Raw genomic sequence first — 56,880 nt, forward strand, 5'->3', positions numbered from 1 at the left:
CCTTATTTACCAGGGTCTTAGTAACACGCTGCGCGAACGCTGGCGTGAACTCCTCACCCCGAATCCCACCCCCATCGGTCATACCATGAGCAACCACACCCCAAACTCCGGCAACTACGACCGGTCCGCAGCCACTGCCATGCAACTGCGCGACGTCGAGGCCCGCATCGCGCGTGCCCTGAGCCCTCTCGCCAACGTTCCTGCCACCGCCAGCTGCGACCAGCCTCCCCCTGCCTACATCCGACGTCACCTCGCCGAACACGCAGCCGCCGGAGGAGTCCTCAACTCCTGCACGATCCCCGACGCCTTCGTGCCCTACCTTGACCCAGCCAGACTCCGTGCCGCGGCCGCCGCACACACCGCACAGCACTACGCCAACCACCCGCTTCTGGGCCTACCCCGTTTTGACGGACATCCGAGATCAGGAGACCTGGGGTCTCCGGGAGGATGTCCACCATCATGGAGAGCATGGGTAAGAAACGACCTCGGCCGCGGCGGATGATCACGCCGGAGTTCAAGGCCGAGATCGTCGAGCTGTGTCAGCGCGGGGACCGCGCCGTCGGTCAGGTCGCGAAGGACTTCGACCTGACCGAGACCGCGGTGCGGCAGTGGGTCAGGCAGGCCGAACTCGATGCCGGGACCCGCTCGGACGGGCTGACCAGCGATGAGCGGACCGAGCTGGCCCGGCTGCGTTCGGAGAACCGGCGGTTGCAGCAGGACGTCGACATCTTGAAGCGGGCGACGGCTTTCTTCGCACGGGAGACCCGGTGAACGCGTATCCGTTCATCGCTGCGGAGCAGGCCGGCAAGTACAGCGTCAAGCGTGCCTGCGAACTGCTCAAGGTCTCCCGATCCGGCTACTACCAGCACACTCGCGGCGGGCAGAGCAACCGGGCACGCGTTGATGAGGAGCTGACCGAGCGGATTGTCGCCGTGCACGCGGCGTCGAACGGCACCTACGGCGCGCCGCGCATCCACGCCGAGCTGGCCGAGGCGGGCCTGCGGCACGGACGTAAACGCATCGCCCGCCGGATGCGGGTCGCCGGGATCCGCGGCAAGAGCCCGCGCCGCTGGCGAGTCACCACTATGGTTGACCCGGCCGCGGCGACCCGCCCGGATCTGGTTGGCCGGGACTTCGCCGTGAACGCAGCCGCGATCGACACCCGCTGGTGCGGCGACATCACCTACATCAACACCTGGGAAGGCTGGTTGTATCTGGCCACCGTCATCGACCTCGCTTCGCGGCGGGTCGTCGGCTGGGCCGTCGCCGACCATCTCAAAACCGGCCTGGTCGACGCCGCCCTGACCGACGCGCTGCGCCGACGCCAGCCAGCCGATGGGCTCGTGTTCCACTCCGATCGCGGCTGTCAATACACCAGCGCCCAGCACAGCCGCCTCGCCCGCCAGCACGGTATCCGGCTATCGGTCGGCCGGCGCGGCCAGTGCTGGGACAACGCCGTCGCCGAGTCGTTCTTCGCCACCATCAAAACCGAACTCATCCACCGGCAGGCCTGGCCTACCCGCGGCGCCGCCCGGCAGGCGATATTCGAGTACGTCGAAGGCTGGTACAACACCAGACGCCGCCACTCCAGCCTCGGATACCGCAGCCCCGCCGCCTACGAAACCGGCACCACCATCAGCCTGCTACCCGACCTCAAAGTAGCCTGAAGATCGACTCATCGACCCTGTCCGCCAAAACGGGTCAAGCCCATTCTCCCTGCCATCCGGCAAACCACTCACACATGGCAATGGCGCAACCCCGCCGCCAACGCCGCCGCAGTCAGCCTGCACGCCGCACTGAACAACGAGCCATGCACGCCATCCATCGGCGGAAATTGGCACGTCCGCTGGGCCGTCCGCTGGGCCAGCCCGCATGAAATCCTCACTCAAGAGGCATCAGCAACCACCATCGCCACCACGATGCTTCAGGACGGGCGCCCAGTCGCGGTCACCGGCGACTTCGACGGCACGGTGCGGGTGTGGGACCTGACCACTGGCACCCCGATCGGCGAGCCGATGACCGGCCACACCAGCGGCGTGACGGCGATGGCGACGGCGGCCCTGCCCGATGGGCGGCCGGTCGCGGTCACCGCCAGCGGTGGCTTCGGTAGCACGGTGCAGGTGTGGGACCTCACCACCGGCACCCCGATCGGCGAGCCGATGACCGGCCCCATTGGCGGCGTGCAGGCCGTAGCAGCGGCGACCTTGCCCGGCAGGCGAACGATCGCGGTCACCGCTGGCGGCGGCACGGTGCAAGTGTGGGACCTCGCCACCAGCACCTCGATCGGCAAACTGATGACCAGCCACACCAGCATCGTGGAGGCGGTGGCGACGGCGACCCTGCCCGACGGACGCCCGGTCGCGGTCACCGCTGGTGGCGGCACGGTGCAAGTGTGGGACCTCACCACCAGCACCTCGATCGGCAAACTGATGACCAGCCACACCAGCATCGTGGAGGCGGTGGCGACGGCGACCCTGCCCGACGGACGCCCAGTCGTGGTCACCGCCAGCAGCCGCGGCGGCGGCACGCTGCGGGTGTGGGATCTGACCACCAGCACCCCGATCGGTGAACCGATGACAAGCCACACCAGCGGCGTGGCGGCGGTGGCGGCGGCGACCCTGCCCGACGGGCGAACGGTCGCGGTAGTCGGCGGCTTCGACGGCACGGTGCGGGTGTGGGATCTGACCACCAGCACCCCGATCGGTGAACCGATAACCGGCCACACCAGCAGCGTCTTGGCGGTGGCAACGGTAACCCTGCCCGGCGGGCGGACGGTGGCGGTCACCGCCAGCGTCGGCGACCGCACGGTGCGGATATGGGACCTGGACACCGGCACCCCGATCGGCGAGCCGATGACCGGCCACACCCGCTACGTGCGGGCGGTGGCGGCCGCGACTCTGCCCGATGGGCGGCCGGTGGCAGTCACCGCCGGCGGCGGCGACCGCACGGTGCGGATATGGGACCTGGACACCGGCACCCCGATCGGCGAGCCGATGACCGGCCACACCCGCGGCGTGGAGGCGGTGGCGACGGTGACTCTGCCCGACGGACGCCCAGTCGCGGTCACCGGTGGCGGCGACTACGACGGCACGGTGCGGGTGTGGGACCTGACCACCAGCACCCCGATCGGCGAGCCGATGACCGGCCACAGCGGCGGCGTGTTGGCGGTGGCGACGGTGACCTTGCCCGACCGGCGAACGGTCGCTGTCACCGCCGGCCACGACGGCACGATCCGGGTGTGGAACCTGAGCGCCGGCACCCCGATCGGCCCGCCGATGACCGGCCACACCAGAGGCGTGACGGCGGTGGCGACGGCGACCCTCCCCGACGGACGCACAGTCGCGGTCACCAGCAGCTCCGACCGCACGGTGCGGATACGGGACCTGACCACCAGCACCCCGATCAGCGAGCCGATGACCGGGCACACCGGAACCGTGGAGGCGGTGGCGACGGCGACCCTCCCCGACGGACGCACAGTCGCGCTCACCGGCAGCTCCGACCGCACGGTGCGGATATGGGACCTGACCACCAGCAGCCCGATAGGCGAGCCGATGGTCGGGCTGTCAATCAGGGCGCTAGACGTACCCCAGCAGCGCGGCTCGCTCGTTGTCTTCGCTGGTGACGGCATCGCTGTCGCAAAGCTATACATCAACTGAGCAGGTAGTGAACGCGCTGAACCGCGCACAAAAGCTTCCTCATGGTGGTCCTCCCCCGCCAATGGTCCTCAACTATCGACCAGCTTGGCGCAGCAGTGCCGCAGCAGGTCGCCGTCACGGTTGAACGGGGTCTGTTGCGTTGCCGGATCAGCAGACACTCTGAGCCGGTCGGACACGCTCGTCAGATCGCGTCGGCGAGTTCGGTGAATGCTGCGGCGACCCGCAGTGCGGGGCGGGCGTCGACTCCGAGTTCGTAGTGGCCGCGGCGCACATTCTGCATGAAGGCATTTCCGGCGATCACGATCTATGCGGTCCGATCCTTTCGGAGGCCGCGCATTGGTCTCAGCCGGCGCTTGAGCTGCGCATGATAGGCCTCGACCGGATTATTGGCGTACTGCTCGACGTGATGCCAGGCCAAGGGCAGCACGTTGTCGAGAACAGCCGGGTAGACGGGTGCGGCGTCCGTCACCACCTCGCTCGGGCTCACCTTCAGCGTGCGCAGCGCCCGGCCCATTGACCTTCACGTACGTCACATCGACGAACCACCGATCGCCGGGTGAGTGCCGGACGAACCGCGCGGCATCGACCAGCAGTGGCGTGAAGCGCTGCACCCACCGGTAGACCGTCACGTGATCGAGCAGATCGAGCGCGCGGCTGATGTCGGGGATGTAGCGGGCCGGCACCCTTTCATGATGACGTGTGTAACGTCCGAGCGAGTCACTCCCCTCATCCTCCGGAGTCCCGGTTGACCGCGAGCCTGCTGACCACCATGGCCGACCGCCTCGACGCCGCTCCCGGGGCGCCCCTCTACACGTTTCTCGATCGCCACGGCAAGGAGATCGACGCGGCCGACCACCAGGAGATCGTCCGCCGGGCGGCCGGCACCGCCGACTTCCTGCAGGCGGCCGGGGTCGCGCCCGGCGACCGCGTGCTGCTCATCTTCCCGCCCGATGGTCTAGAGTTCGTTGCGAGCTTCTTCGGGTGCCTGCTCCTCGGCGCGAATCGCGTCCGCGCTCACCGCCAAGGACAACGACCCGGGCGACTCGTAGACGTTCAGGTAGCGGACCGCCTGCAGGCCCTCGTCGCGGAGCTCGGTCTTGGACAAACGGGCCGCATGCTGCTCGTTTTCGTCCCGGTAGCCGGCCGCGATCCGGGTCGGGTCGAGGTTCACCCACTATCGCGTCCAGCTCTGGGTACCCGAGGTCGGCGGGCCGATCGATCCCGACAACGAGGCCCACGACCAGGTCATGTCCGTCTTCGGCGGCATGAGCAAAGGCGAACGCAACCGCATCAAGATCCGCGTCCGCACCGCCATGGCTACCCAAACCCAGGTCGAAGGACGCTACCTCGGCGGCCTGGCCACCCCCGGTGATGGCTCGCCGTTGATCGACGCGTACAGACGCCACTGACCCTTGATCGCGCCGCAATTCGTACGGGCCCGGGCCATGCATGCTCGCCACACGCGTGGCCATGGTGGAGGGATCGGTGCGGCGAGGATCCGAAGGTTGTAGGTACGGTGTGGCGGTGACGGGCAGTCGGCGCGGCGGCGTTACTGAGCGCCTTGCGTCAGGTGCGCTGCTGATCGCGGCAGCTGCAGTTCTATTTGGCCTGGCATGGCGCTTTCACGACAGTAGTGTGCTGGGAGGGCTCGATCAGCTGTTCAGCGTCATCGGTGGCGGTGCCGGAGTCGTGGCTCTCTATGTAGCGATACGGCCCCGTCAAGCTGCTGGTGTTGTTCCCGACGATGGCAGCTCGGCCACTCTGGATGCCCTTGCGGCAGCCGTGGCGGCGGTATGGCGGCCCGAGCAGCGACACCGTCGGCTGATTAATCCGCACCCTCTGCCGACCGCCTGGGTCACTGTCGGCCCGCCGATTGGCGACCATTGGAGCAACGTCCGCAGTGACGGCGACCCGACGCCGCTGAATCTCGACGGCTGCCTCGACCTCAAGCGAACCGACGCGCTGCATAAGGTCCTGACCGACGAGCGGCTGCGTGGTCGGGTGGTCATTCTGGGCGCGCCGGGCGCTGGCAAGACGGCGTTGTTACTGCGTGAGACGCTGCGCCTGTTGCAGGCACGCGAGCCGGGCGATCGAGTACCGGTGCTGTTGCGCCTGTCAACGTGGAACCCAGATGAACAGAACCTCGCAGAGTGGATCACCAATCAGATCGCCGACGAGTACGCCTACAGCACTCCCATCTCGACCGACCGGCTGCTACCCCTACTCGACGGCCTCGACGAGATACCCGCGCCCAGCCGGGAGCGGGCCCTACAGGCGATTAGCAACACGTTCGACCCTGATCACCCACTCGTGCTGACCAGCCGCAGCGACGAGTACCTTGACTCCCTGGCCGCGCTGCCGGGTACGGCACTTGCCGGAGCCGCGGTCTTGCAACTTACCGACGTACCCGCTGACATCGTTATTGGGTTTCTACAGCGGGCCACCGGCCGCGTCGACTGGGCACAAGTCTTCGACCGCGACATCACCCATCACGGAGGACGTCTGGCCGTCGCGCTTACCGAGCCGTTGTGGATTGACCTCGCCCGTATTGCCTTCACTGACCCGAACCAACCCGACAATCAGCCGGCCGATCTGCTCGACCTTCCCGATACCGACACTATCCACACCTACCTGCTCGACCGGCTCATTGTCAGCGCCTACCCAGACCCCCCAGAGCCGAGCCCGACGGGACACACCTGGCGCCGCGCCGATGCCGAGCGTTACCTGCGCAACCTCGCCAGACACATGCAACGCCTCAACACCGAAGACTTCGCCTGGTGGGAACTGGCTCTCACCGTCTCCTTCAACGCCAGGCTCGCCCACGCGCTCCTAGCCGGGCTCATGGGCGGGTCCATGGTCGGGCTCACGGTCGGGCTCACCGTCGGTCTCTTAGCCGGGGAGTTCATGTTCGGGGTCGTGGCCGGGCTCGTGGCTGGGTTCATGGGTTGGCTCGCGCTCGCGATCGTGTTCTCGCGCATCGCTTGGCGTCTGGCACCAACTCGAGGACAGATACGGTGGCGCAGGTCAGTCCAGCCGCTAATCCGGCGGCTCAATTCGAGGCTCGCGGTTGGGCTCATGTCTTGGCTGGCGGTGGGGCTCATATTCTTGCTCGGGGTTGGGCTGGCGGCCGAGCGCCGCGATCCTTTCTTCGTGCTTCTGTACGCGTTATGGCTCGCATTGTGGTTCGCGTTTTGGCTCGCAGTTCAACTCACTGCTGAATTCACCACCTTCTTCGACAACAGCGATGCGGACATCCTCGCAGCAAACCCGCTCGGGCTTCTGCGCAACGACCGGCGCAGAACGATGGTGACCGCATCTGCGTTCGGGCTCGCAGTCGGGCTCGCGGTCGGGCTCACGGTTGGGCTCGCGTTCGGCATAGGGGACGGGCTCAGGATCGGGCTCGCGTACGGACTCACTTTCGGGATCGCGAACGGGATCACAGGCGGCATTGCCTTCGCGCTAACAGCGAGCTCATGGGGATGGCTCCAATACGCGCGACTATGGTGGTGCAGTCGAGACGACCTCCCCTGGCCACTCATGACTTTTCTCGCCGACGCTCACCGAAGAGGGCTACTCCGGCAGACCGGCGGCACTTTCCAATTCCGACACGCCTTGCTCCGCGACCGGCTCGCCCGATGAGGACGCAACGCCCCATGCACGCTTATGCCGTCGATCGGCCGTCATCCCGCACTACTGCGGAGGGCAGTGCAGGAGGCACGCGAGGCTCGGATGCGACGAAACACCCGATTCTTAACGAGGGATGGCACAGCCTTGACCCGCCAACGAGATGGCCGTTCGATCCCGGAGGTGCCGACCGTGCCGATCCTCCGTATCTCCTGCTGGGCTGGATCCTCGAGCTGCACTTCGGCCCCGGCCGGCCCGTGAGATCGAGCTTGGCGTCGGCGAGCACGTCGAACAACACCAGATTCGCCGGCCGCGCCGCCGCTTCTCGCGCCAGACGACGCCCGGCCGTAATGCGACCCAATAGAGCCGGGAACACGGTGGAGCCGAACGCGGTGTCCCACACGACCAGCTCACCGTCGACCACGGTGCCCGGCGGCAGCGTCTCGCGCACCGCGGCGACCACATCTGCTGGCAATGTCGGATATCGGAAGTACAGGAGTTGAAAGCGTGACGGCCGTGCCGGCTCGGGTGGTGCTCAGCTACGGGCTACCGGATGTAGTTCGCATCCGGCCACCGGAAAGCTAGCGGTGGCCGGATGCGGTTGGGTGGTCAGGGTTTGAGGACGATCTTCTCGCAGTTGTCCTGCTTGTTTTTGAAGATGTCAAAGCCGTGTTCGGCTTGGTCGAGCGGCAGGGTGTGGGTGATGATCCGGGTCGGGTCGATCTCGCCGCGTTCGATGCGCTGCAGCAGGGGCTTCATGTAGCGCTGCACGTGGCACTGACCGGTGCGCAGGGTCAGGGAGCGGTTCATCCAGGCGCCGGTGGGGAACTTGTCCATCAGTCCGCCGTAGACGCCGATCACGGAGACCACGCCGCCGCTGCGGCACGACATGATCGCCTGGCGCAGCGCGTGCGGGCGTTCGGTCTCCGAGCGGACGGCCTGCTTGACCCGGTCGTACGCGGCGATGTGCGCGCTGCCGTGAGTGGCTTCCATACCGACCGCGTCGATGCACTTGTCCGGTCCCCGCCCGCCGGTCAGTTCCAGCAGCGTGGAGCGCACGTCGACCTCGTCGAAGTTCACCGGGATGTGACCGGCCCGTTCGGCCATCTGCAGCCGGTAGGGCTCCTTGTCGATGGCCATGACCTTCGCAGCGCCGAGCACTCGGGCGCTGTCCATGGCGAACTGACCGACCGGGCCGGCACCCCAGACCGCCACCACGTCGGAGGGCTGGATGTCGCACATCTCGGCGCCCATGTAGCCGGTGGGCAGGATGTCGGACAGGAACAGCACCTGCTCGTCGGTCAGGTCCGACTCGATCTTCAGCGGTCCGACGTCAGCGAACGGCACTCGCGCGTACTGCGCCTGCCCCCCGGCGAAGCCGCCGGTCAGATGCGAGTAGCCGAAGATTCCCGCAGTGGGGTGGCCGAACATCTTCTCCGAGATGCCGGCGTTCGGGTTGGTGTTCTCGCAACAGGAGTACAGCTCGGCGGCGCAGGCGGCGCAGGCGCCGCAGGCGATCGGGAACGGTACGACGACCCGGTCGCCGACCCTCAGCTTGTCCGCGGACACCCCGGAGCCGACCTCGATCACCTCGCCCATGAACTCGTGGCCCAGGATGTCGCCGTCTTGCATGGTGGGGACGTAGCCGTCGACCAGGTGCAGGTCGGAGCCGCAGATCGCGGTGGAGGTGATTCGTACGATGGCATCGCGGTTGTTCAGGATCTTCGGGTCCGGCACGTCGCGGACCTCGACCTTGTTGCGGCCGGCCCAGGTGTTGGCCCTCATGCGTCTGCTCCCTTCTCGAGCTCGGCGTCCGACAGCGGTTGCGCCGGGCGTTGCGGGAATTCCTTGCGGGCGCGTTTGCCCCACGGGGCGCCGTCGGAGCGGACCACCTCGCCGGTCTCCAGGACCTGCTTGAGCCGGCGCAGGTCGTCGTCGAGCTGCTGGTGCGGTTCCTCACCGAAGTACTTCGCAACCGCCTTGCCGACCGCGCCGCCGGGAATGTCGTAGACCAGCACGACGTGCACCTCGGTGCTGACGCCGTCCGGGGCGGGCAGAAACCGAACCGTGCCGGCATTGGGCACCTTGGCGTCGCCGGTCGAGCGCCAGGCGATCTTCTCGCCCGGCGTCTCGTCGGTGATCTCCGCGTCCCACTCGACGCTGCTGCCGAACGGTGCGGCGGCGGACCAGTGGCTGGTCCGGTCACCGGTGGTACGCACCTGCTCGAGGTGCGCCATGAACGTCGGAAGGTTCTCCAGGTCGCGCCAGAATGCGTACACCTCCGACGCGGGTCTGCGGATGGTTGTCGTGGCTGTCAGATCCATGGATCCTCCTTCGCGTTCCCTGCGCGCGCTCCGCGCCGTCGGCGCGGAGCCGGTCTTGCTCGTCTGGGTTGCCCGCACCGCGGTCAGCAGGTCCAGCGCCGTGATCCCGGCGATGGCGCCGGTGACGGCGAGGAGCCGCCGTCGGCGGTGCCCGTCGCGGTGGGCGATGGCCATGGCGAGCGCGGTGAGGTCCATCGCGTCGCCGGCGACCCGGGTCCACGCCCAGACGTTCTTGCGCCGGCTCGTCAGGAGCCCGGCCGCATGGACCAGTTCCCGGGCTCCGACCAGTGGTACGACAGTCCTCGACGTGGCGGAGTCGTCCACCCCGCTGATCCGGCGCACCGTGTCCGGCGCGGCCAGCTGGGCCACGCCCAGACCGAGACTCATCCAGCCCAGTCCGCGGCCACGCCGCTGTACCTCGTCCTGCTGTGCCTCTGATTCTCGAGTTGCCAGTTGCGTCATGGCAGCCTCCGTATCCGATCGCACCCTGCCGAACGTCCCGGTGCACCGTGACCCGGGGCGCGTCTGATTTGACTCGCGTACCCCTCCGAATGCCACCGAAACGGATGCATCCTCTCGTGACACATCCGTGGTGCTGAGCCGAAATGGACAGACTTTTCGGAAGTTGACCGCAAGGTCCTTCCCGAGTAGACCGGGGCATGTGCCCGGACCTGACTGTCGCCGGGCGAGGGCGAGCTGACGGCGAGGAGCGACGATGACCCATGGTGGACCGCACCGTCCGGAGATCGTCGTCGGACTGGTGGCAACCCCGCCGGATCACCCAGCCCGGGTCACCGCGCAGCTGCGCGCCGAGCTGGCCGACCGACTCGCCGAGCGGGTAGACGCCGACGTGCGTTGGATTGTCCGGGAAGGCTGGGGTGACGTGGCGCCGCGCCGTGACGGTGGCGCTGACGCACTGCTCGACGACTTGGCTCAGCGGCATACCGACGATGGTTGGGACGTCGCGGTCTGTCTCACCGATCTGCCGTTGCACGCCGACCGGGTGCCGCTGGTCGCGCAGACTTCTGCCCGGCGCCGAGCCGTTCTCGTATCGTTGCCCGCGCTCGGGCTGCGCCAATTGCCTGCCGTCCGCGCGGTCGTCCCGGACCTCGTGGGCCGGATACTCACCGACGCCTCCGATGAGCGGGTGCCGCCGTCCGCTCGGGAACCGGCCGAGCTGGCAAGCCAGGTCACCGCCGTGCACCGGGCGCACGGCGAGGCCGACTCCGGAGAGTGGCGCTACGTCGCCTCCCGGCTGACCGGCCGGATGCGGCTACTGGCCGGAATGGTCCGCGCGAACCGCCCCGGGCGCGCTCTGTTGGGCCTGTCCAAACTGCTGGTCGGCGCGTTCGGCACAGCCGCGTTCGCACTCACCACCAGCACCATCTGGCAGATGGGCGACGCCCTCGGCCCCCTACGCCTCACCGTGATCATGCTGCTTGGGCTGACCGCGCTGGTGGCCTGGCTGATCATCGCGCACGACCTGTGGGAGAAGCCGGACCGGGACACGTCGCCCGAGCTGGCCCGGATGTTCAACTGGGGCACCGTCCTCACCCTCGCTCTGGCCACGGCGGTGTCCTACGTTGTGCTTTTCGTCGGAACGGCACTCGCCGCGGCACTACTGATCGACAACTCCGTGCTGGAACAGACCCTGCAACGACCGGCCCATACCACCGACTACCTGACCCTCGCCTGGATCATCAGCTCCCTGGCCACCGTCGGCGGTGCGATCGGCTCCGGACTCGAAGACGAGGAAACGGTCCGGGCCGCCGCCTACGGATACCACCCCGAACCCGACGGCTGGCAGGACCAGAAGGCTCGCTGACCCCGTCAGGGCGACGCGATGCCGGCGGTCCTGGCGGCGTAGGCGTGCCAGTCTCCAGCGGCCGTGCGTTGCCAGTCCACGGCGCTGCTGATGTCAATGCCCAGGCAGCGTGCGAGCAGACCCGCGGGTAGGTTGCCGGCGAGCTGGAACAGGGCGGCGGTGCGGGCGGCGTGGGTGGACATGCCCAGCACTGCGAGGCGTTTGCGCAGCATGTCCGCGCTGATCGGCTGGGTCCAGGGCCGGCCGGGGAAGATCCAGGGTGTCGCGGCTCGGTCCGTGCCTGCTCGCTCGGCTGCGAGCCGGGTGAAGAGCTCGGTCATGGCTGGTGGCAGGTCGATTGGAGTGGTGCCGAAGGTGATCCGGACACCGCCGGAGCTGCTGTCGAGGTGGTCGAAACGCAGCAGGCGGACACGTGCCGCGGTCTGCGCGTAGAGCACGACGATCAGGCCGGCCAGGCGGTCTTCGGTCGGAACAGCATCGTCGTGCAGCAGGCGGCGAGCCAAAGTCCATCGCTGGTCGTGGTCGATGCAGCCGTCGGGTCCTGCCCACTGCTGCACGGGGACGGCCACAGCGGTGAGTCGCTCGCGGCGCGCCCACCGCAGGAACAGGCCCAGCTCGGCGCGCCGGGCAACGCGGCGGCTGGCGAGCCACCCGTCGATGTCGGTCTGCCTCAGATCAGCGAGGGTGCGCCCGGATTCGGCGAGGGCCACCAAGACTGCAGCCGCCGCTCGGACGCGGTTACGGATCGCTTCGGCCTGCCCTTCGGTCACCGGCTTCTGCGGGCCGGTCCTGGCGCGTAGCTTGCGCAGGTGGTACCAGACGGCGTAGCGGTGCACGATCGTGCGGTGCTCCGGGTCTGCGATGGCGCCGACAGACTTGCTCATCCACTGCTCGAGGCGCCGAAGGTGCTCGTCGTGCTCCGGCAGCACACTGGCGGCGACCAGGATCCGCCGCACGTATCGGACGGTCTTGGTGTCTGGGATCTGATCCAGTCCCTCGTGGGATAGCTCCACGGTGCCGGTGGCCAGGTCTCGCAGCAGGGCACGTGCAGCGGGACGCCGGGCCAGCCAGGATCGGACGCTGCCAGGCCGATCGACTCTCCGCCACCAAGTCAAAAGCGGTTGCAGCTCGGGCTGTACCTGGTCGCCGACGGTGAGCAACGGCTGCACAATAGCGATGAGCCGACACGTCGGGCAGGCGCCTTCAGTGGGTTGAACCAAGCCGCAAGACGGGCACTCATACCGGCGGCGTAGCGGCGTGCCGGGCTGCGCAGGGGTGCACAGGGCGCACCGCGGATCGTCCAGGGTTCCGCTGTGCGGGGCGCGGATCTTGCCGCAGCCTCCACAGCGAAGCCTTCGAGCATCGCAGCTCCGACAGCGGGGTTGTCCGGTCAACGTCGACCGGTTTCCGGGGGCCAGCTGCCCGCACAACGCGCAGGTGAGCACCGGAGATGGGCGGCACGACGCGCAGAGCGGGCCCTGCGGGGTCCGGTTATTGACCGGGCGCAGGTGCCCGCAGGCGATGCACCGTTCCGCGTTTGCCGGGTTCCGGCGGTGGCAAGGTCCGCACAGCGGCCGGCCTTGGCGGTCGCGGGTGCCCACCTCACGGACCCTGCCGCACTGGGCACATGGTGCGGCCCGCACCTGCCGATCGCATCGGGCGCAGAGCCACGACTGCTCGTGCCACTTCACCAACGCCACGACACGGCCACATCGTGGGCATCCGGGACGGACCATTCCCACCACACCGGCCTCGGTAAGCGAGTCGACCAGCCGCAACACCGTCCGCACCGGCGCATGCGCAGCCCGACCGCGCAGCAGATCCGGATCTGCTGTCACCGCAGCGACAAGTGCCCACTGCCGGAACAGACCCGGAGCCACCCGTCGCGCCGCCGTCCGTACGACGGTCGGTTCAGCGCCCGGGTCGATGCCCCGAACCGCGGACGTCAATGCTGCCCAGTCGGGTTGCTCCGGCAACGGCCGGCACCGCGGACACCGCCACGAGCCGTTCTGGTCCCGTATGGTCGAGCGGCGCAGCTGCCCGCAGCCGGCGCATTCGCGGGTCGGCGTTCGGCAGCCGTCGCAACACCAGGCCGAGCCCCGCACCGATGACAACGGCCGGGCGCAACCGCGGCAGGCCGGCGCCGCCACCACCGCCGCACCGGAGCGGCGCAGCAGAAGCATGAGTTCACCCAGCACCTGCGGCGCCGGGGACCGCCCGTCACACAGCACCTCCGGTCGGTCCACCAGCACCCGCACCACCTGCCGCTGCCGCACGACCGTGTTCACGACAGTGGTCACGGCATTCTCGACGGTGGCCCGGTCCGCCGTCGGGTCGACCGCGAGGATCTGCTGCACGATGACATCCCGTGGTGCAGCGCCTGCCGTGCCAGCCGCCTCGGCGTTCACGAATCGGGCCCCATGATCCGAGCTCGCTTCGGGCGAAGGTCACCGAGACGATCGCCGGCGGCGCCGGCCGCCTTGCGCACACGGGTCCGCTGGGCTGCGGCGACCGGCTCGATCAGGTCCTCCATGCGGCAGTCGAGGATGTCCAGCAGCGCCATCAGGATCTTCAGGCTCAGCCGCTCCGGGCGCTCGGCTACCAGGCGGTATACCTGGCTGGACGACAAGGCGATGTCCCGCGCCGCGAGCGGCGCGATCAGGTCGGTGGTTGAGTACATTCCCTGCGCCGCCATCAGCTGCCGCAGGTGCCAGCGGTAGTCCAACTTGCCGTCCACGTGACTCCTCCTGCCTATCCGGTGGCACGGTCGGGGTCGAACGCTGGTGCCAGCGCCTGCCGCAGCGCTGAGTTCATGAAGGCATCGCTGACGTGCGTGTAGATCGCCGTCGAGCTGTCGCACTCGTGACCGACCTGGACCTGGATGAACCGACGGTCGACCCCGTCCTCCGTCAAGTGCGTCACGTAGGCATGCCGCAGCGAGTGCGGTCGCAACTCAGCCGGCAGCCGCAGCGCGTCCCGGTACGCCACGAATCGTGCGTTGATCTCCGCCGGTTGCAGCCGGCCACCCCGCTCGGTCAGCCACAGCGCTGGATGATCGGCGCAGCCGAACCGCGGGCGCACATTGTCGACGTAGTCCGCCAGCGCCTCCACCGCCCAGCCCATCATCGACAACACGGTGCGCCGGCGCGGCGCCCGCCCGCGCTTGGCCTTGCCGTAACGAACGCTCAGCGACCCGAACCGGCCGAACTGCGCCGCCTGCGGGTTGCGCGCCCAGTCGACCACATCCAGTTTCGAGGTCTCCGTACGCCGCAGACCCCACCCGTAGATCACCTTGAACATCGTGGCGTCGCGATACGCCACCAAAGCCCCCTTACGCCGATTGCGGATCGCTCGGTCGACCTGGTCATCGGCGTAGTCCAGAAACCGCTGCAACTCAGCCCGGGTGAACGCCCGCGCCTCTGGCCGGCCCTCGTACTGGTTGACGTGCGCGATGGTGTTCCACTCGTGGCAGATCAGGCTCGGGAACGTCCCGAAACGCTGCTCACATGCCGCGACCCAGCCGTACCGGCCATCGGTCAAGAACTCCGTGAACAGCCTCAGCATGCCCTGGTAGTGCCGCACCGTCGACGGTGCCAGATGCCGTTCGGCCAGCAGCCATGCCGACCACTCGTCCACATGCGCCGCGGTCCACTGCCAAGGATGCTCGTTGGTGAACTTCAGAAACCGGCGCACCAGCAGCTCGCGGTCCAGAATCGAATCTTCGTGCAGTCCCCGGGCGGCCTGCTGCGCTCGCCAGCCGCGCAGCATCGCCTCGAGCATCGCTTCTTCCGGCCGCAAGTGCACCACGCCGGCCGTCAGTTCCAACCGCACCGAACCCGGCACTTCCAGCTGCCGATGCTGACCCATTCACCCATCCCTCCCGATGGGTGTTAAGTGCATCAGATGCAGGAATCGTCGTCAGTCACCAGATCAGGTGACCCATCCCGAAGCCCCGCAATACGAAGCGGAAGGCCCTTCTGAGCGCCAGACCTCGCCCATCGGACGGAATTCCTGAGGGTTGGGGAAGTATGGCGTGAGGTCCTTGCCGTGGCGGCTCTGCAGATACACCCTGTCCGACCGGACGAACGCCAGGGCCCGGAACCCGTCGAACTTCGGCTCATACGCGCATCCCCCACGGCACATCCGCGGCTCGGGCAACTCGGCGACGCCGACCGCTCGCATCGGCTGGACAGGCGGCCTGAGCACCCCTCCGACGTTAACGATCTAGTCGCGAACACCGTGCCGGAATGACGAGTTTGCCCCAGCTGGGCGCCGAGTCGGCCGGAGAACTACAACGCTGTTCTTTGATCACCAATCTTGTCGTTGAGCTGCGGAGACGCGATGGTGGAGTGATCGGCGGACGCTCGATCACACGGAAGCCATGAGCCTCTGCATCGGCATTGCTCACCCCGTGGTCGAGGTCCGCCGTTACCGCGGCCGCCCTGACCCGAGAGGCGCGATTGGCCCGGATCACCCATCCCGGCACGCTGAGGCGACTCGCCGACGTCGCGGCGGGGACGCCAGCCCCTACTAGCCCGTGAGTGGAACGTCTGCCTCCGCGCAGCGCACGCGATAAGCTGCAATTAGAACAAGTGTTCGGTCGTGTCTCCCCCACGGCGTCGCGTCAGCGTGCCCGCAGGAGGAGAGCGATGCCCGGCAAGCCCCTGCGCCCGTTCCGACCTGCCTGGTCCGGCGATGGTCGGATCGCCGGGCCCGACGACGTGCACCGACTGCTGCGCGACGTCAACGCTGCCGGGCGCAGCCGCGACACCACCGCGCTGGCCATCCACCTGGCGCAGTCCGCCGACGATGTCGGCTTGGGCGAGGCTGACCTCGCGCGGGTGCTGCCCGCTCCGCCAGCGCTCGCCGGGCTGCTTCCCTGGCCGGGTGGTATCCGGCGCGGTGCGACTGTCGCCGCCGTCGGGTCGACGTCGCTGGTCATCGCGCTGCTCACCGAGGCGATGAGCGCCGGATCGTGGGCCGCGATCGTGGGGATGCCGACCTTCGGCGCGCTCGCCGCCGCCGAGGCCGGCGTACCCCTTGAGCACCTGGCACTGATTCCCGAACCCGGCCCTGACTGGCCGACCGTGGTGTCCGCCGCCATCGACGGCGTCGACATCGTCGTCGTGGCCACCCCGGACAACGTGGCCGACAGCATGATCCGCGCTCTCATGAATCGGGCCCGGCAGAAAGGCACCGTCCTCATCCCGACATCGGCATGGACGGGCTGCGACCTGGTCATCACCCTCACCGGCCGGACATGGTCGGGATTGAGTCATGGCCACGGTCGACTGCGCAGCCAGCAGATGACCCTGCAAGCGGTCGGGCGCGGCCGGGCAGCGAGGCCGTGCGCCGTCACCGTCGCGATTCCTCGTGCGCCCGAACCGGCCCGGCCAGCGCAGCCGCCCGTCGAACCGACCGTCCACCTGGCCGCTGTAGAAGCATGGGGGGAGGTGGAGCCGACATGAGGCGCACGTTGGTCAGTGGTCGGGCGCGGTAGGCATGGTCTCAAGTGTTCGCGGCGCCCGGGTCAGGTGGAGATTGAGCGGCACAGGCCCTTCCAAGCCCTGTCCATTATTGGCCCGGCAGACCTGGACGTCTTGCTCGTGCCGGTAGGGGTGTCCGGGCAGCGTGACGGGTGGGTGACGTCGCGGCACATATCAGGTGTGGCGATGCTGCGCGATCCACGCTTCGACGTCACCGGTCAGCCAGATCTTGCCTTGGGCGAGGTCTGCAGTGGGTTCAGGGAAGTTTGAGCGGTTGGTGATCTGGTAGACGCGCTGGCGGCTGATTCCGCCGAGCCGCATCCGGATCTCGTGGGCTCCCATCAGACGGATCTTCTCTCTTGCCATGCCCAACACTATAGGCGTATGACTACTAGTCGCGCGAACGAGAAGTCGGGTGGCCCGACCGCTCGACATTGACGTTGGAGCTGGCGCCGTGGTCTCTTCGCATCCAGCAGGGTCGCCGCCGGCCGGCGTCGGCGGATCACTGGATCCACGCCGCATCACCCTGATCCGGTCAACGCGTGGCCTTGCCTGCTCGACGCCGGCCCGATGCACGGAGAAGCGGGGACTGCTGCCAACCGGCTCACGTCAGGCATGACGGCAAGCCGAACCGCTCAGACAGCGCCGAGGGCGAGGCTGAGACCAGCAGCCTTACCGCGGCAAGTCGGCCGAGGTTGACGTTGTTCGCCCGTCATCGCCACACCCCTTCAAGAAACGGATCGACGGCGAATGGGCCCTCGTTAGCGCGGCCATGTGCGGCAATGAGCGGCCGCTACCCACCGCACCGATATCGGCTCCTAACTACTCCTGAGCGGTCCACATGGGGTGGGCGACGATCTCAGATCATGGGCGCTATTGTTAGCGCGATGCACGCATTTAGCCCCGCCCACCTCAATTTCAACTCCTAGGAGCACTCTCACATGGCAAAGCAGATTGTCACACTGCTGACCGATGACATCGACGGCTCCGAAGCGAACTCGACCGTGGAGTTCGGCCTGGATGGCGTCAACTACACGATTGACTTGTCCGAGAAGAACGCCAGCAAACTACGCAAGGTCTTCGAGCCCTATCTCAACGTTGCCTCTCGCGTCGGACGTAACACAGCCGGTCGTATCCCTGCTCGTGGTCAGGCAACGCCGAGCCGGTCGAACCGTGAGCAGAATCAGGCCATCCGCGAGTGGGCCACCAAGAACGGCTACGAAGTGTCCGAACGCGGCCGGATCCCTAGCTCGGTCCTCGAGGCGTTTCACAGCAAGCGCTGAAGCATGGGGTGACAGCGCGGCGGATCGGCACGCCATTGCGCAGCTATGGTGCTATCCGGAGCGCGTGACGCGGCGTGATATGTCGTTTTGGCCGGCTGTCACCCTGCCTGCTCAGTCCGCAATGCGTGTCGATGGACGTCGCATTGCATGGCCGGACGCCGACTTCTGCACACAGGCGAACGCGCGGTGATATCGGCTGCGCTCGAATGACATCGCTGTAGTTCGGTGATCTTTCCGGCTGCGGGTTGCGCACCTGACTCCCGTGAGGGTGACTGGAGGGGTGCTGCCGGTCCTCGAGTACCAGGGATGGCAGGTCGAGACCGTCGAGATCGACCTGGGTGCCGGCTTGCGCGCCTGGATTGAGATCCGCTACGGCGACCAGCGTCGGCACGTGGCCACGCTGGCGGAGCGCGACGCCGTGCTGCGCGAGCACGGCGTCGACCCGGGTGTTCTGACCGTGCTCGACACGATTGAGGACGGGTGCGAGTGATGCGCCCCGCTACGGCGCAGCCGATCCTGATTGCTCCGATGCTCGCCACGGCCGGCGAGCTGCCGTCCGGGCCGGGTTGGGCTTACGAGTTCAAGTACGACGGGGTCCGCGCGGTCGTCTACACCGGCCACGACGGGGTGCAGCCGTTCTCCCGTAATAACCGCGAGATCACCGCCACCTACTCGGAGCTGGCGGAGTGCGCCCGGTTGCTGGGCGGGCGGCAGGCGGTCCTGGACGGCGAGATCGTCGCCTTCGACGGCGACCGGCCCAGCTTCGCCCGGCTGCAACAGCGCATGCACGTCGTGCTGCCCTCGGCACCCCTGCTCGCCGCGGTCCCGGTGCAGTACTACGTGTTCGACGTGCTTGCCCTCGACGGCCAAGACCTCACCGACCAGCCGTACGCGGCCCGCCGGAACATCCTCGCCGGCCTCACGCTGAGCGGCGAGCACGTGCGGGTGCCAGCGAACTTCGTCGACGTCGACGCGAAGACGGTGCTGCAGGCCGCGGAGATCGCCGGCCTGGAAGGCGTCGTCGCCAAGCGGCTCACCTCGCCGTACCGACCCGGCCGGCGCTCACCGGACTGGACCAAAGTCCCGCTGATCAAGACCCAGGAAGTCCTGATCATCGGGGGGAAACCCGGCGAGGACCGCCGCGCCGGCACCATCGGCTCAATATTGCTCGCCGTCTACGACCAGCACGACAAGCTCGCATACGCCGGGCACGTCGGCACCGGCTTCACCGGCGCCGCCCTGCGCCACCTGCAGCAGGAACTAACCCCGCTCACCCGATCCACTCCCCCGCTGGCGGACGTGCCACGCGAGCATGCTCGACACGCCCGCTGGGTCGAACCGGTGCTCATCGGCGAGGTGGCATTCCGCAATTGGACGTCCGACAACCGCCTGCGACACCCCTCCTGGCGCGGGCTGCGCACCGACCGGTCGCCAGCGTCGGTACGGCGCTAACCCGAACCGGTTCCGGCACCGCCGCAAGGCACGGTGATCGGAGCCATGCAAACCAGAGACCGGCAGTGGCGCGTCGAAGCCGTCCGCCCCGGCGAACGTGACTACTTCCGGCTCATCCACGGCGACAACATCGTCGACGGGCTGGTCATCGCGAGTCTGCAACGGCTGCTCGCCGAGGCTGGCGTCGACATGGCCGACCTCGTGGAAGCTGATACGACACCCATGTCAGGAGCAGCCGGGGCGGCTTGATGCCTGTTGACCGTTCACACGTCAAGTCAGTGGTCGAGCGGGCGTGCGGCAAGACGAGTCGCGGCCTGAGGAACATCTGTTGCCCGCACCGCGTACAGGCTCGTTGGCTCCACCCAGCCGCCGCTACGTTCAGCCGATCGAGGTCGCCACCAGGGAAATAGGCGGCTTCCGTCCACTCGCTGACTTGATCTAGTCGAACGCATGTTCTAACGTCCGAGCATGGCCGAGCGCGTCGAGCACCACTTCAACCGCAGGTACGGTCTTAACCGGCGCGACGTGTTTCTCATCCGCACTGAGACCGGCTGGCAGGTCCTCGGCCGCGAAGGCGGCGCCGAAGGTCGCGAGGTGACTCACTACTTCGACGACGAAGCCGACGCGCGCAGGATGCTTGAACGGATGCTGGCCGCGGTGCCGCTGGAGCTCTCGGGTTAGGCGAAGATGTCGCCGTCTCTTCCGCACGAACGCCCAGGCTGAGCAGGTTCCTCAACTGCCTCTGCTCTCTACTCGGCACCGTCCGACGGTGACGCCGTGGACGGCCGGTTCGAGGATGCCTGGAACTCCTTGGGCGAAGTAACGGCGGTTCCGGCATTTCACCAGTGGATCGATCAACGCTGCACTTGGTCTCTCGCGGCGATTCGTTGGTGGAGTCGCTTGATCAGCTCGGCGGCGCCGGCGTGGTCGCCCCCTGCGTGCATCAGGTTGCCGGCTTGGTGGTGCAGGGCCTCGTTGTAGGGGTCGATGCTGATGGCTCGATGGAGCAGGGCCAGGGCTTCGTCGGGGTCGGTGTGTTCGGCCAGGGTGGCGTAGGCGTCGATGACGGTGCGGCGGGTCTGTTCGCGGACGGGAGTGAGCCAGTCCCAGGTGTGTCCTGCGGCGATTTCACCGCGGTACGTGTCGATGACAGCTCGGCACGCCTGTTCTAGCTGGTTCAGGCCGACGGCATGGGTCATGACGCTGACGGCGGTACGCCAGGTCTGCAGGTCGGTGCCGATGGCGCGCGTGTTGAGCCGGTAGCGGTCGTCGTTGCGGGTGATCGGGTCTTCGCCAAGTAGAGGTCGTAGTTGTTGTCGAAGGTCGGTCAGGGTGGTGTGCAGGCGTTGGGTGATGGTCGAGGGAGATAGGTGGGGCCAGATGGCGCGAATGAGTTCGCTGCGGGTGGCGCCGTCGGAATGGATGGCGAGGTAGGCCAGGATTTGCAGGCCGGCCATGCGTCGTGGGTGGACCATTTCGCCGGCAACGGTCAGGTCGCAACCGCCGAGCAGGGTTAGGCGCGCCCCCGTGGCCACGGCTGGCTCCGCTTCAAGGGCAGGGGGCCTCTTCGGCACAGTTTCGGCACGTGGTGTCGCGCTGGGTGGAGGTTGTTGCGAGCGGCGGATGAGGGTCAGCAGGTCGGCGGTTGTCTGCTGGTCGAGGCTGCACAGCCGGCGCGGCTCGGTGAGGTCGGGGCCGGTGGCGGTGCCGTCGGTGCTGACGTGCCATCGATGGGTAGCAACACGGGAGTCGTCGCTGAGCACGATGATGGTGCGGGCGGCAGTGTGCGCGCCGGTTCCCGTCGTGAGCTGGGCGAGGGTGGGGGTGGCCGGGGCGCCGGGCGGCAGCAGGGTGCCAAGGTCGTCGGGGCGCATGGCCACGGTGAAGGTGCTGCTCAGTGCTGCCTCGACGATGAGTCCTCGGGCGGATGCGGATGCGCCGGGTCCGGTCAACAGCAGGATTCCTTCGGGGAGCCGCTGCGCCCGCAGAGGTAGCGGTGCGTGGTCGGGTCCGATGGTGTCGTCGGTGAGTGCAGCGGCCACGGTGGCGACGGTGCCGGGTAGTGGTTGCAGGTCGGGGTCGTTGTGGTGGTCGCGGGGCTGGCGTGGGTCGGGGCGGTAGTGGCGGCGCCGTTGGAGCCAGAAGGCGGCGGCGAGGGCGGTGATCGCGGCGGCGGTGTGGTACGGGATCCAGCCGCCACCGGGCAACGCGACGCCCACCGGCTGCGCCTGCGCCGACCGGTCGGCGTGGTTGTCGAATCGTGTCGGATCCGAGGGCTGCGAGGTGTCGGTGGCTGCGGGTAGCGGTTGTGGGTGGCCGGTGGTGGCGGCGGGCAGGGTGAATGCGGCGACGCCGGCCATGGAGCTGGCGGTCATCTGGGCGGGTGTGGGTACGGGCAGGTGACGGAGGCGTCGTAGCCGGCGACGCAGCCCTCTCAGAGCGCGTCGGGTCAGGTGGGTCAGGAGCAGGAGCCAGGCGAGTCCGGCGACGGCGACGCATCCGGCGATGATGGTGCCAGCGGTCAACGGCTGCTCCACCCAAGCCTCGACCTGCGCGCGGGTCGGTGCCTGCCACCAGTGCTGCAGCCAGATACCGGCGAGCAGCGGCGGGCCGGCGACGACAACGAGCACGATCAAAGCGGTGGCGAGGCGGTTCACCCAGCGCATAACCACAGGTATCCCTGGTCAGCGCTTGATCGGCGGCAGGCGCAGCAGAGCCCAGGCGTGTACGCCCCACCAGCAGGCGACGGCGAGCGCCCAGATGACGGCTAGGGGTGCGGGCCCGGTGCGGGAGATGATCACGGTGAAAAAGCCGATCGGGACGGTCAGCGCGAGCCGGGCGCCGGGATGCCGTACCAGGGTGCAGGCGGCGGCGACCCCGATGAGGAGGCCTCCGGCCAGGCCGATGCCGTTGGCCCAGCCGGCGAAATACCAGGGCCAGGCGACGGTGTACCAGAGGTTCACGGCGACGATCCCGGCCACGGCGACGATCATCGAGCTGGCGGGGAAGGTCAGGAAGCCGTCCCACCCGCCGATGGGGGTGACGCCGCGCCGCCAGGCGAGCACGGCGACGGCCGCGGCGAGCACGGCGATCGGCAGGACCGTCAGAACGATGCCTTGCGCCAGGCGCGGAATGGCCTGGTTGAAGTACAGGCCGGCAGTGATCGCGTACATGGTGGCGGTAGCCAGCCCACCCAGCAGCGCGATGGTGATACCACCGCTGATCCTCCCGGTCGGCTCCTCCGTGGGGGTGGGGGTGTTGTGGTCGAGCAGGGCGGCGAACAGCGCGGCGGCTTGCAGCAGGCAGATCATGGCGAGGGTAGCCGCGACCGCGGGTACGCCCCAGTTCGCCAGGGGCACGGTCGTGTTGTGAAAGCCGAGGCGGTAGTCGTCGGAGAAGAAGATGTAGGACGCGAACAGCGCCAGTGACGCCACCCCGGGCAGGGCGAGGGTGATCAGCCGGCGCACCGGTGGCAGCGGCAGCGACTCCTCCACCGGCGTCGTCGCGGTGGTGTCGGCGTCGGCGGCGCCCAGCACCGCCGTCGCGTCAGCGGGCTCCACCGGCACGGGGACGGTGCCGAGTTTCGCCGCGATCATGTCGCGGGCGCCTGGGGTGACGGTTGCGGCGCCGATCAGGTGCACCCCGCTGACCTGGTCGAGAGTGAGGTCAGCGGCGTCGAGGGCCTGCGCGGCCAGCTCACCGGCGCGTTCGAACACCGGCCGGGCGACCTCGGCCACCTGCTGCGTGTTGACGACCATGGGTGGCTGACCGTCGGGCATCGGCATGGTTATCGCGACCTGCTCCGACAACGCATGTCGGGCGGCGCGGATATTGGTCAACATCGCCCACCGCTGCCCGGCGGGTATGTCGTGCAGGTCGGTCGCGGTGAGCGTCTTAACCAGGGCGGCGTCGAGGCGGTCGCCGCCGGCATCAGGATCAGCAAGGGTGGACACCACCTCGGCCCCGGCCGGATCACGCTGCACCACGGTGACCTCGCACCCCGCACCGACGTCGATCACCAACGCCGGACCCTCCGCAGGTGAGAGGCGCTCTGCTGTGGTGCGGGTGTCGAGCCTTGCGATCGCGGCGACCGGAGCCTCAACTAGGCGGGACACGGCCAGACCGGCGCCGCGGGCGGCGTGACGCATCCAGGTGCGGCGCCGTGGTCCCCACCCGGCCGGCACGACCAGGCGCACATCATCGACCGGCTCACCGGCCATGCGCTGCGCTTCGGCCGCCACCTGCCGCAGCGTCGCGGCGACCAGGTCAACGACCTCGACCTGCTGTCCGCCCGCGCTGACCTGACCGGTGCCCGCGCGCAGCGGCGACACCACGAGGCCGTCCGGGTCAGCGGCGGCCTGCCGCCACGCCGCCGCACCAGTCACGATCCCGCTGTCGCTGATGTGGGCGGCGGTGGACATCTCACCGGTTCCGTCGAGGGTCAGCGTTGTCGTACCGCTCGGCGCGACCAGGACCGCTCGCACCGTGGCAGCGCCGTAATCGATCGCCAGCCGTGAATGCACGACAGCTAGTGAAGCAGAAGATCGACGATCAGTCACTCCACATTGGCTCACCGTGCTCGCCATGCGGTTGTGGCGCTCTAGGGCTCTGACCTGCGGTTGTAAGTCTGTGTGAGTCGTTGTGAGTGGCTGTGAGCGCGCGAAAGCCGCTACCGGGCTCGCCGTCTGCTTAGCCTCGCAGCACCGCTTCGCTCTCCGAACGCGGTCGGCGATCGCATCGTCCGCGGGGTGCCGACGAACGGCCTTCAGAGCCGGAAAACCGCGGGGCGACGGCCCGAAAGAGGGGTAGAGATGATCCGACTGATGGCCGCGATCCGCACGACGGTCGCCGTCATGGCGCTGCTCGCTGCCGTGCCGTTGCTGCTAGCCGCAATCGGCGGGAGCCCGCTACCCGATCGGACGCCGTCCTCGGTGGAGATCCAGAACTGGTTGGACGACCCGATGCAACCGCAGTACGTCGCGGCGACCGTCAAGGCGGCCGCCTGGGTGATATGGGCACTGCTGGCCGCCGCAGTCCTCGGCGTGATGTGGGTACGGGTGCGGCGCTGGCGGTGGGCTCGCCTGGCGATCTACCTACCCGGCCCGGTGCAGGGATTGGCCGCGACGCTGCTCGGCGCCGCCACCGTCACCACCGCCGTCGGCGTGCCGCAACCGCACACCGCCGCCCCTGCCGCCGCGCAGGACACCGTCCCACCTTCTCCAACGACCACGGTGGATGTCGCCACCGTGAGCTCCACCGCTCAGCACCACAGTCAGCTCAGTCCCGAGCGCGCGTCATCAACCGTCACGGTCCGGCACGGCGACACATTGTGGGACATCGCCGCCGAACGGCTCGGCAGTGCCCACCGTTGGAAGCAGCTCTACCGGCTCAACACTGACCGCTATCCCGGGATGCGCGGCGGCGACCACATCGAACCCGGTTGGACGCTCACTCTCCCTGCCCGCGCCGCCAAATCCGCACCGACGCCAGCACGACCTGGCACCGTCACCCCGAATCCTGCCCCGCCAGACGCCGCCTCGACGATTCCTCCCCCGTCGAGACCCGCGGCACCACAGGCACCCCATCCTGGAACAACCACTTCACCGGCGGGTCACTCCGCTACGGCCCCCACCAACCCCCATGCCGAACTCGACAACTCCGCGAACGCACCATCCAGCGCTGCCAACGCGAACGAGACCGGAAGTGACCGTCATCGCACCAGCAACGATCTCGTCCTGCCGGGCAGCGTCATTCCTCAGGCGCTAGCCGCGGCGATAACTGCCACCGCGGCGTTGGTGTGGATCCAACGCAGGCGCCGCTACCGGTACCACCCCGGCATCCGCGACGACCAGCAAAACCTGCACGACGTACAGCCGCTGCCCGCCCCCGTCCGCGCCGCCCAGCGCCACACCCGACACGCCACCGCACCGACCCCGCCGCAACCACCACTTCACCAGGTCCTGCCTTCCGGTGGGGTCGGACTCATCGGCCCTGGCGCTAACGACGCCGCTCGCGGCTTGATCATCACTGCCCTCACCGCCGGAGCACCCACAGACCCCGACCAGCGCGCCGAAGTCGTCACCGACCGCCAGACCCTCGCGGCCCTGATGGGTGATCCGCCGGTGACCGGCTGGCCGCGACTGCACATCGCCGAAAGTCTCGACCAGGCCCTCACGCTGATCGAGACCCATCTGCTGCACCGCGCACGGGTCCTGGACGAGCACGGCCTCGCCGACCTCGACACCGTGCGAATGGCTGATCCCAGCGAAGAAGCCTTACCGCCATTGCTCCTGATCACTGACGCCGGGCAGGCGATCCACAGCACCCGGGCCCGGATTACCTTCGGCCTGACCCGACGTTTGGATGTCACGGTCGTCGTTGTCGGCCACTGGCCGCACGGTCCAGCCATCGGCGTTTCTCCCGATGGCGAGGCTCGTCTCGGATCTGAGGATGCCGACGCCGACACCACACAGCTCGCCGTCCTCGATGTCGCGACTACCCGCGACCTGCTCACCACGGTGCGGGAGGCTCACACGGGCGAGCCCTCATCGGTGAGCTCCTCGACGTCAGGACCTGCCACGTCAGCCGACTCCGCTTCAGCCACCGAGGGCGTCCCGGAGGTGCTCGCGAACGCCAGCAGCAGTGCGAGCACCACCATTGACACCGCCGCGCCCACCGTGACCGAACGCGCACGGCTACGAGTCCTCGGGAGCCCGCACATTGAAGACATCACCGCGGACGGCCGGCCCCTGCGTGCCAAAGCCCTGGAAATGGCGGTCTTTCTCGCTGTACATCCCGACGGCGCCAGCACCCGCGACATCGGCGAATACCTCGAACCCGACGCCCGCATCAGCCAGGCCGACCAGCGCGTGCATACCAACGCCTCCAATCTTCGGCACGTCCTTGGCCGAGCCGGCACCGCAGAGACCAAGAACGCCTACGTCATCAAATCCGCCGGGCGCTATCGGCTCGACCCGGCAACCGTCGATGTCGACGTGTGGACTCTGCGCGAGCTGATGCGCAGCGCGAGCATCGCCACGCAGGCACGCCGCCGTGAACTACTGACCGCCGCCTGCGACCTCTACACCGCGCCTCTTGCTGAAGGTCAGGACTACGAGTGGGTGCAACCGCATCGCGAGACGGTTCGCCGCTGGGGCACCGAAGCCCACCTGATGCTGGCCGACGACCTACTCGACGATGACCCGCAGGCCGCGTCCGGCCTGCTGGACAAGGCCATCAACCTGGACCGCTACAACGAGGCGCTCTACACGAAGGCAATGCTCGCCCGCCATGCGCTCGGCGACGCCGACGGCATCCGGACCCTGCTGCGCGCCCTCACCAAGGCACTGGCTGACCTGGACGCCGAACCCCAGGAAGACACGATCGAACTGGCCCAGAAGCTCCGCAACAGCCTGGACGACAAATGACCACGACCGCCGCTTCCCAACTGGCTGAGCCTGCGGCTGAGCGCTGTGGACCAGCGCGTTCGCTCTCGTTAGCCGTGCACGGGATACACGGCAGAGCGTCGGTGCTCCGCCGTACGCGGTGAAGCCGTCACCCGGGTTGCCGCCCCAGCGCTCACGCTGACCGATCGGACGATCCCGCCACCGCCATCTTCTGCGCCGCCGCAGCCAGCTGGTGTCCGGTGCATCACTGCCTCTCGGCCCTCCCTGATCGCCGCCGCTATGGCCGTCCTCGTACCGCTGCGGCCGGCGCGAGACTACGGAAACGGACCTGATCGTGAACCTCGATGACGTCGCAGCCCTCTACCAAGACAACCGGACGCTCCTGATCAGCGCCGCGATCCTGACCGGACTGGGCCTCCTACTCCTCATCATCAATCGACTGCGCCGGCTGGCCGAGCATCGTCTGGCGCTACTTCTCGCGAACCTCCTGACCGTCATCGCGGCGGCTCTGGCGACCATGGTGTCCGCGTCGGGCATGTGGAAGTTCTTCACCGACATCCTGGGCTCGTCGCCGCTGCGGATCGCGTTTTTCGCCTACATCGAGGTCGCACTGTTCGCCAGCGCCCTTCTGGCTCGTGCGCGGCTACTGCGCGAACCCGAGAAAGGCACCACCGGCGTCGACGGCGCCGCGGTCTGGGTCCTCGCCACAGTGACCGCGAGCCTGTCCGCCCTCGACGCCAACACCTTCCGCGAGGTCTGCCTGCGCCTGGTCGCACCGCTGGTCGCCGCATGGATGTGGGAACGCGCGCTGGCCGCCGAGCGCAGCGTCCGGCTCGGCAGCACGATGGGCCGCATCCACTGGGCCATCACGATCGAACGGATCGTCGTCTGGCTGCGGCTGGCCGAGGCACAAGACCGCGATGTCTCGGAGGTCGACCGTGCACGCCGCCGCGCCTGCCTCGCCCGCGCCCGCCTTCGCCTGCACCTGCTGCAGAGCAAGAAGGCAGCCACCTGGCGGATACGCCGCGCCAACAACCGCGTCATCCGCCAGGCCATGCACTCCGCCGAACTCGCCGGCCTGGCCGACTTCCCCGACGCCGCCGACGAACGCGAAGCCACACAGATGTACATGGCCACCCTCTACGGCATCGTCGACGCCACCACACCCGAGGCCGTAGCCCGATTCAACGCCTGGCAGCTCGACACGACCAAACCCATCACCGTCAGCGCACCGAACCCCTTCGCCGCTGCTGGCACAGACAAGCACCCCGGGACGGACCCGACGACCAGCTCACCCGCCGATGCCGCCTCGCTGACGGCAGGCAGCCCGCGCACCACCCACGCGTTCCCTGATCACGTGACGGACGAGCCAGCCGGCCCGTACCCGGCCGCCCGTCATCTCACTACCGGGACCAAGGTGCGACAGGAAGTGGAAGTAGATGGCCGCGACAGCGAGTGGGCCACCGAAGAGCTCCGGCGGGCCGATCAACACAAGGTGGGTTGGCCCTCCATGGGCTACGACGCGCGTGACGGCAGCGGTGAGCTGATCGACGAACCCAGCGGGGACGAGGAAGCTGCCCGGTCCGCCGTCGCGGCCATGCGCCGATTCTGGAACAGCGAGATTGCCCAAGGCCGGGTACCCACGGGAGCCGAACTGTCCCGGGCCGCCGGAGTGCCACCCACCACCGGCCTCGGACGGCGCAAACGCCGTGAGTGGGAAGCAGACCTGCCGGGCCACCTCAAAGTCACTGCCCCCGCAGCTCGCTGAACAGATGCCAGCGGGCCGCAGCATGAACACGCCACTAAAACCCGGTGGCCTGACCCTCCGAAGCAATGCGTGGCGTTTCGTCGTCAGGTGCGCGGCCCTGTCATCGCCAGCGGGTGGCCGCGTACACGATGGTGGCGATCAGGCCGGTCACGGTGAGCAGGCCGCCCAGCAGCGCGGTGCCGAACGGAAGGATGTTGCCGGGCAGAACTAGAGCGGGAATTGCCGCGGACACCACCGGTGCGGGGATCAGCAAGACCGGCCACCACGGCACCCGCGCCCACCGGGCGAGGCCGCCGGCACCGAGCAGAAGTACCGCGGCGGTAAGGAGCAGCAGTCCGCCTCGGGTCTGCTCGGCGAGCGCCTCGCTGGTGTTGGAGATGTGGAACCGGAGGCTCATGCCGGCGCCGAGAGCCACGAGACCGACCGACGCGGCGATCACCGCGACCGCGGCGCCGGCTGGGCGCACCGGTGCGGATGGGGCCGGCGGACCGTAGGGCGTCATAGTCTCTCCTCGCGGCAGCCGACGGTGCCGGGGCGTCAGCGCGTCACGCGTCGGCCCCGGCACCGCGGGCGGCTACTTCGTCTTGAGGACGAAGCCGAATCCGGTCCGTCTCGAACCGAACTGTCCGATGGTGATTTTGCCGTTGTCGTGGATGGTGCCCTTGCCGCGATGGGTGATGACCTTCCGGCCGTCCTTGGCCCTGATCGTCGCGGTGTAGGAGCGGCCGTCCTTGACGATGTCGAACGTCAGCTCGACGGTCTTGCCTGACCGGGCTCGCACGGTGGCAGTGCCGGCGACCTTCGTGACGGTGTTCTTCGTGCGGGTGACGGCGACTCGGCCGGCGGTGACGTCGCCGGAGACCAGCAGGCAGTCACGACCGCCGCCGACGAACACCAGGCGTTGCTTGGTCGCCTGCGGTGCGACGGTCACCGTCACGGTCGCCGGGGGCGACGTCGCGCCGGCCTGGTCGGCGGTCGTGTAGGTGAACGTGTCCGTGCCTGTGAACCTGGCCGTCGGCGTGTACGTGAACGACCCGTCGGCGGCCAGGGCGAGAGTGCCGTTCCGCGGTGCGGTGGCGACCTTCGCGGTGAAGACGTCACCGGCGTTGGCGTCCGTGTCGTTCGCGAGGACTCCGGGCGCAGGAACGCTCAGGGCGGTGCCGGTCTCGGTGGTGAACGCGTCGGGCACGGCCACCGGCGCCGCGTTCTCCGGCTCCGACGTGCCGACCTCGACGCCTTCCTTGTCGACGGCCGGGATGCCCGACGTGGGGTCGCACACGTTCCCGGTCTTGTCGCCGTCGCGGTCCTCCTGGGCGGGGTTCGCGATGTCCGGGCAGTTGTCGACCGGGTCTTGGACCCCGTCGCCGTCCCGGTCCACGATGATCGGTGCGGTCGCCACCGCGCTCTTCCCGCTGGTCGACTTCACCGTCATCGTGACCAGACCCTCGTACGGGGCCGCGTACGTGTGCGTGTAGGACGGCGTGCTGGTCGTGGCGTCCGGCGTGCCGTCGCTGTCGGCGTCCCAGACATACGTGAGGGTGCCGCCGGCCGGGTCGAACGATCCGGCACCGTCGAACCTGACCGGTTTGCCGACCGCGGCGTTGTAGCTGTCGCCGATGGACGCGTACGGCGTTGCCAGCGACGTCTCGACGATCTCGTCGATGGCGGTGGACACGTCCTCGCCGTCAACCGCGGCCAGGACCTTGCCGCCGGTCCCCGCGGCGACCTCCGCGAGCGCGGCATCGGTGTTCCCGACGACGTTGACGACAGCCGGGTCGACGGCGAGGGCCTTGGCGACGATGTCGGCCGCGGTCAGTCCGGACACCGGCTCCGGGTTGTGCGCCGGTGCGTCGGTGAATACGATGACCTGCTTCTTGACGCCGGACCGCCACGGCTGCTTGATCGCGGTGTCGAGACCCGAGAACGCCGACTCCGGGTAGTCCCCGCCGCCGTCGGCGGACAGATTTCCGACCGCGGCCTTCACTGCGGCGGCGTCGGCGGTGAACTCCTGGTCGAGCCGGGACGGGTAGTCCGACGGGTCGCCGGTGTGCCCGGGCTGGTCCCGGTAGGACACGACCGCGATCCGGTACGACGAGGTGCCGGCGGCGAGGCGATCAGCGACCGCGTTGACCCGGTTCTTGACCGCGTCGATCGTGCCGCCCATCGATCCCGTCGTGTCGACGACGAAGATCAGGTCAAGGGCCTGCGCCGTTTCGACCGGTGTGCCGGTCGCTCCGGCTCCGAAGTTGGCGGTGAGGATGTTCTTGTACTGCTCGTGCCCCTCCGGGTTCGGGTGGTACCAGGTCAGGGGATGCGCCGCCTGGAACGGCTCGACGAACCACGAGTTCGGATTCTTCAGCCCGGCCCGCGGGTCGGGCTCGTGCCCGGCGAACCGGTCCAGGGCCTGGGGCAGGTGGGTGACGAAGTCCGAGCCGACCTCCGTCTCCGCCGCCGCGATTGCTTTCTCCTGCACCGTCCGCCCCTTGACGCCCAGCTCGCGGACCTTCTTCGCCGCGTCGTAGGTGTCGGTGATCTTGCCGGTCAGTTTGTTCCGGAACTTCAGCACGAAGTCGACGTCACCGACGAGTTGCGGGTAGCCGAGCACGACGACCTTCGCGTCCGGCCGCAACCGCCTGCGCATGTCGACGAGGATGTCCTTGAGCTGCGCGGCCATGCCGTCGCTGCCGGTGTCGTCGAGACGCTCGTTCGCGTACTTCACCCGGGCGCGGCAGTCGCCGGGGTCGCGATCACCGACGATGAAGCACTCCTCGACGATGTTCTTGAACCGGACGTCGTTGCCGCCGAACGTGAACAGCACAAGGTCGGTGGTCTTGGTGATCGATTCCTTCTGCGGCCGCAGCTTTGTGTTGCAGAGCGACGTCGGACCGCCCACGACGGTCGTGATGATCTCATCGCCGGTTCCGGAGTGGCAGCGGCCGACCTCGGGGAGGTTCCCGACGTCGCGCTGGGTCCAGTAGTCCTTCATGACGCCGCCGGAACACGCCCGGTTGAAGACCTCCGCCGCGTAACCCCGGCCGTGCAGCCAGTCGCGGTACCGCATGCTCCAGTTGGTCCGGCTCCGGTAGCAGAGCGTGGGATTCTCGTAGTTCCCGGCGCCGTTGCCGGCCGAGAAGCTGTCGCCGACCAGAGCAATGCTGAGGCGCTTTTCCGGCGATGCGGCAGCGGCCTGCAACGCCGGCACTGCGGCCGGTGCACGCCGCTGGGTCTCGGCGACCGCGGCGCCGGTTTCGGTGAGGCTAAGGGCGGCGGCGAGGAAGGCCACGGCGACCGCCGGTGCACTCCGGCGGCTGCCTCTGAACGGACGATATGACACGGGCGCACTTCTTTCGGCGAATGATGTCGGATGGCGCGTGTCTGGGAACTCTCCGCCTGGAAATGCGTGCCTGGGAAGATTCTGAGAATCGTTGTGTCGATGCGGCGGGCGGTTCCGGCCGTTCGGGTTAACCGGTACGAAGACATAACCGTCGGCTGTTCGGATCGTTCGCGAGGCGCCGACCGGCGAGCATTACCTCGTTACCCTGGGGTACGACAGCGGTCGCACTCGACCACACCACGGCGCACCGAGTGCTCCCTGAGAAATTGGCGATCAACGTCAGCGAAAGGATATTCCTACGGACGGTCATCAAACCTCGTCGCAACGCTCGCCCGCGCCAGCAAGACCGACAAAGCCTTTTCAGCTTGGGAGCAAGCGCACTCAGCAGTCGCCCTTCCGCCTGCCCGCTTCGGGGCGCGGAACCACGCCTACCGGCCTATGAGTGTGCTTCAGCCGCGGGGTGTCATGTCGCCCCGGCGACAGCACGGAGCGAGAGCTGACACTATCGTCGGCCTTACCCCTGCCAAGCGGCACAATGATCGGATGTCCGCGCCCCGGCATGGTCGAGCGCACTCAACTCGCCCAATGGATGAAGATTCGCTGTATCAGTAAATGCTGATGTGGACGTGGTTGGTGTGCCAGCCGGACGGGTCATCGCCTCCGTACGGATTGTTGTAGGCGTGCCATCCCTGTTGCGGTGTCCAGATTTTGCGGAACCAGATGACGTACATGATGCCGAGGCGGTCGGCGTTGGCGACCGCCCAAGCCGCCATCGTGTCGCCTCGTGCCTTCTGAGCGCCGGCGGCTTCCCCGCCGGACGTCATCATGAAGTCGCAGGCGCGGCCTTCTGGGTGCTCGCCGTGGTCATCGACTCGGTAGCAGCCCGGCTTCGACCAGCCGGCGGAGGTGGCCTGCTGAACGAAATGTAGGGTCCGCGGGGTTATGCAACCGATGCCGGTCGTCGGGTCGGGGATGATGGAGCAACTCTGGTCGGGCCAGGAGCCGTCCGGTTTGCGTGGCGCCGGTTCGACGCTGACGAACGACATCGTCGAGCAGTCGAGCGCAATCTCACCGATCCCGTATTGATCGACGAGGGCGATGGCGTTATTGGTCCACTTCGCGTAAGCGTCGGGGTACGCGGACACCTGGACCGCTTGGCCGGCGTCGGTGAGCGGCATGGTCTGCCAGCCGGGGACGGTCTTGAGCTTGTCGTAGAACTTGCCCGCTTGGTAGGCAGGTTCCCTCAGTTGTTCTGGTGTCCCCCACCCTTGGCTCGGGCGCTGCTGGAAGACCCCGATGGAGTCGTGGTCGTTGTCGTCGCCGAGGTGGGGCAGGTTCCGTAGCCCGGACTCTTGCATGGCGACTGCGACAGCGACGGTCTGTCCCCAACGGCCGACGCCTTTGGCGGCACCGACCTGAATGATGGTCACGGCGATGTCGAGTTGGTCGGCGGCCCATTGCGCAGTGTCGGCTGGTTGCGCGGAGGCACCGGCGCTGGGCGCGCCGGCCGGGCTGCACGTTCCGGAGCCGTCGCCCATCACGGCGGACATCAGCAGTACGGGCAGCCCGAGGCACGCGATGATGACGATGGTGACGGTGCCGAAGACGGCCTTGAACATGGGCGTTTGGCCTTTCGCCGGAAACGAAAAGGGCCGGTCTTCGCACGAGCGCGCGGCCGGCCGGGGTCGAGGACGCGGTTGCTCAGAGGTCGTGAGCGAAGGAGCGCAACCTGGCGTGCGTCTCGCGGAGCAGGCCGGTGATCAGGTCGCTGGTGTCGCGTAACGGGTGCCCGGCGTTGACGGGGACGGCGTTGCGCCAGTCCCAGTGGCCGGGTTCGAGGCCGGGTACGTACCAGAGCACGTCGTCGCGGTCGAGGAACAAGGCGCCGCTGATCTGCGGGTCGAGCAGGGTCATGGGTTGGGTGGCGCAGGTGGTCAGGCAGTGGCAGCCGGGATGGTTGTAGGTCGAGCGGGGTTGACCGTGGTGGGTAGGGCAGCCGCAGTCGCAGGTTCGGTCGTAGGCAGGGCTCGGTGTGCGATACATATCTGTCTCCCTCGGTCGTGAAGCACAAAAGGGCTGTGGGCCGCCCAGGGGGCGGCCCACGTCGAAGTGGTAGGGGTCAGGAGTCGGGGTTCGCGAGCAGGTACGCGGATGCCCGGAGCAGGTGCTCGATGACTGTGCTGGCGTGGTAGTAGTCGTGCCGGGTGTCGATCTCTCCGGCGTTCTCCCAGTCCCAGGCACCGCTGGTCAGGGTGGGAACCTGCCAGAGGTCACCGCGGGGGTCGAGGAATAGTGCGCAGCCCCAGCGTTCGGCCAGCAGCGTGATGGGCTGGGTGGTGCAGGTGATGGTGCAGGCGCAGCCGGGCTCGTCGTAGGTGAGCCGGGTCTGCCCGTTGTGCAGGGGGCAGTGGCAGTTGCAAGGGCGCTGCCACGGCGGCAGGTAGGTCAGCATGGTGACTCCGTGTGGTGTCGAAGGGTCGGGGTTTGGTCAGGCGGAGGGCGGGATGATGCCGCTGCCGGCGGGGCCGAGGAGCTTGTCGTGCTGGATGCGGCGGGTTTCCTCGGCGGTGAGCACGTAGGCCGGCAGCCGCGGGACGCCTTTGCGCCAGGCGTGGTAGAGCCGGTGCATGCCGTCGATCAGCAGCGCGGCTGGCGGTATGCCGGCGACTCGGACCCGGCCGACCAGGACCGGCTTGGTCAGGTCGGTGCGCATCGCGTAGAGCCGGTCGAGGCCACCCGGGGCGGGGCCGATCAGGGTGACCCTGGTGTGGCCTGGGTCGTCGAGGCGGGTCAGGCCGTACGCGGTGGCCCACGCCGTGACGTCGAGGGTGCAGGTGTCGCGGGGCGCGGCGGCGATGAGCGTTTGCGCGGCGTCGATGGAGAACACCCACGGGCCGAAGTGGAACCACTGCTGCTGGCGGCCGGTCATCGGCCGCCTCGCTGGGCGGTGAGGGCGGCATAGACGCGGATGCACCGCAGGATCAGTTCGTGTGACGGCAACCTGAGAAGGTGTTGCCGTTTGTCGTCGCGCAGGTTGTCCCAGATGACGACGGTGACGCTGGCGGACCAGACGTCGACCAGAACGCCGTCGATCTTGGCGTACTGCCGTTCGGCGACGATGCGCCGCAGCGTGTCGATGAGGGTCGCGTCGCCGATCGGGTGGTGGGCGTCGTCGGGCCGGGCTGCCTGCTCGTACTGGGTGCGGCAGGCCTCGCAGGCGTTGCCGTGGGGCGGGTCGTCGGTGGCCCATCGGCGGCCCTGGTCGGCGGGTATCCCGCAGACCGATTGGTGCGGGTCGCGGGGATGGAGCAGGTGAGGCGTCATCGGCTCGTGTCCTTTCGGGGTACGAGCCGGGGCACGTCGGCCCGCGCGGGCCGACGTGCCCCGGGCGGGTGAATGGGTGGAGGTGGTTAGACCTTCAGCAGGTCGAACGCGGCCAGCTTGAGCTCGCCGGTGGTGCCGGTCAGCACGCGGTTGGCGCGCACCAGCTCGTTCTTGGCGGGCTGGTAGTGGTCCAAGTACTCGGTGATGGCCTGGTAGCCGGCCCACCGGCTGCCAGCGATGGCTTTCTGGGTATCGGCCTCACGAATCAGGTACTTCAGCGTGCCGAGGCGCTGCTTGGCGTTGCGCTGGGTGGTGGTGGAGGCGTTGTCCTTGACCGGCCACACCTGCCCGACGACGTTCTCAAACTCGCGCATTGTCAGGGCTTCGTTCAGCATCCGCTCGGCGGCCTTTTCGAAGGTGTCCATGTACTTCCACATCAGGCCGAGGGCTTCGCGGGCCTGGCTGATCTGGGAGTTGACGTTGGACGTGGGCCGGAAGGTGTAGTGACCGACGGCGTGCTGGAACGCGGCTCGCTGGGTGTTGGCGCACACCACCCGGATCGGGCTGGCGTCCACGCGCAGCGCAGCGGTGCCGTCGTGTGAGGTCGTGCCGATCAGATAGAGATCCATCCGATCCACTCCGGCGATCTCCATCGCGTCAGGCAGCTTGAGCGTGACAAACACGCTCTTGCCGCGCCGCAGGCTGCCGGCGGTTTCGAAATGGGCGCCGCCGACTTGATCCACGAGCTGGTCGAGCATCTCGGCGCACTGCTCGTTCTGGACGACGGTGTAGTCGGTGCCGACGATGCCCAGATATTCCGTGGCCCCGGTGACCGGGTTGCGGCGCACGGTCATCTGCTTGTCGTCGGCGGGGATCTGCACCTCGACGCCGTCGACGATGTCGATGCCGACCGTGCGGATGGTCCGTACGCCCCAGTCACCGAGCTGGGCGGCGGCCATGATCTCTTCGGCCTTCATGGTGTTCTGGGTGACGGTGCCCAACCGGTGCCAGGCCGACAGCCGGGCGCTGGCGAACGCGGTCGTGCCGTCGGCGAATTGCTCGAGTTCGTGTGGCACAGGGTTCTCCTTCTCGATACAAGTGCGGGGCCGAGCAGACGCCCGGCCCCGTGACGGGATGAATGGTTGGTCAGGACCGCGGGTTGTCGTCGTCGTCGACCGGCGTGCTGGCGTTCGGGAAGGCGAACGCGATCGGCTCGGCGGTGACCTGGACGAGGCGGCCGATAGTCGCCAGGTGCTGGCAGCAGGTGAGGACGGCATTGGTGCCGACGTGACGCCCGGCCAGGGCAGCGGTGATGCCCCGGGCGATCTCGTACGGCTTCAGCGGCTGATCGGGGTTCGCAGCGCAGTAGGCGCTGACCAGGTCGGCCAAGGCCGTATCGACATGACTCTCGTCGTGGGTCAGAGCCACGCCGCCGTCGCGGCGGTGCACAAGGTCCGCCAGCTCAAGCAAGGGCAGCCGGCGCAGCACGGTGCGTAGCGGTTGCCCCGTGCGGGTCGCGAGTTCCTCCGGCGTAGCCGTTCCGTGTTCGGGTATGGCGCGCATCAGCTGAGCCGACCCGTGGTCGAGCTGGTCGTACGGCAGCCGGCGGCCGCCGGCCGTCGACCCTCGGCGTTCACCGGTACTGCTGACGACTTCGGGTCTGCCGGCCATGTCGTCGGTCGGGGCGTCGGAACCGTCTTGGTGGAAGTCGGTCACTGTGGTGGTTCCTCTCGGAGACGGGTGCGGGGCCGAGCGCATGCGCTCGGCCCCGCGAGGGTGGGGATTGGTCAGGACTGCGGGGTGCTGCTGGCGTCCTGGTCGCCGTCGGACTGCTCGGCCCGGTTCTCGCCGTCGCCCCCGGTGTCACCGCTGTCACCCGTATCGGGCTGTCCGGCGTCCGTCGCGTCCTTGGGGGTGTCGTCGCTGACGGGCGGCGTCGGGAAGACGAAGGTCAGCGGCGCTTCGGCGACCAGCAGGATGTTGCCCGCGGCGGCGGCCTTGGTGCAGTTGTTGCGCACGGCGCCGGAGCTCACGGTGCGGCCGCCGAGCTTCGCGCTGATCGCGGTGGCGATCTCCTGCGGCGTCATCGGCCGGCCGGGGTTGTCGGCCAGCACGGCGACGGTCAGCTTCTCCAACTCGCCCCGGCCGAAGGGCTGGCTGCCGTCGGTGTTGACGGTGACGTCGCTGCGGTTTCCCATGGTGCTCGGGCGGGTGTTCAGCGGACGCGGATGCAGCCGGGTCGGCAAGTTCACGACGTGGACCTCGTCGTCCGGGCCCACGACGTGCAGCGTTCCGTCCGGGCGGATCAGGGTTTGCACCGCCGCCACGGCGGCCGGGGTGCTCGTCACACCACGGACCACCTGCAAGCACAGCGCGCATCGCGGAGGCTCCGGGTTCGGGTCCACATCGCTGGCCTTCGTAGGCCCGGCGATCCACCGCTGCGGCAGGTCGGGCTTGCGGCGGGCGGCGTCGGCCAGCTCCATCGCGGCCAGCAGCCGCATGGTGGTCGGGTGGCTGATGCCGCTCTCGGCGACGATCACCTCGATGGTGGCGCCGTCGCTGTGGTCAGCCAGGACGCCCTTGATGGCCATCACCTTGCGGTCGCCGGGGCGCGTCGGTGCGATGACCGTCGTACGCGGCTCGCTCTCGTCCGGGACGCCGGTGTCATCCGCGTCTGCGTCATCGTCGTCCGGGTCGTCCGCGTCGTCGAACGGTTCCTGCCCGCCGGTGGCCTCGTCGCCGAGGTCGCCGGTCTGCGAGGTCTGGCTGTGGTCGTCGCCGGCCGGCTCGCCGTCATCGGTGTTGGCCTCGTCGACCGGGTCGGAGCTCTGCTCATCGTCGATCTCGTCCGGCCCGACGGCGCTCTCGTCGCCGAGTCCGGCCGATTCCAGCGCGGCGACGGCGTCCTGCGACAGGGTCCAGCGGGCGGGCGTGCCCTCGGCTGCATCCGCGCCGAGGTCGACCTCGACGATCAGGCCGGCGTCGGACAGGGTTCGGATGGCCTTGTCGGCGGTCGAGCGAGCCTTGCCGGACTTCTCGGCCAGCTCGTGGACGTTGCCCTCGTTAAGTTCGACCAGCGCCTTCAGGACGGCCTGTGTCGCAGGCGTCAGAGACTGCAGTTCCATGGGTTTCCCCTCCTCGGGAATTGGATAGTGACGCCCGGCACCGGACTGTGCCGGGCGGTGGTGCACCGGTTGCGGAGGCAGCGGAGGCAGCCAGACGAGCGGGGCGAGCCCCGTCGTCCGGTCCGATGCCGCGTGCGCGTCCGGGAATCGGGGTGCGCTGCCGCGGTGCGTTCAGCGGCGGGAGATCCGCCGCTGGCCGGTGGCGCGCAGGACGTAGAGGCGGGACTCGGGATCGCGGTAGATCCCGGCGAGTCCGTGGGACAGCCGGACCGGGCCGGGGTACTCGAAGGGGTCGAGTTCGACGTCGGACTTGCCGATCTGGACCCGCACGGATTGCCCGGCGAGCTGCTGCCTGCGGAGGTACGCGTGGTGCGGCAGCACGATCAGGACGGTGTCGCCGGGATTGACGTAGCGCCGATGCACCGGCTGCACGGGGTTCGTGGCGACGTACACGGTGCGGTCGGGGTCGTTGATGAGCGTGTCGAGGTGGATGCGGGCACCCTCGTAGTCGCTGACATGGCCGCTGATCTCGCTCAGCGTGCTGGCCAGGACCGTGGCCGGGCCGGTCAGGTCGTCGCCGTTGATGAGCTGAGTCCGGAACGTGTCCACCGCAGACAGCAGCGCCTCGCGGGCGATGCGCAGCAGATCGGCCGACGCCGGGAGTGCCGCGGCGGCCGGGACAGGATCGGCCGCGTGCTGGTCAAGGGTCCGGCCGGTGGTCCGCACGATCCATCTCTCCACCAGGTCGAGGTAGGGCACCGGAATCTCCATTCGTGTCGTGGGCATACCAACGACCGGTCGCAGCAGGGCTGCAACCGGTCGTCGAGGTGCGGGACGGGGTTGGGGTCAGGCGATGGCGACGGCGCACAGCCGTGCGCGGTTGTTGAGGCCGCGCAGGTACATGCAGGCGTCGTTGAGGAAACGGAAGCGGTCGGCCAGCGAGTCGCTGGCAGGCCGCATGATCCGTCCATCGGTGGTGATCAGCGCGTCGCCGATCAGCGCGGTGCGCCAGTAGAGCCCGGCGTAGGTGGCTTCACCGGCCTGGTAGAGCGACAGCTCGTAGGGGTCGAAGACGTGGCCGCCGGCGTAAGCGAGCATGGCGAGCACCCGGGGCTGCTGCTCGAAACGGCGACGGGCCTCGGCCAAGGTGACCTTGGCCGGATCGGCGTGGTACTGGGCGAGGAAGTCCTCCCAGACGCGGGCGGGCTTGGTGGTGGCGTTGATGTGGATGTTCCAGGCACGCCAGCGAGCGATGGCGTCGTTCGCGGCGGTCATGGACATGCCGGGCAGGTCGAGGCGGCTCTTGCGGCCTCCGGCGGCGAGGGTGATGGCGCCGAACGTGCGGGCGGCGTCGAGCAGGTAGTACCCGAGGAAACGGGTCAGCCAGCCGATCAGCTTGCGGTGGCGCACGCGGAAGCGGCGGGCCGGCGTGCCGTGGGCGTCCAAGAGGTGGCTGACTTTCTCGCTGGCGGCGAACCAGTCGGCGTCGGCGTCAGGGTTGAAGCAAACGGTGACGACCTGGTCGGTGAGGGGGGTGGGTTTGGGCATGGCGGTGCTCCCTTCGCGAAGCGGGACCGGGGTGAGGTGGTGTCGTGGTGGTGCCACCGGATCGCGGCGTCACGGCCGGCGGGAAAAGCTGCCGAGCAGATGCGCGGGGCGCAGGACACGAGCCGACCGAACGAGGTGGGCTATGGGTGAGCTGGGCCGGGCGCGGGCAGTCCGGCGAGGCGGGTCGAGACGGGCGGCGGTGCGAACAAAAGAAAGAAGCTGCACCGTAGCTTCGTGACCTGACAGCACCGCCCCTGTCAGAAACCACAATCAGGTCGGTGACCTGCGCTGACAGGCCGGCCGTGGAGCTGTCAGCGCCTGTCAGAGAACAAAGACGCCGTGGTCGTCGTAGTTCGGGTTGTCGGCTACCGGCTGGCCGTGATCGCTCGGTAGCCCGGCCAAAGGGACTCGGCCGGTGGCGCCGCGTGCCAGCCACACTGCATCGGCGGGCTCGCTGGCGTGGATGGCCGTGGCGACACCGACCGTGGTGTGCTGGCCGTGGAGAAGCCGGTGAAGGTGTTCCTCGCGTTGCTGGCTGCCGAGCCAGAACAGCACCGGATACCGCGGGCCGCCGCGCCGGATGAGTTTGGCGTACCGGTCGAGCTTCGCGACCAGGCGGCCGAGGGGTTCGCTGCCGGTGTCGGCCTCCAGGAAGAACCCCACCGTGACGCCGTTCGCGGTCCAGAGGCCGTGCCCGTCGGCGGTGATGGTGCGATATTGCTTGGTGGTGACCTGCTCGGACCACCACCGGTCGAGCCGGGCGTCGTCGTGCCGGCGGGCGTACCCGGCCAGTCGGACGAAGAACTCGTTGGTCAGCACGAGGTGAGCCAGGTGCGGGTTCGCCGACAGGCGCTGCACCGTCTGGTTGCTGGCTCGCGCGGTGGGCTCGGGTCGTTGGTGGGCGGCGGCTTGGAAGCGGTGCCCGTGGTGGCCGAGCGTCCAGTGCCACGGCTGGCTGCCGCCGCCGCCGCGGGAGAACCGGAACCGCTCGAGCAGACCGAGGGCGGCCAGCTCGGCCAGGCGTAGTTGGCAGGTGCGGCGGGCGGAGAACAGCATGCGGTGGATCTGGCCGGTGGTGAGGACCCGGTGGTCGTCGAGGAGCTGAAGCAGGAGCCGGTCACGGCTGGTGATGTGGGGATAGATGGCCAGCAGGCTGGAGGTCTGCGATAGCGGCATGAGTGGTCACCCCCTGGTGGAGAGGACACCCAGTAGGGAGTCTGGACGTGTGGATCTTGCATCCGGGGCTACTGCGGGTCAGGTTCGCCCAGCTCAGGCGCCTGACAGGCGACGTGCTGGGGCTCGTCTGGGGCCTCGTGTCGCAGACACCCCCAGACGAGCCCCCGATGCCGCACCCAGACGAGCCCTCGCACGCACCGGATCAGCGGTCTCGGTCGGCCATCCGGCGCTTCATCGCCGTGCGAGCGAGTTGCTGCATCGGCGGTTCCTGCCCGGCGGGGGTGTTCGCGGCGGCGCACGCCAGCCGGATCGCGGTCGGTTCCCCGTCTGCCGGGGCGGGCGGGTTGGTGACGAAGGTGAACGCCGGGAGTTCCCGGTTGCCGACCAGCAGCCGGGCGGTGGCGGTGAAGACGTCGAGATGGGCGAGGTCGTGCTCGTCCACCTCGGGTTTGGTGTGCCGCGACAGCTCCCGCGCGTCGGCCGGGTCGACGTTGAAGATCACCTTGGAGCGGGCGTTGGCTGATATCGCCGCGGCGACGTCCTTGGGCAGCTGGGCGAGGTCCTGGTGGGCGAAGGCCATGCCGAGCCGGTAGCCCCGCGCCTCGGCCAGCATGTCGCCCACGCTGCCGGGCAGTGTGAGGTAGTTGTGGACCTCGTCGATGTAGAGGCAGGCGTCTTTGCGCTGGTCCTCGGCGATGGCGGCTCGGGCGATGGCGGCCTGCCAGACCCGGGCCACGATCAGCGAGCCGAGGATCCGGCTGGTCTCCTCGCCGAGTTGGCCTTTCGGTAGCCGGCACAGCAGCACTCCGCCGTTGAGGATCTTGCCCATGTCGAACGATGAGTGGGCGTTGCCGATGACGCTCTTGACGAAGTCGCGTAAGAGGAAGGCCCGCAGCCGAGCGAGGACGGGGGCGATGACCTGGCCACGGAATGCTTCGTTGATGCCGTCGTACCAGAGCCAGAACCCGCCGAGGCCGTCCGGGTCGTCGAGACCTTGTGTGAATCGGCCACGGAACTGCCGGTCCTGCAGCAGCGACGGCACCAGGCTCAGCGTGGGTTTGGCGTGCCGCATGAGGGTCAGGCAGGCCACGCGCATGGTGTCGTCCATGCGTGGTCCCCACTGTCCTTGGAAGATCTTGGCGAAGATCCCGACGAGGTTGTCCACCGCCAGGTGCGGGTCGCCCTGGTCGTCGAGGGGGTTGAAGCAGCCGGGGTTTTCCTGGTCCGGGTCGATGATGACGATCTTGTCGGCGTAGGTGGCGGGGAGCCGGTCGAGGATGTCGTTGATCAGGTCACCGCGCGGGTCGATGACCACCGTGCCGCGTCCGGCTTTGATGTCGCCGAGGATCAGGTTCAGCAGCAGGGTGGACTTGCCGACGCCGGTCTTGCCGACGATGTGCATGTGCTGCCGGGCGTCGGTGACCGTGAGTCCGACGCTGTGGTGCCCGACCTGGGAGCGGCCCAGCACCTTGACGCCTCGGCCGCCGGCCGGCACCTGCACCGGCGCCGGCACGGCCTTGGCCCGGGCCCGGTCCAAGCCGGGTACGGCCACGTCCTGCGGCAGCGCCGCGAGAGCGGCGAGCTCCGGCACGGTGGCCAGGAACCCGCGCCGCAACCGGCGTCCGGCCAGGGTGGTGACCGGGTGCGGCATCTTCATCCGGCGCAGCCGGTTCGGGCCGGTGTACGCGGCGGCGGCCGAGGCGATCGTGTGGCCGAGTCCGGCGAGCCGTTGCCGGATCTGTGTGGCCCGCTCGGGTGTGGATGGCGTCTTGTCGCCCTGGGCGGCCACGGCGAACCGGATCGCGATCTCGAAGTGCGGCACCCGTACGGCCTTGTCGACCACCGTGCGCGCTTCGGCTCCGGCGACCGGGTCCCGCTGGGCCGCGCGGCCGGCGGTGGAGTGTGCCGGGGCACGGGGCCGGGACGGGCCGGGAAGCACGACCTCGAGGAGCCACAGCAGCGGTTCGATCGCGAGCCGGGCCGCCCCGGCGGCGACCTTGGTTGCCGGGTCCGGCCGCCCGTGCGGATCATTGGTCGTGGTCACTGCGAACCGGCGGGCCGCCCGCACGCGGCGGGCGGTCGCGGGCCGGGCCAGCACCTGCACGCACGCGTATTCGCGGTGCCGGACCTCAGCTCCGGCAGCAAGCAGCGCGCGCAACGGATCCGCGTCGTGCTCGACGCGCAGTGGCAGCACGTCGGCGTGCTGAGGCCAGTGCGCCCCGCCCGACTGCTCCCCCACCATGGCCGGGATCGGCGCGTCCGCATCCTCGACGGTGAGGGTCGCGGCAGGCCAGGCCGCGCGGACGGCGGCTTCGACCGCGCCCGGCGGCACGGTGCCGGGCACCCATACGCGGATGGCCAGAGCGCGGCCACTCCACGTGTACTCCCACCCGACGTGCGGGTAGCCGTACAGTCTGCGCCGCCACACCGACGAGGTCAGCACCCCGACGAGGGTGGTCCAGAACGCGGCGGCGGCCTCGGCCGTCACCTCCGGCGGCGCGGCGATCGTCACCCACCGCGCACCACCGACAAACCGGCGGTGCCGCCAGCTCAGGAGCTGGTCGTTGCCGAACACGACCGCCACCACCGCCGTGGCGGCCACGAGCGCGAGCCACGGCCGGGCGCCCACCCAGTGCGCGATGTCGTTCGGCCAGGTCGGCGCGGTGGTCACGCGGTCACCTCGCTGATCCCGGTCACGGCGATGCGGTGCTCGGCGGCCGAGCCGACGCTGCGGAACGGGATCCGCGATCGGCCCGCGACCAAAAGTCCCTCCCCGCGCGAGGCGGCCAGCAGCATCCTCGCTTCTCCCCCGGTCAGGCCGAACGCCTCGGTGACGGCGTCGATCGATTGGGTGGACTGGCGCATCAGCACCTGGGTCGCGGCGTTGGACACCACGGCCAGGCCGAGATCGGTCGACAGCACGTCAGCGGCGTCCTGGGTGATGACGCACAGCCCCGCGAGGCGCTTGCGGGCGGCCTTGGACATCCGGAACAAGAATCGTGCGCCTTCGCCATCACGCATCAACAACCAGGCTTCGTCGACCACGACCAGCTGCCGTCGCCGGCGCGTGTTGCTGACCGGAGCGTCGACGCGCGACCAGATGGCATCCAGGGCCAGCAGCGTGCCGACCGTCCGCAGCTCGTCGGGCAGGTGCCGCAGCGACCACACCACGAGGTGGCCGCCGGGGGTGGCGGTGGTCGTGCCGTCGAAGAGGCTGGCGAAGTTGCCGACCGTCCACGGGGCGAGCCGGGCGGCGAGCTGGACGGCGGCGGGGTCGTCGTCGCAGCTGAGGGTGGCGGCGAGGTCGCGCAGCAGCGGCGCGGGTCTGCTCCAGGTAGCCGGGTCGGCGTTGATCCCGGCCATGCTGTACGTCGCGGTGATTGCCCGGTCCAGGGCCGCTCGTTCGGCCGGCGGCGGGGTCGCGCCGAGCATGACCGCGATCAGCGTGTGCAGGAACAGGCCGCGCCGGGTGAGCGTGTCGGGCCGGTCGTCGGCAGGCAGATCGAGCGGGTTGACCTGAACGCCGGGCATGCCGAGCTGCAGGACCGTGCCGCCGACGTGTTCCGCGAGCGGCGTGTACTCGTCTTCCGGGTCGATGACCGACACCGTGGTGCCCTGGTACAGGTTGCGGAGAACTTCCAGCTTGACGAAGTACGACTTGCCGGCGCCGGAGCGGGCCAAGACCACGCTGTTGTGGTTGTCCTGCGCCCACCGGTTCCACAGCAGCACCCCATTGCTGGTGGTGTTCACGCCGTACAGCACGCCGTCGGGCGCGGCCACGACCCCGGGGGCCGGTGCGGGCAGGTCCGCTGAGGCGAGCGGGAATGCTGCCGCCAGTGTGGTGGTGTCCAGAACGCGGCGCATCCGCAACGGGTCTACCCCGACCGGCAGGGTGGAGATCCAGCCCTGCTGGTGGCGGAACGTGGCCGGTTGCAGGTCCAGCAACACGCTGGCGGCGGCCGACTTCACCCCGGCGGTGACCGTGGCCAGTTCGTCCAGGTCGCGGGCGTGGATGGTGACGTAGATGCCGGTCTCGAACAGCTTCGCCGCGCCGCGGGCGACCCGTTCGGCGAGGTCGGCGGCGTCGGCTGCGGCCGCGTCGGTCGTCGGGTCGCCGAGGCGGCCGGATTCGGCGTCCAGGCGACGCGAGGATTCCAGCCGGGCACGCTGGCGTTTGAGCATCGGCGCGGCGAGCTGCGGCGCCACCGGGGTTATGTGGACCGCGACGTCGACGCGGCCGGGGTAGGACAGCAGCGGGTCGAGCCAGGCCGGGCCGACCTCGGCCGGATAGCCACACACGACGAACGTGGCGGCGTAGCCGTCCCCGACCCTCACGTGGGCCGGGGTGATCGACAGGGCGGCTGGTGAGGGCATGCCGTCGGCCGCCGCAACCTTGTTCTTGGTCTTCAACAGGGTCACGAGATGCTCCGCACAGTGATCGGGGCGCCGGGCACCGCGCGGGGACCAGGCACCGGAGGAGAGAAGGGGTCGACGGCGCCAGCCAAGGCCGCCGCGACGGCCGGCCCGTCCAGCAGCGCGGCTTCGACACCGAGTCCGGACAAGGCCCGCACCGCGGCATCGGCCGCGTGCTCGCCGGTGACGACCGCCACGACCTGGCGGCGCAGCGGATCCCGCTCGGCGTCGAGATCGAGCAGGAACGCGGCGTAGTCGTCGGCGGCAGTCTGCAACGCCGGGTGTGGCAGCCGCGGCGCGACATCCGCGGTCGTCTGCGCGTACACGGTCAAGTCGTGCCGTTGCGCGGCCACGAGCAGTTGCGCCGGACCGGTCAGCGAGTTGAGGAACCGGCCGAACCCGTCCAGCAGCGCACCTTGCTCGCTGCCGGTGCGCAAGTGGATGTTCGTGGTCCCGCAGGCGATCAGCACCTTGGCGCTGCCTTCGCTGGTGAGCACCCCGGCCGGGCTGATGCTCGTGACCGGGGAGCGCAGCGGCGCGGGAACGCTCAGCGTGCCGGCCACGGTCACGACCGAGCTGACCCGTGCCGGGCCGGGGGCGAGGGTACGCGGACTGCGTGCGAACGCAAAGCCGTGCCGCAGCCACACGTCCAGCGGCTGGCCGTCACGTCGGCCGATCGCGACGACCACGGCCACGGCGAACACGATGATCCCGGCGATACCCCACGCCACCGGCGGGATCAGCGGTCCGTAGGTGCGGTAGCAGCCGAACCCGATCAGGGCAGTGCCGCCGACGATGGCGAGCTGCCGGAAGGTCAGCCCGAACGCGATACGGTCCGGCTCGTTGACATCGGCCGGAACCGCAGCGCGGGGAGTGGTGCCCTGCTTGGTCATCGCCCACCCCGCAGCAGCGGCACGCGGCGAGTGATGCCTTGGATGAACACAGCGCGCACCAGGACTCCGCCGATGTTCGGTGATCCTCTGCGGGTCACGAACCGGCTCATCATCGAGGGAATCTTGACGGTGACCCACAGCACGCCGGCGACCAACAGCAGATTCAACGTGTCCGAGCCCGGCAGGCCGAGCAAGATCGGCAGGTTCGCATCAGGGCCGATCAGCAGATCGATGCCGGTCGAGAACCCGACAGCTTGCAGCACCGGTGTGGCCAGACAGCCCAGCAGGGTGCGCCACCACAGGTCGGCTGCGCCCTGCGTCCACGGGGTGGCGTAGCAGGCCAAGGCCACGGGTGCGACTCCGGCGAGGATCAGCAACACGCCGATCCGGGTGAGCCAGGTCCCGACGAGCATGAACATCAGCACGACGATCAGCAGGCCGACAATCGCCACCAGCAGCGCGGAACCTTCGTCGGACAGCGCCGCGGTGATGCGGGCTTTGACGAAGGTGATCGTCTCGGTGGTCGGCGCGGTCGTCCCGGTCATCGACACGGTCAGCGCGTTGGCGATGCTGATCAGCTCGCCGGTCAGCGGCACCGAGAACCCGGACAGCACGAACCCGACGACCAGTCGAGGAATCAGTTCCTTGATGCCGTAGCGCATCTGGATCGAGTCACCGATCATGGTGGCGACGCCGACGGCGATGATGGCGAGAATGAAGCAGGCGTTGACGACCAGGGCGCTTTCGCCGGCGATCGACGTGACCTGCGGCAGGACGGTGACGTCCGGCGATACGAACAGCGACGAGGCCAGTAGGGCCAGCAGCCCGCTGAGAAGGTCGACGACCTTCTCAGCGAGCCAGCTGACCAGGCCATCCATGAGCCAGTCCGTCATGGTGATCAGCCGCCGAGGATGCCCTGCAGCACCTGCAGGATCGCCGGGGACAGCACCGCGAGGGCGTAGCCGATCAATGCGGACTTGAAGTTGCCCTTGGCCTGCTCGGCCTGGGCCGGGTCACCTCCGGCGGACATGTAGCGCAAGGCGCCGACGGTCAGGAACAGCGTCGCGACCAGCGCGATGATGCCCATGATCCAGCCGGTGAGGCCGTCGATGACCTGTGGGATGGTCTTCGGGGCCGCGAGCGGCTGCACGGCAGCCGCGGCGGCGAAGTCGGACAGAAGGATGAGGCTGGTGTGCATCGCGGCGCTCCACAGGAGTTCTGCGGGGCCGCCGCGGTGGGGACCGGGCGAAGAAACGTGCTGGTCCGGTTGGGGGCGCTCCTCCCTTGCGTGGGGCAAAGGGTGTGCGGTGTCAGTACGCCGCGCCAGCCGTGCCGGACCATCGGGCCTCGCCCGAAGAGTGGTCCCCACCGGGCGGGCATGCCGTGGACGACATGCACTGCTCAGATCCGGGCTGTCAGGTCGATCGAACTCGTCGAACTCCTGTCACGCCCTGACGAGATGCTTCACGACTGCATGCCGCCGGCCGGGCGGCCACGGAACGAGAACGGAGAGCGGAAAGAAGGCCGCACCAGGCGGGACGCCCGGTGCGGCCTTCATGTCGCGACGGCCAAGCTCTCAGGCCGCCGCCTCGTCGGCGTTGACGGTGAACCGGGATGGGCCGGACAGGTCGCCGCGCGTCACCGCGGCCGCCACGACTCGTTCGGCGCGGCGGCGGCGCATCCGCAGCGCGGAAGCAGTGGTGCCGTGCTCGGCGGCGAGGTGTTCGATCAGCGCGTCGCCGAAGCGGGTGGCGCTGATCAGCTCGGCGGCGTCGTCGCTGATCAGCCCGGCGGCGGCTGCCCGGCCGAGCAACAGGTCCGGGTGCCCGTAGGGCCAGCGCGGAGTGCGTGACCCGGTGGAGAAGTCCAGCGGCAGTTCCTCGCCGTCCTGATCCTTGATCACTGAGGCTCCGGCACGCCAGGCCGTCCAGCACATCCGCAGCCATAGCCGCGGACTCTCGAGATCCGTGGTGCGCAGGGCCTGCAAAAACCCGGCCAGCACTTCGGAGTCGATGTCATCGGCGAACCGCGGCCGCCCGTGACTGATCTTCGCGGCGAGGTGGATCAGGGCGGGCAGCGCGACGCCGATCGCGCCGACCACCCACGCCGGTCCCCATTCACGAGCGTGGCGAGCGAGCTGGCGCCACAGGACGTCGGTGGTGTGGCTGTCGTACCGCTCGTAGACCAGCAGGGTGCGCAGCCGGTCCAGCGGCATCGTCGTGTTCGGAAGGCCCGGCACGGGCCGGGCGTCGAACACCAACGGCGCCGGTTCGACGGTCAGCAGCGAAAATGCCTTCTCCGCGCAGGTCAACGCCGTGTCCGACGTTCTCGTACGGATAGTCGTCGCCATCATTCAGGTCCCCTCGGCGGGGAGCGCTTCGCGGGGTGCGAACGCTCCGAGGCCCCGATTGGGACAGCCCGGCCTGACACCAGAAGCAACTGTCAGCCTCCGGCAGGTCGTGACCGGTCCGGACAGATCCGCCACCTGTCCGGCCGGCGCTCCACTTCTGTCAGGTCGCCGGGATGACCGGTGCTGACAGGACGGGGCCGAGTTCGATCGGCCTGACAGAAGCGCACTGGGGATCGTCAGTACGCCCGCCGGTCCGGGGGCCACCACACCCATGACGGACAGAAAACACCAGCAGGCGCCGGTCCCCGTCGGGGACATGGTGTCCGGCGACCCGCCCGTGCCGATCACCGTGTGGCCGGTGCCCGCCCCGAAGACGGGCGAGACCATGTCCAACGCGATGGGCGTGCGTCTGGTCCATAACCTCACCCACCCGTCCGATCTGATCACCGACCTCACCGCCGGGCCGCAACTGGCCCGCGCGATCATCGCCGCCCACCGCCGCAGCCACCTCCAAGACGCCCGGCCGCTCAGCTGGGACTGGCACACCGCGACCCTGATCGTCACCGGCTGGCCCCCCAACCAGCCCACAGAACCCGGCGACTTCTTCAACCGCTGCCACGCAAGCCTCGTACCCGGCGGATGCGTGGCCGTCCTACTCCCCCACGGCGACGTCGTCCTCCCGGTAGACGTCATCACCGCGGCCAAGAAGGCCGGGCTGGCGTACTTGCAGCACATCGTGGCGGCCGACCGACCGCCCCGCCGGGGCAGCCACACCCAGCTCGACATCCACACCGACGTGCTGATCCTGACCCGCAGCACGGCGCAGCACGGAGGTCGAGATGGCTGAGGACACGATGCCCGTCACCTCGGTATGGCTGACCTGTCAGCAACCCGCTCGTGATCAGCGCCGGGGCCGCTACGTCCCGCAGACCTCCACCCACCCGGGCAAGATGCTGCCCCACCTGGCCGCCCACGCGATCAGCTCGTTCACTGCACCGGGTGACCTGGTGTTCGATCCGATGTGCGGCTCCGGCACCACGTTGGTCGAAGCCATGCATCTGGGCCGCGACGCCATCGGGATCGACATCGAGCCCCGCTTCGCGGCACTGGCCGAACAGAACGTGGCTTTGGCCTCGTCGCAGGGCGCGGCCGGCACCGCGAAGATCGTCACCGGGGACGCCACCAGGCTGCTCGACCTGGTCCCGGCGTCCGCGGTCGGACAGGTGGGACTCGTGCTCACCTCACCGCCGTACGGGCGCGGGACTCACGGGCTCGTGCAGGCGGACAGCACCGGGGTACGCAAGCGGGACCACCTGTACGGGGACCGGGAACGCGGCAACCTCGCCTATGCGGGATGGTCCCGCTTGCTCGACGGCTTCGCGACAATCCTGACCGCCTCGTACGAACTGCTGCGTCCCGGCGGGACTGTGGTGATCACCTGCCGACCGGTACGCCGCCAACGGGACGACCTCATCGACCTACCTGGCGAACTCCTCGCCGTCGCACAGTCAGCGGGACTGGCCCCGGTACAGCGGTGCGCCGCGATGCTCGCTGCTGTCCGCGACGGGCAGATCGTGCACCGCGCCTCCATGTTCGGGCTGATGGCCGTGCGTCGAGCCCGCGCCGAAGGCGTTCCCGTGCACCTGATCGCGCACGAGGATGTCCTGGTCCTACGACGCTGCTAGCGGCCGGCAACCCCGCAGGTTGGCCGACCGTTTGAGCAGTTCAGCCACCGTTTCGCGCCGAGCGACCGAACCACCATGCCGCGCCTGACACGAAGCCGGACACCTGACGGTCATGAGGTGGATGCCGCGGCCCGCGCAGGTATGACCTGTTGTGGTCCGGTGATCCGGTCCTGACAGGTGTTGCGGAGCCGAACGCGGGACCTGCCAGACATCACGGAGGCCGAACCTGGAACCTGACACGCCTCCGCACCGCGCGCCGGCACACAGGTCCGGTCTCACCGGTTACCGGCTGCCCGCCGATGACCGGTGGGGCCGCCGGCGCCGGCGGCGACGGAGCGGGACCCGCCGAGTGCGCGGAGTCCTCAGATACGTCCCGGAGCCGGTACCGCTAAGCCTCGGTCGTGCAGCGGGACAGCCGGCTACGGGAAGTCCCGCTGACCGTGACTCCGCCCGGGTCCCGCTCGATTGGGCGGGACTCTGACAGAGGATGCAGGACTCGCGTGCTGTCAGGTCCTGCCAGACCGGCCGATCTGACAGCCCGGTACCGGAAACCAGCTGTCCCCCTACGCTGAAGGTTCTCTTTCTTACTTCTGTGCCCTGATCCCTTGCCCTGCGCGACGGCATCGCGCCCACCATCACGGTCGGCCGCCGCCGCCAGTCTCGGGACCTGGCACCTCGTACCGCTGACGCCCTCCGCCCGCGCGCTGAGGGCGCGATAACCCACACCCTTTCCCGGCGGTCACCACCTGGTGGCCGCCTTCTTGCTGTCCGCAGGAGGACGACATGCTCAAACGCAGCTGGTACCTGCCCGACACCGACTGGATCTCCCAGCTCCCCGGCGCTCCCAAGCTCGACAAGGACGGCCAAGCCGTCATCGCACGGCTTGCCGAGATGCTCAGCCACCGGTTCCCCGGCGACCCGGCCCTCACCGTCGCCGCGACGCACGTGGTCCTGCTGGCCGCCGACTACCTCGGCGACACCACGAGCCACCACACCAGGTGCCACGACCTCACTGAGGTAGCCCGGCTGATCTGCGGTCTCAACCTGGTGCAGGCGCATCTGACACAGACGATCCAGCGCATCGCGATGAACACCGACGCCCGCGCGTACCCCGGCACCGTCGAGGTACCGGCCGAGCTCCTGCGAGCCGTCACCGACAGCCTCAGCACCGCCGGCGTCAACAGCGAACTACTCGCCGCTCACCTCAAAGAGGCCCACCTACTGCTGCGCCGCCGTGAGCAGTAGCCAGTACCGACAACCCGGCCGGGACCGCCTCGACGGCCTATCGGAACAGATCCTTTCATCAACGCGTTGGTGGGCCTGTCCGCCGCGGTGCTCGACGTCCGCGGCTGGCTCATCGGGCACGCCGCGAAGGCAGGCAACCAGCGCGACTGGTCCCGCCGCCCGGTCCATCCTCGCCGCGCACGCCGTCCGCACCCCGCTCCCGCCGTCGCGGACACCGGACGAACACCTGCCCGGCTCGGACGGACCACCTTCGCCCACGCGATGGCCAGGCTCACCGCCGCCCGGCGCCGCGCCATCCGGCTGCGCTACCTCGACGGCTACCCGTGCGACGCCGCCGCCCGGCTCCTGGGCCGCAGTACCGAAGCAGTCCGCGACCTGGCACGTCGTGGCTTGCGCCGCCTCCGAGCGGCCTTTCCTCGTCGCCAGGTGCGGCATGGATTTCCCCTCAGACCTCAGCGAAAGGCTCAGTGATGACGCTGTTCCACATCGCCGTCTACCACAACACCGACAGCCGGTTCTTCCCGTACGAGCCCGGCCACGCTCTCACCATGGTCCTGTCCCACTGGCGAATCTGCCCGCCGAGACCAGTCCAAAGGACATCGCCGGCTGGGCCTACCGGGTGTTCAACGCCGACCTCGATGACCTGCAGAGCCGTCGGGGGCGGGCCGGCGGTGGCGAGCTGGACTTCCTGCTGGCCTGCACCTACCGGCTGCTGGGACGGCGTTCTCTGTCGACCGGTGACGTCATCGCCGTCACCCGCGAGGAGACCACCACGTTCCTGGCGTGCGAAGTCACCGGGTGGCGACCGGTCCCCCGCCCGGAGAACCGCACCGGGCAGGCACTGACCTCCGCGACCATCTACGACCACCTGAGCCGAGGCAGGCATGCGTGACCACCCGTGCCACCAGCACCGTCCGGGACGCCACACCGACGCCTGCCTGACCGGTGACTGCGGGTTCTGCGGCACCAGCCTCACCGATGTCGCCTCCGGCGAATGCCGCGCCTGCCTGCGGATCATCTGCGAGCAATGCGACGCGGACTATCAGCCCGACCTCGGACCGATCTGCCAGCCCTGTACACCGTCGGCGCCCACAAGCTCGGCCACCGACGACGGCGAGGAGCTTCACCGGCTGTGCGTGTTCGAGCTCGACCTGGCCTGCGGCCACCTCGTCACCGTCGCCCTGACCGGCTGGTACCCCGTCGGGGTGTCCTGCTGCGACCGGCTCGGCGGCACTGTCCTGCGCGGCGTCTACGTGCCGTACGCCTCCGACATCGATTACGTCAGGGTGCTGTCTGAGCGCTACGAGCTGCGACCCACGGGGACCCCGCGCGGCTCCATGCAGGTGATCGGCCGGCGGCCCCGCACCGACCGGCCGTATCGCTCCCGGTATCCCGGTATGGACGGCTCGTCCGGGCGTTACCCGGCGCGCGTCGGCGCGACCTGGAGCCTCGACGGCTCGATCGCGCTACCCGAGAGCACCTGACCCGAGGCTGCCGTACACGGCGGCACGAACACCAGAGCGGCCCGTCTTCGGCGGGCCGTCGTCGTATCCGGAACCCGGGACGCCTCGCCTGGAAAACGTCCCGGGTTTCTCCATCGGAATGGAGGAACCCAGTGTTCACCCCACCCCTCGTGATCGCCACCCTCGTGGCGGCCACGCTCGGAGCCGCCCTTGGCTCCGTAATGACCCGTCTGGCGACCCGGCTTGCCGTCAATCGGCTGCGCGCCGAACTGGCCGACGCCGTGCGGCAGCTCACCCACGACTCGCTCACCGGCCTCTACAACCGCACCGGCCTGCGAACGATCCACACCGCCGTAGTCGCCTCCGGCGACCCCCAACCGATCGTCGTCATCCTCATCGATCTCGACCTGTTCAAAGAGGCCAATGACACTTACGGCCACGACGCCGGGGACGAACTGCTTCGAGCCGCCGCCGACCGGATCGGACAGCTCGCCGCGCTGGTCGGCGGCCACGCCGCGCGCCTGTCCGGCGACGAATTCGCGGCCATCATCCCGCTCGGCCAACACCGGCCCGCCAGCCTGGCCGAACTGTTCACCAGCGTCATCGCCGAGCCGGTAAAGATCCCGACAGACAACGGGCCGGTGACCGTCACGATCACCGCAAGCCTCGGGGTCGCCATCACCTCCAGCACCGAGCTGCTGGAAGGTGTCGCGCTGCGCCGCGCCGACATGGCCATGTACCACGCCAAACAACGAGGTGGGAACCAGCACGTACTCCACCAGCCCGGCATGACGATGCCCGGCCGCCGGCCACGCCGCGGCCCGCGCCTGCGCGACCGGCGCCGTAACTCGAGCGGGAACGCGGATTGAACCTCGCGATCCCGCTACGGCGAAGTTCAGGCTTCGGCCGGCTCCCGGGAGCGGGCGCGGCATGACGGAGGCCTCCCTTGCAGAGGTGCCTCTGCCTTGGCGAGTGGAGCTTTTGTCGGAGGCTCTCTCTACAATTTGTTCGCACGACTATGCCGGGTTTGTGGATCTTCGAGGGGGTTGATCATGGTGTCGGCTGTCCACGTAGCAGAAGTCAACCCCGATGACTACGGCGATGGGGTGCTCTACCTGCCCCTCGGGATCGAGTTGCGCCCGCGTGAGAAGAACGACTGGGGGCATGCGGATCGGCCGCGCCTGAAAGAGCAAGTGGCCGCCGACCGCCCGCACGGGGTGTCGGGCGGGAAGCTGGTGTGCCTGCTGTGCCTGAAAGACCCGGAGCGGGGACTGCGGTGGATGACGTTCGTGGACAGCGGCCGGCAGGGGCAGCTCTTCCGGCACGAGACCGGCGACTGGTCGCACGCGGAGCATGTGCCTGAGTCGGACACCCACAAGGCCCTGAAGGAGCGGAAGGCGGCGACCTGGTCAGAGGCGGGCGCCCGCTCGGTGGTGACGGAGGAGTGGCGGCCGAAAGCGAAGAAGCGGCCGGATGTCTTCGCGGTCGGGGGAAAGTTGACCGTGGCCGGGGAGGTGCAGCACACGCAGATTACGCCGAGCGCGGTGGGCCGCCGACAGAAGGCCCTCGCTACGGCTGGAGATCGGGTGGTGTGGACGACGGACCGGAATGCGAACAACGTGGCGTGGCTGCGCAGGGTACCGCACCTGGCCGTGCCCGCCCTGGACGACTACCGACTGTACCGGCAGGTCGACACGCCTCTTCTAAACGTGGTGACGGGGTGGACGTACTTCGAGGCGCAGCGGTGCGGGTGGGCTGACCTGTGGCGGCGGAACTCCAGCCGGTGCCCGGAGTCGGGGAAGTTGGTGCCGTGCGGGAAGCTGCACCTGTACCCGACGCTCAACCCGGCGGAGTACCGACCGGACTCCGACGCGCGGTTCCCACACGGGTCGACGATGCACCTGGACCACATGTTAGAGGGGATCCTGAACGGGACATGGGTGCCGTACCGGCCGCCGCGGCGGGATCAGGTGGTGTGGGTTCCCGCGGTTCGAGTCGAGCAGGTAGTCGCCGAGCGTGGTCCCAGCGGGGACGCGGAGCAGCCGGCGCCTGGGCGGCGGTCACGGCGGGAGGAGGCGAGCCGGTCGTGCGACGTGGGGGTAGTCCCGGTGCCGCGACCGCCGGTGGTGATCGAAGAGATGTTGCCGGAACCGGAGCCAATGTGCTGCGGCCTCAAATTCCCCCAGTTCGCGGGCAGGTCAGTCCGCTCCGAGTGCAGGATGTGTGCAAGCTCGCCCACCTGGTACCGGCTCAACGAGGCGGCCGGTTTCCTGACCTGAGGAGCTGGTTCGCTGGCTGGTGAAGCCGCATGTTCGATAGCAATAGCAACGGGACGTCGGACTGCCATGGGCACGCACTTCGCTCACGCTGGTACCCCACAGGTTCTGGACGGTGGCTAGCTTGTGCGCTGTGCCATCTCATCTACTTGCAGTTACTTGGATCCGGTGAGCACCATCATCATCATCACCAGCATGCGTAGGGGCATGGGCTCGCGCGTCGTAGGCGTATCGCGGCTGCGGCCCGCCATGCGGGGCCTGGTCGACCTGGAGGCAACAGTGACCGCCGCCCCTTATGACGGGGGGCGCGAGACGCTGGCTAAGATCGTTTGTGAGTCTTGTTACCGAGGTGCTGTACTCATCTCGGTAACAAGACCAACTTACGCCGAGTCGCCCCTTCCGATGCTGCCGGGAGTCTCGGGTCTCTCCTCAACAGTTGCCCCGTCTACTTCGTTGCCTTCGGCGTTATCGCTACCGCCGCGTTTCCACGCTCTGATAAGCGTTTCCGCGCGCCGCGTGGGCTCCGCCGAAGGAACGAAAATGACCAGGGCGATAAGGAGGACGACGGCAAGCGCGATCCACGCGTTCACCAGATCTTCCTTCACTCGATATGGTTCTTCGCCCGGTATGCGGCGCCGTCAACAAGCTGGCGCCGATGCGACCTGACGCCGATCAACACGAAGCAGGCATAGTCAAACTTGTCAAACCAGCTTCGGTGCTCTACCAGTTCCCCCATCCATTCCTCGATGTATCGCCCCTGATGAAGCAAGGGCATGAGTCGCAAAGCAAGCCGGATCATGCCGACAGGAACGCTGTGGTGCCAACGCGTCTCCACTCCGACGCAGACCTTCTCAGTTGAGACGGCGTTCGTGCCCTGCTGCAATTCGGACGCCCTCTCAAGCGCTCGCAACAACAGCGCCTGCATGGCAAGAACGCGCTCGTCGAGCTTCCTAACGCTACCCGGTCCCCTGCGGATCGTCCTGTTGAATGCGCGGTCTAGGTCCCCCCTTAAGCCGCGGCTATTCCCCCTGATTGCGTGTACTAGGCGCCTCAGTTCCCAGTCCTCGGCAGCGCCGACATCAACAGCCTTCTCCATGGCGTCCACCAGCCGCGCCAGCTGGTTCGCGCCGTCACAGGCGGCCATCAAGTGTGAAGCATGAGCCTTCCGGTAAGTAAGCTGCAAGCTCGCCGCGATGGAGTTCGCCCGCCCCAAGACGCCAACTA

The 56,880-nt window shown here is 68.7% G+C and carries 52 protein-coding genes (1 of these 52 only partly in view); 22 read left to right on the top strand and 30 right to left on the bottom strand.

The window, feature by feature from the left end; translation table 11 throughout:
• The first annotated feature begins 468 nt into the window (after nucleotides 1-468).
• The 3 genes from Aau02nite_RS24340 (at nucleotide 469) to Aau02nite_RS24350 (ending at nucleotide 3,656) form a co-directional block, all read left to right on the top strand.
• The gene (locus Aau02nite_RS24340) at nucleotides 469-771 is read left to right on the top strand and encodes a transposase (RefSeq protein ID WP_212990877.1); all 303 of its coding nucleotides are present in this window, start codon (nucleotides 469-471) and stop codon (nucleotides 769-771) included.
• Complete coding sequence (locus Aau02nite_RS24345; RefSeq protein WP_212990878.1) at nucleotides 768-1,667, top strand: IS3 family transposase; 900 nt, start codon at nucleotides 768-770, stop codon at nucleotides 1,665-1,667. Before Aau02nite_RS24340 ends, Aau02nite_RS24345 begins: the two co-directional genes overlap by 4 nt.
• A 252-nt stretch (nucleotides 1,668-1,919) precedes the next feature.
• Nucleotides 1,920-3,656, top strand: coding sequence for a WD40 repeat domain-containing protein (locus Aau02nite_RS24350; protein ID WP_212990879.1), 1,737 nt, complete (start codon nucleotides 1,920-1,922; stop codon nucleotides 3,654-3,656).
• 304 nt (nucleotides 3,657-3,960) lie between these two features.
• On the opposite strand, the gene Aau02nite_RS48105 is transcribed toward Aau02nite_RS24350, so the two are convergent.
• Complete coding sequence (locus Aau02nite_RS48105; protein WP_212990880.1) at nucleotides 3,961-4,170, bottom strand: DDE-type integrase/transposase/recombinase; 210 nt, start codon at nucleotides 4,168-4,170, stop codon at nucleotides 3,961-3,963.
• 441 nt (nucleotides 4,171-4,611) lie between these two features.
• Nucleotides 4,612-4,827: a hypothetical protein gene (locus Aau02nite_RS24360; protein WP_212990881.1), complete on the bottom strand. Its 216-nt coding sequence runs from the start codon at nucleotides 4,825-4,827 to the stop codon at nucleotides 4,612-4,614.
• 76 nt (nucleotides 4,828-4,903) lie between these two features.
• Between Aau02nite_RS24360 and Aau02nite_RS46675 the strand changes: the two genes are divergently transcribed.
• Together Aau02nite_RS46675 and Aau02nite_RS24370 are read left to right on the top strand one after the other, a co-directional pair.
• Nucleotides 4,904-5,065 (top strand): hypothetical protein, encoded by a 162-nt coding sequence (locus Aau02nite_RS46675; RefSeq protein ID WP_246595404.1) that lies wholly within the window; start codon nucleotides 4,904-4,906, stop codon nucleotides 5,063-5,065.
• Nucleotides 5,066-5,180: 115 nt separating this feature from the next.
• A complete protein-coding gene (locus Aau02nite_RS24370; RefSeq protein ID WP_212990882.1) occupies nucleotides 5,181-7,295 on the top strand; it encodes an NACHT domain-containing protein in 2,115 nt (704 codons plus the stop codon).
• Between the two features lie 594 nt (nucleotides 7,296-7,889).
• On the opposite strand, the gene Aau02nite_RS24375 is transcribed toward Aau02nite_RS24370, so the two are convergent.
• Complete coding sequence (locus Aau02nite_RS24375) at nucleotides 7,890-9,065, bottom strand: zinc-dependent alcohol dehydrogenase (RefSeq protein ID WP_212990883.1); 1,176 nt, start codon at nucleotides 9,063-9,065, stop codon at nucleotides 7,890-7,892.
• On the bottom strand, nucleotides 9,062-9,991 hold the full coding sequence (locus Aau02nite_RS46680; RefSeq protein ID WP_246595405.1) for an SRPBCC family protein: 930 nt from the start codon (nucleotides 9,989-9,991) through the stop codon (nucleotides 9,062-9,064). Before Aau02nite_RS46680 ends, Aau02nite_RS24375 begins: the two co-directional genes overlap by 4 nt.
• 328 nt (nucleotides 9,992-10,319) lie before the next feature.
• Here Aau02nite_RS46680 and Aau02nite_RS24385 point away from each other — a divergent pair, with 328 nt between their 5' ends.
• Nucleotides 10,320-11,429: a hypothetical protein gene (locus Aau02nite_RS24385; protein WP_212990884.1), complete on the top strand. Its 1,110-nt coding sequence runs from the start codon at nucleotides 10,320-10,322 to the stop codon at nucleotides 11,427-11,429.
• Between the two features lie 5 nt (nucleotides 11,430-11,434).
• Here the strand turns inward: Aau02nite_RS24385 and Aau02nite_RS24390 are convergent, their stop codons facing one another.
• From Aau02nite_RS24390 to Aau02nite_RS24400, 3 genes are all read right to left on the bottom strand, one after another.
• Nucleotides 11,435-12,385 (bottom strand): site-specific integrase, encoded by a 951-nt coding sequence (locus Aau02nite_RS24390; RefSeq protein ID WP_212990885.1) that lies wholly within the window; start codon nucleotides 12,383-12,385, stop codon nucleotides 11,435-11,437.
• 1,448 nt (nucleotides 12,386-13,833) lie between these two features.
• Complete coding sequence (locus tag Aau02nite_RS24395) at nucleotides 13,834-14,166, bottom strand: helix-turn-helix domain-containing protein (RefSeq protein ID WP_212990886.1); 333 nt, start codon at nucleotides 14,164-14,166, stop codon at nucleotides 13,834-13,836.
• Between the two features lie 14 nt (nucleotides 14,167-14,180).
• Complete coding sequence (locus Aau02nite_RS24400; protein WP_212990887.1) at nucleotides 14,181-15,296, bottom strand: tyrosine-type recombinase/integrase; 1,116 nt, start codon at nucleotides 15,294-15,296, stop codon at nucleotides 14,181-14,183.
• A 782-nt stretch (nucleotides 15,297-16,078) separates the two neighbouring features.
• Here Aau02nite_RS24400 and imuA' point away from each other — a divergent pair.
• Nucleotides 16,079-16,897 carry a DnaE2-dependent mutagenesis accessory factor ImuA' gene (gene imuA', locus Aau02nite_RS24405; RefSeq protein WP_212990888.1) on the top strand — a complete coding sequence of 273 codons (819 nt, stop codon included), beginning with the start codon at nucleotides 16,079-16,081 and terminating at the stop codon, nucleotides 16,895-16,897.
• Between the two features lie 192 nt (nucleotides 16,898-17,089).
• Here imuA' and Aau02nite_RS24410 read toward each other — a convergent pair whose 3' ends face one another.
• Entirely contained in the window at nucleotides 17,090-17,281 is a 192-nt protein-coding gene (locus Aau02nite_RS24410) for a helix-turn-helix transcriptional regulator (protein WP_212990889.1), read from the bottom strand.
• A 575-nt stretch (nucleotides 17,282-17,856) separates the two neighbouring features.
• Between Aau02nite_RS24410 and Aau02nite_RS24415 the strand changes: the two genes are divergently transcribed.
• From Aau02nite_RS24415 to Aau02nite_RS24435, 5 genes are all read left to right on the top strand, one after another.
• Complete coding sequence (locus Aau02nite_RS24415; RefSeq protein ID WP_212990890.1) at nucleotides 17,857-18,198, top strand: histone-like nucleoid-structuring protein Lsr2; 342 nt, start codon at nucleotides 17,857-17,859, stop codon at nucleotides 18,196-18,198.
• Nucleotides 18,199-18,478: 280 nt separating this feature from the next.
• Nucleotides 18,479-18,688: a hypothetical protein gene (locus tag Aau02nite_RS24420; protein ID WP_212990891.1), complete on the top strand. Its 210-nt coding sequence runs from the start codon at nucleotides 18,479-18,481 to the stop codon at nucleotides 18,686-18,688.
• Entirely contained in the window at nucleotides 18,688-19,650 is a 963-nt protein-coding gene (gene ligD, locus Aau02nite_RS24425) for a non-homologous end-joining DNA ligase (protein WP_246595406.1), read from the top strand. The genes Aau02nite_RS24420 and ligD overlap by 1 nt, the downstream gene beginning before the upstream one ends.
• 45 nt (nucleotides 19,651-19,695) lie before the next feature.
• Complete coding sequence (locus Aau02nite_RS24430) at nucleotides 19,696-19,899, top strand: hypothetical protein (RefSeq protein ID WP_212990892.1); 204 nt, start codon at nucleotides 19,696-19,698, stop codon at nucleotides 19,897-19,899.
• A gap of 219 nt (nucleotides 19,900-20,118) precedes the next feature.
• Nucleotides 20,119-20,331 carry a hypothetical protein gene (locus tag Aau02nite_RS24435; RefSeq protein WP_212990893.1) on the top strand — a complete coding sequence of 71 codons (213 nt, stop codon included), beginning with the start codon at nucleotides 20,119-20,121 and terminating at the stop codon, nucleotides 20,329-20,331.
• 173 nt (nucleotides 20,332-20,504) lie between these two features.
• Here the strand turns inward: Aau02nite_RS24435 and Aau02nite_RS24440 are convergent, their stop codons facing one another.
• Entirely contained in the window at nucleotides 20,505-22,316 is a 1,812-nt protein-coding gene (locus Aau02nite_RS24440; RefSeq protein WP_212990894.1) for an AfsR/SARP family transcriptional regulator, read from the bottom strand.
• An 18-nt stretch (nucleotides 22,317-22,334) separates the two neighbouring features.
• A complete protein-coding gene (locus Aau02nite_RS24445; protein ID WP_212990895.1) occupies nucleotides 22,335-24,173 on the bottom strand; it encodes an Hsp70 family protein in 1,839 nt (612 codons plus the stop codon).
• A gap of 288 nt (nucleotides 24,174-24,461) precedes the next feature.
• Between Aau02nite_RS24445 and Aau02nite_RS24450 the strand changes: the two genes are divergently transcribed.
• Together Aau02nite_RS24450 and Aau02nite_RS24455 are read left to right on the top strand one after the other, a co-directional pair.
• Nucleotides 24,462-27,077: a LysM peptidoglycan-binding domain-containing protein gene (locus tag Aau02nite_RS24450; protein ID WP_212990896.1), complete on the top strand. Its 2,616-nt coding sequence runs from the start codon at nucleotides 24,462-24,464 to the stop codon at nucleotides 27,075-27,077.
• 313 nt (nucleotides 27,078-27,390) lie between these two features.
• The gene (locus Aau02nite_RS24455) at nucleotides 27,391-28,824 is read left to right on the top strand and encodes a hypothetical protein (RefSeq protein ID WP_212990897.1); all 1,434 of its coding nucleotides are present in this window, start codon (nucleotides 27,391-27,393) and stop codon (nucleotides 28,822-28,824) included.
• 100 nt (nucleotides 28,825-28,924) lie between these two features.
• Here Aau02nite_RS24455 and Aau02nite_RS24460 read toward each other — a convergent pair whose 3' ends face one another.
• The 19 genes from Aau02nite_RS24460 to Aau02nite_RS24550 all read right to left on the bottom strand — a co-directional run bounded on the left by Aau02nite_RS24460 (nucleotide 28,925) and on the right by Aau02nite_RS24550 (nucleotide 48,990).
• Nucleotides 28,925-29,326 carry a hypothetical protein gene (locus tag Aau02nite_RS24460; RefSeq protein ID WP_212990898.1) on the bottom strand — a complete coding sequence of 134 codons (402 nt, stop codon included), beginning with the start codon at nucleotides 29,324-29,326 and terminating at the stop codon, nucleotides 28,925-28,927.
• Between the two features lie 72 nt (nucleotides 29,327-29,398).
• Nucleotides 29,399-32,158, bottom strand: coding sequence for a cadherin-like domain-containing protein (locus tag Aau02nite_RS24465; protein WP_212990899.1), 2,760 nt, complete (start codon nucleotides 32,156-32,158; stop codon nucleotides 29,399-29,401).
• A 605-nt stretch (nucleotides 32,159-32,763) separates the two neighbouring features.
• A complete protein-coding gene (locus Aau02nite_RS46685; protein WP_246595407.1) occupies nucleotides 32,764-33,777 on the bottom strand; it encodes a VldE C-terminal domain-containing protein in 1,014 nt (337 codons plus the stop codon).
• Nucleotides 33,778-33,859: 82 nt separating this feature from the next.
• Nucleotides 33,860-34,201, bottom strand: coding sequence for a hypothetical protein (locus Aau02nite_RS24475; RefSeq protein WP_212990900.1), 342 nt, complete (start codon nucleotides 34,199-34,201; stop codon nucleotides 33,860-33,862).
• 76 nt (nucleotides 34,202-34,277) lie between these two features.
• A complete protein-coding gene (locus Aau02nite_RS24480; RefSeq protein ID WP_212990901.1) occupies nucleotides 34,278-34,610 on the bottom strand; it encodes a hypothetical protein in 333 nt (110 codons plus the stop codon).
• A 36-nt stretch (nucleotides 34,611-34,646) separates the two neighbouring features.
• Nucleotides 34,647-35,087, bottom strand: a complete 441-nt coding sequence (locus Aau02nite_RS24485; protein WP_212990902.1) for a hypothetical protein — start codon at nucleotides 35,085-35,087, stop codon at nucleotides 34,647-34,649.
• Nucleotides 35,084-35,482 (bottom strand): hypothetical protein, encoded by a 399-nt coding sequence (locus tag Aau02nite_RS24490; RefSeq protein WP_212990903.1) that lies wholly within the window; start codon nucleotides 35,480-35,482, stop codon nucleotides 35,084-35,086. The genes Aau02nite_RS24485 and Aau02nite_RS24490 overlap by 4 nt, the downstream gene beginning before the upstream one ends.
• A gap of 86 nt (nucleotides 35,483-35,568) precedes the next feature.
• On the bottom strand, nucleotides 35,569-36,558 hold the full coding sequence (locus Aau02nite_RS24495) for a DUF932 domain-containing protein (protein ID WP_212990904.1): 990 nt from the start codon (nucleotides 36,556-36,558) through the stop codon (nucleotides 35,569-35,571).
• A 70-nt stretch (nucleotides 36,559-36,628) separates the two neighbouring features.
• Nucleotides 36,629-37,198 carry a helix-turn-helix transcriptional regulator gene (locus Aau02nite_RS24500; RefSeq protein ID WP_212990905.1) on the bottom strand — a complete coding sequence of 190 codons (570 nt, stop codon included), beginning with the start codon at nucleotides 37,196-37,198 and terminating at the stop codon, nucleotides 36,629-36,631.
• 71 nt (nucleotides 37,199-37,269) lie between these two features.
• Entirely contained in the window at nucleotides 37,270-38,607 is a 1,338-nt protein-coding gene (locus Aau02nite_RS24505) for an ArsR family transcriptional regulator (RefSeq protein ID WP_212990906.1), read from the bottom strand.
• 171 nt (nucleotides 38,608-38,778) lie between these two features.
• The gene (locus tag Aau02nite_RS24510) at nucleotides 38,779-39,366 is read right to left on the bottom strand and encodes a hypothetical protein (RefSeq protein ID WP_246595408.1); all 588 of its coding nucleotides are present in this window, start codon (nucleotides 39,364-39,366) and stop codon (nucleotides 38,779-38,781) included.
• Between the two features lie 87 nt (nucleotides 39,367-39,453).
• The gene (locus Aau02nite_RS24515) at nucleotides 39,454-40,155 is read right to left on the bottom strand and encodes a hypothetical protein (protein ID WP_212990907.1); all 702 of its coding nucleotides are present in this window, start codon (nucleotides 40,153-40,155) and stop codon (nucleotides 39,454-39,456) included.
• A 321-nt stretch (nucleotides 40,156-40,476) separates the two neighbouring features.
• A complete protein-coding gene (locus Aau02nite_RS24520) occupies nucleotides 40,477-41,331 on the bottom strand; it encodes a replication-relaxation family protein (RefSeq protein ID WP_212990908.1) in 855 nt (284 codons plus the stop codon).
• A gap of 202 nt (nucleotides 41,332-41,533) precedes the next feature.
• Nucleotides 41,534-44,002, bottom strand: coding sequence for a type IV secretory system conjugative DNA transfer family protein (locus tag Aau02nite_RS24525; protein ID WP_212990909.1), 2,469 nt, complete (start codon nucleotides 44,000-44,002; stop codon nucleotides 41,534-41,536).
• Nucleotides 43,999-45,705: a VirB4 family type IV secretion system protein gene (locus Aau02nite_RS24530; RefSeq protein ID WP_212990926.1), complete on the bottom strand. Its 1,707-nt coding sequence runs from the start codon at nucleotides 45,703-45,705 to the stop codon at nucleotides 43,999-44,001. The genes Aau02nite_RS24525 and Aau02nite_RS24530 overlap by 4 nt, the downstream gene beginning before the upstream one ends.
• Nucleotides 45,706-45,746: 41 nt before the next feature.
• Nucleotides 45,747-46,637, bottom strand: coding sequence for a PrgI family protein (locus tag Aau02nite_RS24535; RefSeq protein ID WP_212990910.1), 891 nt, complete (start codon nucleotides 46,635-46,637; stop codon nucleotides 45,747-45,749).
• A complete protein-coding gene (locus Aau02nite_RS24540) occupies nucleotides 46,634-47,530 on the bottom strand; it encodes a conjugal transfer protein TrbL family protein (protein ID WP_212990911.1) in 897 nt (298 codons plus the stop codon). The genes Aau02nite_RS24535 and Aau02nite_RS24540 overlap by 4 nt, the downstream gene beginning before the upstream one ends.
• A 5-nt stretch (nucleotides 47,531-47,535) precedes the next feature.
• A complete protein-coding gene (locus tag Aau02nite_RS24545) occupies nucleotides 47,536-47,835 on the bottom strand; it encodes a pilin (RefSeq protein WP_212990912.1) in 300 nt (99 codons plus the stop codon).
• Nucleotides 47,836-48,213: 378 nt separating this feature from the next.
• Nucleotides 48,214-48,990: a hypothetical protein gene (locus tag Aau02nite_RS24550; RefSeq protein ID WP_246595409.1), complete on the bottom strand. Its 777-nt coding sequence runs from the start codon at nucleotides 48,988-48,990 to the stop codon at nucleotides 48,214-48,216.
• A gap of 268 nt (nucleotides 48,991-49,258) precedes the next feature.
• Between Aau02nite_RS24550 and Aau02nite_RS24555 the strand changes: the two genes are divergently transcribed.
• The 8 genes from Aau02nite_RS24555 (at nucleotide 49,259) to Aau02nite_RS24590 (ending at nucleotide 55,659) form a co-directional block, all read left to right on the top strand.
• On the top strand, nucleotides 49,259-49,834 hold the full coding sequence (locus tag Aau02nite_RS24555; RefSeq protein ID WP_246595410.1) for a hypothetical protein: 576 nt from the start codon (nucleotides 49,259-49,261) through the stop codon (nucleotides 49,832-49,834).
• Nucleotides 49,827-50,672 (top strand): TRM11 family SAM-dependent methyltransferase, encoded by an 846-nt coding sequence (locus tag Aau02nite_RS24560; protein ID WP_212990913.1) that lies wholly within the window; start codon nucleotides 49,827-49,829, stop codon nucleotides 50,670-50,672. Before Aau02nite_RS24555 ends, Aau02nite_RS24560 begins: the two co-directional genes overlap by 8 nt.
• Nucleotides 50,673-51,455: 783 nt before the next feature.
• Nucleotides 51,456-51,917: a hypothetical protein gene (locus Aau02nite_RS24565; RefSeq protein WP_212990914.1), complete on the top strand. Its 462-nt coding sequence runs from the start codon at nucleotides 51,456-51,458 to the stop codon at nucleotides 51,915-51,917.
• Between the two features lie 261 nt (nucleotides 51,918-52,178).
• Nucleotides 52,179-52,388 (top strand): sigma factor-like helix-turn-helix DNA-binding protein, encoded by a 210-nt coding sequence (locus Aau02nite_RS47890; RefSeq protein WP_369076755.1) that lies wholly within the window; start codon nucleotides 52,179-52,181, stop codon nucleotides 52,386-52,388.
• Nucleotides 52,389-52,536: 148 nt separating this feature from the next.
• A complete protein-coding gene (locus tag Aau02nite_RS24575) occupies nucleotides 52,537-52,809 on the top strand; it encodes a hypothetical protein (RefSeq protein WP_212990916.1) in 273 nt (90 codons plus the stop codon).
• Entirely contained in the window at nucleotides 52,802-53,401 is a 600-nt protein-coding gene (locus Aau02nite_RS24580; RefSeq protein WP_212990917.1) for a hypothetical protein, read from the top strand. The genes Aau02nite_RS24575 and Aau02nite_RS24580 overlap by 8 nt, the downstream gene beginning before the upstream one ends.
• A gap of 149 nt (nucleotides 53,402-53,550) precedes the next feature.
• Nucleotides 53,551-54,249, top strand: a complete 699-nt coding sequence (locus tag Aau02nite_RS24585) for a GGDEF domain-containing protein (RefSeq protein ID WP_212990918.1) — start codon at nucleotides 53,551-53,553, stop codon at nucleotides 54,247-54,249.
• A 183-nt stretch (nucleotides 54,250-54,432) separates the two neighbouring features.
• Complete coding sequence (locus Aau02nite_RS24590) at nucleotides 54,433-55,659, top strand: competence protein CoiA family protein (protein ID WP_212990919.1); 1,227 nt, start codon at nucleotides 54,433-54,435, stop codon at nucleotides 55,657-55,659.
• Nucleotides 55,660-56,257: 598 nt separating this feature from the next.
• Here the strand turns inward: Aau02nite_RS24590 and Aau02nite_RS24595 are convergent.
• Nucleotides 56,258-56,880: the 3' portion of a hypothetical protein gene (locus Aau02nite_RS24595; protein WP_212990920.1), read on the bottom strand. 25 nt of this gene lie beyond the right edge of the window; the window shows 623 of its 648 coding nt (coding positions 26-648); the start codon falls outside the window, past its right edge; it ends in the stop codon at nucleotides 56,258-56,260.

Source organism: Actinoplanes auranticolor (genome assembly GCF_018332655.1).
In the GTDB taxonomy this organism is placed as follows: Bacteria; Actinomycetota; Actinomycetes; order Mycobacteriales; family Micromonosporaceae; genus Actinoplanes; species Actinoplanes auranticolor.

Coding starts and splice junctions, on each gene's coding strand:
- Aau02nite_RS24340 (WP_212990877.1), top strand. CDS start 469: ATGGGTAAGAAACGACCTCGGCCGCGGCGGATGATCACGCCGGAGTTC.
- Aau02nite_RS24350 (WP_212990879.1), top strand. CDS start 1,920: ATGCTTCAGGACGGGCGCCCAGTCGCGGTCACCGGCGACTTCGACGGC.
- Aau02nite_RS48105 (WP_212990880.1), bottom strand. CDS start 4,170: ATGGGCCGGGCGCTGCGCACGCTGAAGGTGAGCCCGAGCGAGGTGGTG.
- Aau02nite_RS46675 (WP_246595404.1), top strand. CDS start 4,904: ATGTCCGTCTTCGGCGGCATGAGCAAAGGCGAACGCAACCGCATCAAG.
- Aau02nite_RS24375 (WP_212990883.1), bottom strand. CDS start 9,065: ATGAGGGCCAACACCTGGGCCGGCCGCAACAAGGTCGAGGTCCGCGAC.
- Aau02nite_RS46680 (WP_246595405.1), bottom strand. CDS start 9,991: ATGAGTCTCGGTCTGGGCGTGGCCCAGCTGGCCGCGCCGGACACGGTG.
- Aau02nite_RS24385 (WP_212990884.1), top strand. CDS start 10,320: ATGACCCATGGTGGACCGCACCGTCCGGAGATCGTCGTCGGACTGGTG.
- Aau02nite_RS24400 (WP_212990887.1), bottom strand. CDS start 15,296: ATGGGTCAGCATCGGCAGCTGGAAGTGCCGGGTTCGGTGCGGTTGGAA.
- imuA' (WP_212990888.1), top strand. CDS start 16,079: ATGCCCGGCAAGCCCCTGCGCCCGTTCCGACCTGCCTGGTCCGGCGAT.
- Aau02nite_RS24410 (WP_212990889.1), bottom strand. CDS start 17,281: ATGGCAAGAGAGAAGATCCGTCTGATGGGAGCCCACGAGATCCGGATG.
- Aau02nite_RS24415 (WP_212990890.1), top strand. CDS start 17,857: ATGGCAAAGCAGATTGTCACACTGCTGACCGATGACATCGACGGCTCC.
- ligD (WP_246595406.1), top strand. CDS start 18,688: ATGCGCCCCGCTACGGCGCAGCCGATCCTGATTGCTCCGATGCTCGCC.
- Aau02nite_RS24430 (WP_212990892.1), top strand. CDS start 19,696: ATGCAAACCAGAGACCGGCAGTGGCGCGTCGAAGCCGTCCGCCCCGGC.
- Aau02nite_RS24435 (WP_212990893.1), top strand. CDS start 20,119: ATGGCCGAGCGCGTCGAGCACCACTTCAACCGCAGGTACGGTCTTAAC.
- Aau02nite_RS24440 (WP_212990894.1), bottom strand. CDS start 22,316: ATGCGCTGGGTGAACCGCCTCGCCACCGCTTTGATCGTGCTCGTTGTC.
- Aau02nite_RS24450 (WP_212990896.1), top strand. CDS start 24,462: ATGATCCGACTGATGGCCGCGATCCGCACGACGGTCGCCGTCATGGCG.
- Aau02nite_RS24460 (WP_212990898.1), bottom strand. CDS start 29,326: ATGACGCCCTACGGTCCGCCGGCCCCATCCGCACCGGTGCGCCCAGCC.
- Aau02nite_RS46685 (WP_246595407.1), bottom strand. CDS start 33,777: ATGTTCAAGGCCGTCTTCGGCACCGTCACCATCGTCATCATCGCGTGC.
- Aau02nite_RS24475 (WP_212990900.1), bottom strand. CDS start 34,201: ATGTATCGCACACCGAGCCCTGCCTACGACCGAACCTGCGACTGCGGC.
- Aau02nite_RS24480 (WP_212990901.1), bottom strand. CDS start 34,610: ATGCTGACCTACCTGCCGCCGTGGCAGCGCCCTTGCAACTGCCACTGC.
- Aau02nite_RS24485 (WP_212990902.1), bottom strand. CDS start 35,087: ATGACCGGCCGCCAGCAGCAGTGGTTCCACTTCGGCCCGTGGGTGTTC.
- Aau02nite_RS24490 (WP_212990903.1), bottom strand. CDS start 35,482: ATGACGCCTCACCTGCTCCATCCCCGCGACCCGCACCAATCGGTCTGC.
- Aau02nite_RS24505 (WP_212990906.1), bottom strand. CDS start 38,607: ATGGAACTGCAGTCTCTGACGCCTGCGACACAGGCCGTCCTGAAGGCG.
- Aau02nite_RS24515 (WP_212990907.1), bottom strand. CDS start 40,155: ATGCCCAAACCCACCCCCCTCACCGACCAGGTCGTCACCGTTTGCTTC.
- Aau02nite_RS24520 (WP_212990908.1), bottom strand. CDS start 41,331: ATGCCGCTATCGCAGACCTCCAGCCTGCTGGCCATCTATCCCCACATC.
- Aau02nite_RS24530 (WP_212990926.1), bottom strand. CDS start 45,705: ATGCCCTCACCAGCCGCCCTGTCGATCACCCCGGCCCACGTGAGGGTC.
- Aau02nite_RS24535 (WP_212990910.1), bottom strand. CDS start 46,637: ATGACCAAGCAGGGCACCACTCCCCGCGCTGCGGTTCCGGCCGATGTC.
- Aau02nite_RS24540 (WP_212990911.1), bottom strand. CDS start 47,530: ATGACGGACTGGCTCATGGATGGCCTGGTCAGCTGGCTCGCTGAGAAG.
- Aau02nite_RS24545 (WP_212990912.1), bottom strand. CDS start 47,835: ATGCACACCAGCCTCATCCTTCTGTCCGACTTCGCCGCCGCGGCTGCC.
- Aau02nite_RS24550 (WP_246595409.1), bottom strand. CDS start 48,990: ATGATGGCGACGACTATCCGTACGAGAACGTCGGACACGGCGTTGACC.
- Aau02nite_RS24555 (WP_246595410.1), top strand. CDS start 49,259: ATGACGGACAGAAAACACCAGCAGGCGCCGGTCCCCGTCGGGGACATG.
- Aau02nite_RS24560 (WP_212990913.1), top strand. CDS start 49,827: ATGGCTGAGGACACGATGCCCGTCACCTCGGTATGGCTGACCTGTCAG.
- Aau02nite_RS24565 (WP_212990914.1), top strand. CDS start 51,456: ATGCTCAAACGCAGCTGGTACCTGCCCGACACCGACTGGATCTCCCAG.
- Aau02nite_RS47890 (WP_369076755.1), top strand. CDS start 52,179: ATGGCCAGGCTCACCGCCGCCCGGCGCCGCGCCATCCGGCTGCGCTAC.
- Aau02nite_RS24580 (WP_212990917.1), top strand. CDS start 52,802: ATGCGTGACCACCCGTGCCACCAGCACCGTCCGGGACGCCACACCGAC.
- Aau02nite_RS24590 (WP_212990919.1), top strand. CDS start 54,433: ATGGTGTCGGCTGTCCACGTAGCAGAAGTCAACCCCGATGACTACGGC.